The sequence below is a fragment of the Arenibacter sp. F26102 genome (assembly GCF_023015865.1).
In the GTDB taxonomy this organism is placed as follows: Bacteria; Bacteroidota; Bacteroidia; order Flavobacteriales; family Flavobacteriaceae; genus Arenibacter.
Genome location: NZ_JALKBC010000002.1, coordinates 115,344 through 173,014 on the forward strand (window position 1 = coordinate 115,344; position 57,671 = coordinate 173,014).

The following is a 57,671-nucleotide window of genomic DNA, read 5'->3' on the forward strand; positions in this document are numbered from 1 at the left end:
GCTGAAAACGGTTCTTTTAACCTTGAATGGACTGGTGCTTTCCGGTGCTGAAACAACGTTGGGAACATACCCTGCCTCTAATTGGGCAGTTAAGATGGGTGCTAAAAATTTGGTATCCGCACTGGAACTAAGAATGATCACCTTGGCGTTTTCTTTTTGTGCAGCCTGTCCTACGACCTTGGCGAAAGCTTTGGCGTTAAATGTTTTTAAACGGTCATTGGAGACATTCAAGACCTTGGCAACACCATAGTCACCTAGACTTTCAGACTCAGTGGCGTTAATGGAAATAGCCGTAGCCGTAGTTCCCATTTGCTTGGCGACCTCATAGGCGTAGGAGGCAACCTCATGGGCGTTCTTTTTAAATTTTCCGTTTTCGGATTCTGTATATACTAAAACTGACATATATTTTAATGTTTTATTTGAGTGCCAAATGGCAATGATGTGTTGATAAAAGGAATTTAGTTTTAAATCACCTTAGCTTCATTGTGCAATAAATTGATCAATTCGTCAATATTATCGGCATCCACTAATTTAACCTGACCCTTGGATGCTGGTTTTTCAAATTTAACGTCGTCCGTTGCTTTGCTGGCGGAAATAGGTTCAACCACATTTAATTTCTTTTGGCGTGCCATCATAATCCCTCTCATGTTCGGAATTCTTAGGTCACTTTCGGCAACCAAACCTTTTTGTCCACCTATTACCAAAGGCAATGTAGTGGATATTTTTTCTTTTCCACCGTCAATTTCCCGTACGGCAGTTGCATTATTGCCCTCGATTTCCAAACTTATACAGGTGTTCACAAAATTCATCCCCGATAAAGAAGCTAAAATTCCTGGGACCATACCGCCATTGTAATCAATAGATTCCCGCCCTGCAATAACTAGGTCATATTCTCCATTTTTTACAATTTCTGCCAACTGTTCGGCTACGAAATATCCATCGGTTGGAACTGCGTTTACCCGTATGGCTTCGTCGGCTCCAATGGCTAGGGCCTTTCTTATGGTAGGTTCGGTGCTGGCCTCGCCAACGGTCGCCACATGCACTGTAGCACCTTGTTTTTCCTTGAACCACATGGCCCGGGTAAGACCAAATTCATCGTTCGGATTAATCACAAATTGAACCCCATTGGTGTCAAATTTTGTGTCTCCGTCAGTGAAGTTTATTTTGGAAGTAGTGTCAGGGACATTACTTAGGCATACTAAAATTTTCATATGTTATTTTTTTGTTGACCTTTAAATAAGAAATGGGGGCTAATATACTCAATAATTTTTTAAATTACTATGCATGCATAGTATATTTTTGATGTATTTTTAATAATTAACCACTTAGTTTTGATATATTATTTCCTACTTTTGCTTGCGCTTTTAGCATTTTAACATAAAGATTCCATTTTACAGATGAAAACAATACAGTTTAGGGAGGCTATACAAGAAGCAATGTCCGAGGAGATGAGAAAGGACGATACCATATATTTAATGGGTGAGGAGGTTGCTGAATATAACGGAGCTTATAAAGCTTCTAAGGGAATGTTAGATGAATTTGGTCCGGAAAGGATCATTGATACCCCAATATCCGAACTTGGTTTCTCCGGTATTGGTGTTGGTTCTGCTATGATTGGCAATAGGCCGATTATAGAGTTTATGACCTTTAATTTTGCTTTGGTCGGTATAGATCAAATCATCAATAACGCAGCTAAGATCAGACAAATGTCTGGCGGTCAGTTCAATTGTCCAATAGTATTTAGGGGTCCTACAGGGTCAGCAGGACAATTGGGAGCAACCCATTCGCAGGCATTTGAAAATTGGTTTGCCAACTGTCCAGGGCTTAAAGTGGTGATTCCTTCCAATCCAAAAGATGCCAAAGGATTATTGAAATCGGCAATTCGCGACAATGATCCGGTAATATTTATGGAATCGGAACAAATGTATGGCGATAAGGGAGAAGTTCCAGAAGGCGAGTATAGTATCCCATTGGGAGTTGCTGATATTAGGAGGGAAGGTACAGATGTTACTATCGTATCATTTGGTAAAATTATAAAAGAAGCGGATAAGGCTGCTGAGGAATTGGCCAAAGAAAATATTAGTGTAGAAATTATTGATTTGCGTACGGTTAAGCCTTTGGACTATGAGGCGGTTTTGAAATCGGTTAAGAAAACCAATAGATTGGTTATTTTGGAGGAGGCCTGGCCTTTTGGCAATGTAGCCACCGAGATAACTTATCATGTGCAGTCCAATGCATTTGATTATTTGGATGCGCCTATTGTGAAAATCAACACTGCTGATACTCCAGCGCCATATTCTCCAGTACTATTGGCGGAATGGTTGCCTAATCATCAAGATGTTGTGAAGGCGGTTAAGAAAGTGTTGTACAAATTATAATTTATAGCATAAAAGGATTTTATTGGCTTCGTTGACTTAGGGTTGACGAAGCTTTTATATTATAAATTGATTTATATGGGTAAGAATCGCCCTTAGCTTACGTCTATAGGTTTGCTTCCCAACTTTAAAGGAATGGTGCAATATATTCATAAGTCTTTTTACCTAAGAAAATGACAAGAATCTTCTTAATCTTTTTTTTGTTTGTCGCTCAATGCGCTGTGTCCCAGACCAAGGTCGGTGGTATAGTTTTGGATGAGTCTGGTGAACCTGTGTCCTTTGCCAACGTTTTATTCAAAGATTCTTCGGAAGGAACCATTACCAATGACAATGGTAGGTTTTATATGGAATCAGAAAATACTTACGCTACCTTATTGGTGTCTTTTATTGGCTATGAGACCAAAGAAATTACGCTTACCTCCAAAGTCACTTATAATATGAATATAGTGTTGACGGAGTCTACTGAGCAGCTGGACGAGGTGGTGGTCTATGTGGGTAAAACCGATAAGAAAAATAATCCAGCCATAGATATCCTTAAAAAAATATGGGCCAAAAAGCGCAAAAACGGGGTTTATATGTTTAGGCAATATCAGTATGATAAATACGAAAAAATTGAGTTCGACCTAAATACCATAGATAGTGCCCTAATGAAAAGTAGGGTCTTTAGGGGGTTGGAATTTGTTTTTAATGATTTGGATACTTCAAGGATTACAGGGAAGACCTATTTGCCCATTTTCTTGAACGAGACCTTTGCGAAGGTATATGGGAACAATGAAACGGGCACTGTCAAAGAAGATGTGCTTGGAAGCAAGAATTCTGGCTTTAATAATAATCAGGCAATAATTGCATTTATTGCAGATTTGTATTCCGACTATGATATTTACAATAATTATTTAAAATTTTTCGACAAGAGTTTTACCAGTCCCCTGTCTAAGACGGGCGTGGACACTTATAATTATGTCCTTGCCGATAGTGCTTATATAGATAATAAATGGTGTTATAATATTATCTACTATCCGAGAAGAAAGAATGAATTGACATTTAAAGGAGATTTTTGGGTAAATGATACTACCTATGCGGTGAAGAATATAAATTTGGCCGTGACCAAAAGTGCCAATATTAACTGGGTAAAGGAAATTTATATTGAACAAGAGTTTGATGTGGTAAACGATTCGGTTTTTCTTTTGACTCGGGATTATATGTTATCCGATTTTAGCTTTAATAAAAAAGAAAATTCAAGAGGGGTCTATGGTAAGAGGACTACTGTCTACGGGGACTATAAATTTAATCAGCCCAAACCCAATGAATTTTACAGGGCCAAAACAGATCCTTTTGACCCTCTGGTCCTGAATAAGGAAGATGACTTCTGGGCAACCAATAGATTGGAGTCCTTAAATGCTGATGAAAAGGGAATCTATAAATTGTTGGATACCTTAAAAACAGTTCCCAAATTTAAAAGCTATTATAATATTGTGAGCATATTGGGTTCTGGTTATGTAGAAATCGATAAATGGAATTTAGATCTAGGGGATGTATATAGTGTTTTTGGTTACAATGAAGCTGAAGGAGTACGTCTCAGGGCAGGGGCAAGAACCTATTTTGGCCAAAATGATCCTTGGCGGCTTCAAGGGTACCTTGCCTACGGTTTTGGGGATGATAAATTTAAGTATGGAATTTCCGGGAAATGGTTGGTAGATAAGAAATCCAGGTTCATTATTTCGGGCGGAAAACGAAGGGATATAGAGCAACTTGGGATAAGTTTAACGGCTACCAATGATGTGTTGGGTAGAAGTATTGCCTCTTCATCCGTTTTAACTGTCGGTTCCAATGATAGACTTACCAACATAGATCTTAGTACATTTAACTTGGAACTGGAGCCTGTCACTAATTTTAGGATAGGAGTAGGAGGGTCTTATAGAACACTTAGTTCTGCCTTGCCAAATGCCTTTAATCTGGATTATATAGATCCGTCATCTCCCACAGGTATTTCCTCAGAAATAAATCAATTTGATCTTTCTACTGTGCTTATATACACTCCGGGAAAGAGAACTATAGGCAATGGTGTGGAAAGAAAGGATGTGAATGATAACTATAGTACCTTGTTTTTGTCCTATACCAACGGAATTAAAAACTTCATGGATAGTGATTTCGATTTTAAAAAGGTTCAATTTAGCTATACCCAACCGTGGCAGGTTGGAGGTTTGGGAAGGTTGCTCAGTACGGTAGAGATCGGCAAGACATATGGGGAGGTGCCATTGGGATTGCTCAATGCCATTCCTGGAAACCAAACCTTTTTCTCGGTGTACAATACCTTTTCCAATCTGGATTTTTATGAATTTGTAACAGATACCTATGTTTCGGCGCATTTGGAACACAATTTTAACGGCAGGTTCCTCTCTAGAATTCCCTTTATGAGAAACTGGAATTTAAGGGAGATAGTTGGACTAAGAGGTGTCTGGGGTGAACTTTCGGAAGAAAATAAGGCCCTGAGTGCACCGGCAAATATTCCTTTGTTGGCACCAAATGATAAGATATATTGGGAGTATTCCGTTGGGGTAGGCAACATATTGAAGATTTTAAGAATAGATTTTAACTTTAGGGGGAATTATTTGGATAACCCAGGGGCAAGGTCTTTTGGGGTGACAGGGTCTTTCGGATTTCATTTCTAATGTACATATTTGACTGTTACCTGACATTAATTTGTTATTTTAGAAAATTATAAGAATAAAAACAACCATATGAGCAGTGAAGAAATTACGTCGTTCGATGTATTGATCGAAATACCTAAAGGGAGTAGAAATAAGTATGAATACGATTTTGCCTTAAAGAAGATAAGATACGATAGGATGATTTTTTCGTCCATGATGTATCCGGCAGACTATGGCTTTGTTCCGGAAACTTTGGCTTTGGATGGAGATCCATTGGATGTACTTGTATTGGTGACGGAAGCAACATTTCCTGGATGTGTCATGGAAGTTAAGCCAATTGGTGTTTTTCATATGACCGATGAAAAAGGTCCGGATGAAAAGGTGATATGCGTGCCGGTATCAGATCCAGTCTGGAACAAAATCAATGATTTAAACGAATTAAATCCGCATTTAATAAAAGAAATAGAACATTTCTTTAAGGTTTATAAGGATTTGGAGAAGAAAAAAGTAGATGTTGGTGGATGGGGAGAGCAAAAAGAAGCAAGGGAAATTGTCGCTAAATGTATCCAAAGGTTTAAGGATAGCGATGTGCCAAAACAGGATGTAAGCATAAAGTATTAAGCCTTAATTTTTTAAAAAGTTAAAAAGCAATATTGCGGAAGTAATATTGCTTTTTTTATTCTCCTATATTTTACTACTTTAGCCCCTCAAAAAATATAACAAACAATCAAACAAATGGAATCAATAATTATTTACTTGCCAATAATTATGGCATTGGTAGGTCTTGCTTTTATGGCGGTAAAAAGGTCTTGGGTATTAAAACAAAATGCTGGGGATGGAAAAATGAAAGAAATTTCAGATTACATCTATGAAGGGGCCTTGGCTTTTCTTAAAGCAGAATATAAATTATTGACCATCTTCGTTATAGGGGCCAGTGTTGCATTGGCTGCAATTTCTTTTATAGTACCTACTACGCATATTCTTATTGTAGTAGCTTTTGTTTTTGGTGCATTCTTTTCTGCATTGGCAGGTAATATGGGAATGAAAATAGCTACAAAAACAAATGTTAGAACAACACAGGCTGCCCGTACCAGTTTGCCACAAGCATTAAAAGTGTCTTTCGGTGGTGGAACTGTCATGGGGCTGGGGGTTGCTGGTTTGGCTGTCTTGGGCTTGACAACCGCCTTTATATTACTGTTTCAATTTTTTATGAACGGTACTTGGACATCTACAGAGGACATGACTATTGTACTAGAAACATTGGCCGGTTTTTCCCTTGGTGCTGAATCCATAGCCTTGTTCGCAAGAGTTGGTGGAGGTATCTATACCAAGGCGGCAGATGTAGGTGCTGATTTGGTTGGTAAGGTTGAGGCAGGTATTCCGGAGGATGATCCACGTAACCCGGCTACCATTGCAGATAACGTTGGGGACAATGTTGGGGATGTTGCAGGTATGGGTGCGGATCTATTTGGGTCTTACGTAGCTACCGTTTTGGCGGCTATGGTTCTTGGAAATTATGTTATTAAGGATATGGGTGGTGCCATTCAAGATGCCTTTGGGGGAATTGGACCAATTTTATTGCCTATGGCCATTGCTGGTTTTGGAATTATTTTTTCCATTATTGGTACTATGTTGGTTAAAATAAAAAACAACGAAGCCAAGGAAAAAGAAGTGCAGGGTGCTTTGAATATTGGAAACTGGGTTTCTATAGGGTTAACATTAATAGCCTGCTTTGTATTAGTAAAATATATGTTGCCAGAAACCATGCAAATGGAGTTTTTTGGTGAAGGTTTAAAAGATATTTCTTCCATAAGGGTGTTTTATGCAACCGTTATTGGTTTGGTTGTAGGTGGGGTTATTTCCTCGGTTACCGAATATTATACAGGTTTGGGTACAAAGCCGGTTATGGCCATTGTGCAAAAATCAAGTACTGGTGCTGGGACTAATGTTATCGCCGGTTTGGCAACGGGGATGATTTCTACATTTCCAACAGTTCTAATATTTGCGGCAGCAATTTGGTCTTCCTATGCCTTGGCAGGTTTTTATGGGGTGGCATTGGCCGCTTCTGCCATGATGGCTACTACGGCAATGCAATTGGCGATTGATGCGTTTGGACCTATCTCTGATAATGCCGGTGGTATTGCAGAAATGAGTGAGCAAGATCCTATTGTAAGGGAGCGTACGGATATTTTGGATTCCGTAGGGAACACCACGGCGGCTACAGGAAAAGGATTTGCCATTGCCTCCGCTGCTTTGACTTCCTTGGCGTTATTTGCAGCTTATGTAACCTTTACAGGTATCGACGGAATCAACATTTTTAAAGCGCCAGTATTGGCCATGTTGTTCGTAGGTGGTATGATCCCAGTGGTTTTTTCCGCCTTGGCCATGAATTCGGTTGGTAAAGCGGCTATGGATATGGTATACGAAGTGCGTAGGCAATTCAAGGAAATTCCAGGAATTATGGAAGGCACAGGGAAACCAGATTATGCAAAATGTGTTGATATTTCAACCAAAGCGGCCCTACGTGAAATGATGTTGCCAGGTATCCTGACCATTGGCTTCCCTATTGCAATTGTCCTTTTGGGGAAATTGGTTTATGGTAGCGACAATCAATTGATTGCCGAAATGCTTGGGGGTTATATGGCAGGGGTTACGGTTTCAGGTGTTCTTTGGGCTATTTTTCAAAATAACGCCGGTGGCGCATGGGATAATGCTAAGAAATCTTTTGAGGCAGGCGTTGAAATTAATGGTGAAATGACCTATAAGGGGTCGGATGCCCATAAAGCGGCGGTTACCGGAGATACTGTTGGTGATCCATTTAAGGATACTTCTGGTCCTTCAATGAACATTCTTATTAAACTTACCTGTTTAATTGGATTGGTAATTGCCCCAATATTGGGAGGTCACGCCGAGACAGGTATGGCAGAGCAGGAAGTGCAGATTGAAATGACCGTGAAAGCTCCTGAATTGGCCCAAGCCGTTATTACCTATTCTACAACCGTTAATGGAGAGACAACAAAAGAAGAGAAAACTTTTAAGGGAACCGCTGAAGAAGTAAAGGTCCAATTGGAAGATTTTGAGAATACTACAGTAAAATCAGATAATGATAGAAAAGTAGTAATAGAAAAAATAGAGATTAATAAGTAAGTTGTATAACTTATTATTTGGTATTATCTTAAAAACCCCGTTTAACGGGGTTTTTACTTTTTAGGTTGTTAATTTATTAATGCATATGGATTACCACGGTTTAACTACATTGGGCATTGCTTTTGGGTTGGGATTGTTGGTAGGCCTGCAAGGTCAAAAAGCCCACAGCGAAATGGCGGAGGTATGAACATTTACCTTAATTTCAGTTTTGGGCGTATTGGCCGGATTCTTAAGTAGGGATTATCAGAATCCGTTTATTTTGCCTGTACTTGGAATAGCTGTAACCAGCCTTTTGGTTGCCGCCAATCTAATTAAAATAAAGGCATTTACCAATCCGGATATTGGACAAACCACAGAGGTTGCTGCCTTGATGAAGTTTGCTATTGGGGCTCTTTTGGTAATGGGCGACAGGGTATTGGGTGTAATAATAGGTACTTTCATGGCAGTACTTCTTTATGTTAAGGAAAGACTGCACGGATATTTTTAATTTGGTTATGGCCATAGAATTTATATTTTTGAGCTATGGGATTGTTTAGACGCCGAGACCCCTTACAGATTATTGTTTTTCAATCCTATGGCTCCAACACGCAATTATACGTCAAGGGGCGTGCCCTTGAGGATGAAAATATAGATCTTACAAAAAAGAACTTTATCCACCTTTTGATTAATTCTTGGAAACGTTTCGAGACAGATGTTATTGGGAATTGCCCTTTAATATTGAAGCTTCCCAATGGCGTTGTTCATGAGTTTAAAACAGATGGGGAAGGCTATTTTTTACTGTCCTTGGGTAAAACCGATCTGGAATTTATGTGTAATGAGGAAGGGTGGTTGGCATTTGAGGTTTCCTATGGCGAAAAATATATAAAAAGAAGTATCCAACTTGAAAATCGATTTCCAGGTGAAATGTTGATTCCTTCTCCGGATTCAGATTTTGGGGTTATTAGTGATATTGATGATACTATTCTGCAAACTGGGATGGTGTCCTTATTGAAATGGCGGGTTTTGTACAACACTTTCTTAAAAACTCCTGAAAGAAGGATTCCTTTGGCCGGGGCGCCGGAATTCTATCACTTGTTGCATAGGGGGGCTTCAGGACAAAAATCGAACCCTATTTTTTACGTAAGTAACAGTCCTTGGAACTTATATCTATATCTGGAATTTTTTTTAAGGAGTAATAATTTTCCAAAAGGTCCCATTTTACTGCGAAGCCTTAGTGCTTTTTTTAGAAGAAACAAGTTGCAAGGGCCGGACGATCGCCCGCATAAAATCAACGAAATTTTAAATATTCTAAAAACCTATCCAGCACTTTCCTTTGTGCTTATTGGAGATAGTGGTGAGAAAGATGCCGATATCTATTTGGAAATTGCCAAAATGTTTCCGGATAGGATCGAGGCTATTTATCTACGCAGTGTTAAGCATAAAAAGAAAATGTTAAGGGTAACGGGACTATTCAGGGAGTATAAGGCCATACCGGTACTTTTGGTGGAGGATAGTGATCAAGCCATACAACATGCTAGGGCAAATGGATTGATTATGTTGAAATAAGCTTTTTCTCTTGTTATAAAGTACCTTCTTCTACATTCAACAAATATTTATTCCTAATGTAGAGGAGCAGTGTTCAGGTTTAAAATAAGCCGTTGATCTCGGCATCTATTTTATTGATTACCAATCCTAAATCTTCAGGTTCGTCCACAAAATTAAGTTTGTCAACATCTATGACCAGGAGATTGCCCTTCCCGTAACTTTGAGCCCATGCCTCATACCGCTCGTTCAATCTACTTAAGTAGTCTATGGAAATGCTATTCTCGTATTCACGTCCGCGTTTGTGAATTTGATTTACCAAATTGGGAATGGAACTTCTTAAATAAATTAATAAGTCTGGTGGTTGTACCAAAGTTTCCATTAATTCAAAAAGACTGGTATAATTGTTAAAATCCCTATTCGTCATTAAACCCATGGCATGGAGGTTTGGCGCAAAAATATGTGCATCCTCGTAGATGGTACGATCTTGGATAGTGTCCTTACCACTTTTCCTGATCTGTAATATTTGTCTATATCTATTATTTAAAAAGTAAATCTGGAGATTAAAGCTCCATCTTTCCATTTGATTGTAAAAGTCGTCCAGATACGGATTGTCAACTACATCTTCAAATTGGGCCTCCCATTGGTAGTGTTTGGATAATAATCTTGTCAAGGTGGTTTTGCCAGCCCCAATATTTCCTGCAACGGCGATATGCATAGATTGTGTAATTATGGTTAGTGTTATGCGCACTTATAAATAAGTGGTACAATATACAAGATATCGGGTGCATGTTAAAATCTTTGTGAGAATATCCGATAAAAAACTTATGTAAAAGGATAATTGTATTTTTTATTGATTTCGGATTAAACCAAATCAAATTGTTGCAGTCTTAAGCTTGATATAAAACGTAAAATAATGAAAAGTTTCTATTTTTTCTCCTTGATGCTATTAGTTTCACACATTGGAATTTATGCTCAAGATTTTCAGGGCGAAGCCACCTACTTTAGCAAGACCACCGTAAATATGGATTTTGAAGGCAGGCAAATCCCGGAGGATAGAAAAAAGGAAATAATGCAAAGGATGAAGGAAGCTAATGAGAAGACCTATATTTTAACCTTTGATAAATCCACATCGATCTATAAGGAAGAGGAAAGATTGGAGCAACCAGGTAACGACAGGGGAGGTAGACGATTTGGAATGATGTCGGGAGCCGGTGGCGATTATTACAAAGATGTGAAAGAAGGTAGGTATTTAGTTAAAAATGAACTTTTTGGAAAGATTTTTTTGGTCGATGATCAATTGCCAAAATTGGACTGGAAACTTGGAGGAGAGTCAAAACAGATTGGAAATTATACAGCCTTTAAAGCTACGGCGACCAAGACTATAAAGAGACCTAATATGCGGGCAATTTTTCGTAGGGGAGGGGGCAATAATGAAAATAAGGAATCCGAATTTACAGAAAAGGAAATCGAGGTTACAGCTTGGTATGCTCCGGATGTTCCTGTGAATCAAGGTCCTGGTGAGTATTGGGGGCTTCCTGGCCTTATTCTGGAAGTAAAGGATGATATTACGGTTATACTTTGTACAAAATTAGTACTCAATCCTACGGAGAGGAAAGAGATAAAGGCTCCCAGTAAAGGGAAGACGGTTACCCAAGAAGAATATGATAAAATTTCCAAGGAAAAGATGGCGGAGATGAGTCAGAATTTCCGTCGCGGTGGTGGTAATAGAGGCGGAGGTGGAAGGCCTTAATAAACTGTTAGACTTTTTTTTACAATCAATCATTTTGGTGTTTTAATTTTTTATAGATGTACAATAAGAATTTTTATTTGGTACTAGTAGCTTTTTTTGCGCTATCGGCAGCTTTTGGCCAAGAAATTACCCTAACGGGAACAGTTAAGGATTCTATAGGAGTGGGAATCGATATGGCTAATGTTATTGCGATAAATACGGAAACCAAGGCGCTGGAATCTTATGGTATTACGAATCATAGTGGATTGTACAAATTAAATTTAAAATCGGGTGCAAAATTTGATGTTCGTGTTAGTTATTTGGGTTTTAAGACGGAGGAATTCTCTTTTACGGCACCTACGAACAATGTTAATAAAGATATTGTTCTACGTGAACAAACCAATCAACTGGATGAGGTAGAGGTAACGTATGAGATGCCTATATCGGTCAAGGGAGATACCATAGTATACGACACGGATTCCTTTGTAACCGGTACCGAAAAGAAGCTAAAGGATGTGCTGGCCAATCTGCCCGGGGTGGAAATAAATGATGATGGGCAAATAGAGGTAGAAGGTAAAAGGGTTACCAAGGTAATGGTAGAGGGCAAAGATTTTTTTGACGGGGATTCCAAATTGGCAGCCGAAAATATTCCGGCCAATGCATTGGATAAAATAGAAGTGCTGAGAAATTTTAATGAAGTAACCCAAATGAAGGGCCTTACCAATGATACGGACAATGTGGCCCTAAATATAAAACTCAAGGAAGGAAAAAAGAGGTTCTGGTTTGGCGAAATTACGGCAGGCTATGGTACCAATGATAGTTATTTGGCCCATCCAAAACTGTTTTATTACAGTCCTGATTATAGTATTAACATTATTACAGATTTAAATAATATAGGGGAAGCTCCCTTTAATAGAAGGGATTACCAGAGTTTTACCGGAGGATTTAGAAACTTGGGCAGCACAAGTGGAAGTTCAATAGATATTGGTGGCGATGGTTTGGGACTTTCCAGTCTACAAAATAATAGGGCCAAGAATATTAATACCAAGTTTGCTGCTGTCAACTTTAGTTACTCTCCCAAAGAAAATTGGGATTTAAGTGGGTTTGGTATTTATTCCTATACAGGGACCTTGATGGAAAACCAAACACGAAGAGTATACATTTCCTCCAACGAGACGGAAGATGCTACTACGGCAACAGATCAAACCGCTCATTTGGGATTGGCGAAATTTAGTTCCATGTACAAGCCTAATGATAGGTTCCAATTTGATTACGATGTACTTTTAAAGAAGTCGGATGACTATGAAGTGGAAAATGTGCTTTCCATTTCCAATATTACGGATGAAATTACGGAAACTAAGAAACAAAAGCCTATTTCGGTTAGTCAGAATGCCAATATTTATTATACCTCATTAAATGCAAAGAATATCATCGCTTTTGAGGCCCAACATATTTATCAGGATGAGGATCCCTTTTATAATGCCATAAGAGATAATTTTGCATTTACGGATTTATTTCCTGTAGATGAGGGTCAGAATATTTATAACCTAAACCAAGGTAAAAATACTATAACCAACAAGGTGGACGCCAAGGTGGACTACTATTTGGTTACGGGTATGAAAAGTAATTTGAACTTTACCTTGGGGACCACACAGAGTCGTCAAAATTTCGATTCGGATATTTTCCAAATATTGGATGGCGGAGAAAGTTTGAATTTTACCGATGACGAATTTAACAATGACGTTACCTATAATGTTTCGGATTTGTATTTGGGATTTCATTACAAGGTAATTGCTGGGATTTTCACCTTTAATCCTGGAGCTACATTGCATCAATACGGAACTAAAAACACCCAGTTGGGGACTACCGTGGAGGATAATCTAACGGCTTTGCTGCCCGATCTATATATTAACGCACAACTCAAAAAATCAGAAAACATTCGATTTAATTATAGGGTTTCAAGATCTTTTACGGATGTTAATAATTTCGCAGAAGCATATGTTCTCAATAACTATAATTCAGTTTATTCTGGAAATAGGGACCTGGAAAGCGCTTTAAACCATAATTTATCCTTGAATTTTTTTAGTTTCAATATGTTTAATTTCACCAACATCTTCGGTAATGTTACTTATACCAAGCGCATAGATGCTCTTAAAAGTTCCTCGGAAATAATTGGAATTAATAGGATAGGAACCACTATAAACTCAAATTTGGAAGATGAATCCCTAAGTGCCAATGGGAGGTATCAACGGACTTTTGGAAAAATAAAGGCGTCTGTAGGGGCAAATATTTCATGGTCTACCACTAATAATATTGTGGATCTGGAACCGAGAAAATCGGAATCCTTTACACAAAACTATACGTCTTCCTTGGCAACCAATTTTAGAAATGCCCCCAATTTGGAACTGGGGTATAGGTATTCTGTAAATAACTATGATAACGGGGGCCGGGCTACCACTTATTACACTAGCAGACCTTTCGCCAAGTTTGATGCCTCCTTTCTGAAGAGCTTCATATTTACCTTGGATTATGATTACTATAAGTACAGTGACAAGGAAAATACCATTGATAATACCTATAGCTTTTTGGAGGGTAATCTATCCTATCAGAAAAAAGATAGTCCATGGGAATTTGGAATTAAGGGCACAAACCTTTTGGATACATCAACGCTGAACAGGGATAGTACCAATGAGTTGTATTTTACCACTTCGTCTTATTTTATTCAACCACGGTATGTCTTGTTTACCGTAAAGTATGATTTATAAGTCGAATCTGCCTCAATTTTAAAATAGTTGTTAAACATTTTTAGATACGTCAAGAATTCTTGTACTTTTGTACGCTAAAATATCGAGGAAGGATTTGACTGATTGCAACCTCAAGTGCTGAAATAGGTTCGGCATAACAAAATGCTAAAGCAGTTTATGTTGTTTACGCTTTATATGAGCAGTAACATCCACTCTTCTTTAGTATGCTTCGTCAAATTCTTATTAATTTTTTATTTAGAAAGGATTTATGGCATATTTATTTACATCAGAATCGGTTAGTGAAGGACATCCAGATAAGATAGCGGATCAAATTAGTGATGCGTTATTGGATAATTTTTTGGCTTTTGACTCGGAAAGTAAGGTGGCTTGTGAAACTTTGGTGACCACAGGTCAAGTTGTTTTGGCCGGGGAAGTTAAGAGTCACACCTATCTTGATGTTCAGCAAATAGCACGCGATGTCATCAACAAGATAGGTTATACCAATGGTGATTATAAATTCAGTGGAGATTCTTGCGGCGTAATATCGTTGATCCATGAGCAGTCCAAAGAGATTAACCAAGGGGTGGATCGTGGTTCAAAGGAAGAACAAGGCGCGGGGGATCAAGGTATGATGTTCGGCTATGCAACCAAGGAAACGGACAATTATATGCCATTGGCCTTGGATATTTCACATAAAATATTACAAGTTTTGGCAGATTTGAGAAGGGTGGGCGATGTCATAACCTACCTGAGACCGGATGCCAAGGCACAGGTTACTATAGAGTATTCCGATGATAATGTACCGCAACGGATAGACACCATTGTAGTATCTACCCAACATGATGAGTTTGATAAGGACGATGAATTAATGTTGGCCAAAATTAAAAAGGATATTATCTCTATTCTAATTCCAAGGGTAAAGGAGCAATTGCCGGAGAATATCCAAAAGTTGTTTAATGATACTATAAAATATCATATAAACCCAACAGGGAAATTTGTAATTGGTGGTCCGCATGGCGATACAGGTTTAACCGGAAGGAAGATTATCGTGGATACCTATGGAGGCAAAGGAGCCCATGGTGGTGGTGCCTTCAGTGGAAAGGACCCCAGTAAAGTGGATCGTAGTGCAGCTTATGCGGCAAGACATGCCGCCAAAAACCTTGTGGCTGCAGGTGTTGCCGATGAAATGTTGGTTCAGGTAAGTTACGCCATTGGTGTTGTGGAACCAACTTCAATATTTGTGGATACCTATGGGACTTCAAAAGTTGGTATGAGTGACGGTGAGATTGCAAAAAAAGTTGCGCAATTGTTTGATATGCGTCCATTTGCCATTGAGGATCGTTTAAAACTTAGAAATCCAATTTATTTGGAAACTGCGGCCTACGGCCATATGGGCAAGGAGCCAATAACCAAGGTCAAAATTTTCCTATCGCCTTATAATGGACGTGTAGAAAAAGAAGTGGAATTATTTACTTGGGAGAAATTGGATGCCGTTGATTTGGTGAAACAAGCTTTCGATTTATAATTTTATTGAAAAGATTAGGAAAAAAGAATTTTCCATACCTATATTTGCAAACCTAAAGTTCAAACACTTATTGAATTGTTATCAAGAAAGGTGGAGGGAATAGACCCTTTGAAGCCTTAGCAACCCTTTGATCTTTTATTAAAGAAGGTGCTAAATTCTACCTAAATACTGCTCCAAGGAAAATTGGATTTTTTTTGCAGTATCCATGGCAGATAACGCTAACGGTTACTTCTGTAATTGATTTTCTTTTTAACTTTTTGATTTTATAATATTGCATTGTCCGCATTATTTGTTTTGGCTTTTTATTTTATCTATTTTAATAATATAAAAAAAACAAGAAATCATGAGTACTCAAAAATTTTCAACAAACGCTTTGCATGCAGGACATGACACAAAATCAACGGCAGGTACCAGGGCTGTGCCCATTTATCAGAATACCGCCTATGTCTTCAATAATTCTGACCATGCGGCCAATCTTTTTAATTTATCAGAACCTGGATTTATTTATACCAGACTTAACAACCCAACAAATGATATACTAGAGCAGCGTTTGGCAGCTTTGGAAGGTGGTCTTGCAAGTGTAGTTACCGCTTCTGGTACTGCGGCAATTTCAACAGCCTTATTGGTATTGTTGAAAACCGGTGACCATATTGTTGCTTCCAGTAGTCTTTATGGAGGTACTTATAATTTATTTGCGGTGACGTTACCTAGATTGGGAATTACAACCACTTTTGTTGAGCCTGGGGACGAAGATAATTTTACCAATGCCATTCAAGAAAATACAAGAGCCATTTTCGTGGAATCTTTAGGGAATCCAAAATTGGATGTACTGGACCTAAAAGCGATATCCGGAGTAGCGAAAAAGGCAAAAATTCCTTTTATAGTAGATAATACGGTGGCTACAAGTGCCTTGGTAAAACCTATTGAACACGGGGCAAATATTGTAATCCATTCCCTTACGAAATATATAAACGGAAATGGTACTTCTATGGGAGGTGTTATTGTTGATGCCGGTACCTTTGATTGGAGTAGCGGGAAATTTCCGGAATTTACAGAGCCATCCGCAGGATATCATGGATTGGTTTATCACGATGCCTTGGGAGCTGCAGCCTTTATTGCAAAAGTTAGAATAGAAGGTTTAAGAGATCTTGGTGCAGCCTTGAGCCCGTTTAATGCCTTTCAGATTATTCAAGGTTTGGAAACATTGGAACTGCGTATCAAAAAACATAGTGAAAATGCATTGGAATTGGCAAAATGGTTACAGGACAGAAAAGAGGTGGCATGGGTAAACTACCCTGGACTACAAACAAGTCCTTACTATTCCTTGGCAAAGAAATATCTTCCAAACGGTCAAAGTGGAATTGTGACCTTTGGTGTTAAAGGAGGATATGAGTCGGCGAAAAAAGTTGTTGATGAAACCAAGTTGTTTTCTTTATTGGCCAATATAGGGGACACCAAATCTTTAATTATCCACCCAGCAAGTACGACTCACCAACAATTGGATGACAATGCCCAACAAACAACTGGAGTTACAAAAGATTTGATACGTCTTTGTGTAGGTTTGGAGGATATTGAGGATATAAAGGCAGATTTGGTGCAGGCATTTTCAACCATCGATAAATCTGTATTAGCGTAAAAATTATTTTATTTCCATTTATAATTATTGATAAAGTAATGTGGGAGTGTCGTTATATTTTTGATATTAATTTCTGCACTCCCATATTATTATAAAATCAATGACCGTGTTCTTTCAAGAATAATTATTAGTACAATCAATTTATGTTACATCATCTTTCAATTAATAAATACGTTACCTATAGTGGCAAAACCTTGGATATTAATTTGTCCTACGAGGTCTTTGGACTTCCCCTGCATTCCGGACCAATTGTTCTGGTAAACCATGCCCTTACAGGTAATTCTGATGTGGCTGGTGAGAATGGCTGGTGGACGACTTTGATCGGGGATGGCAAATGTATTGATACTAAGAAATATACCATTCTTTCCTTTAATATTCCTGGAAATGGATATGATGGATTTGTTATAGAAAATTATAAGGATTTTGTGGCCAAGGACATTGCCAAAATTTTTCTTTTGGGATTGGAGGCCTTAAAAATAAGTAAGGTTTACGCCCTTATTGGCGGTTCCTTGGGAGGCGGTATTGCTTGGGAAATGGCGGCTTTGAATCCCCATTTAACCGAACATCTTATTCCAGTGGCATCCGATTGGAAATCTACAGACTGGCTTATTGCCAACTGTCAGATACAGGAACAGTTTTTGGTGAATTCCAAACAACCTGTACATGATGCGCGTATGCATGCCATGCTTTGTTATAGGACACCTGAATCATTTAAAGAGCGCTTCAAAAGAAGTACAAATGAAGAACTGAAAGTGTTCAATGTAGAGAGTTGGTTAACACACCACGGAAAGAAGTTACAGGAGCGTTTTCAATTGTCTGCCTATAAATTAATGAATCAATTGTTAAAGACCATTGATATCAACAGGGAAGGGGAAGAGGCATTTGTCAATCTTCAAAATAGCGATACCAATATCCATATCATTGGGGTAGATTCCGATCTGTTTTTTACGGCCCAGGAAAATAAGGATACCTTTAAGAAATTGGCCCAGGCCAATAGTAATGTAACCTATGGTGAAATTCATTCCCTTCATGGGCACGATGCCTTTTTGATCGAATTCAATCAAATGGAAGAGCTGTTAAAGGGGGTTTTTGATCGTAACGGTAGATCTAAAAAGGTGAAGGTCTTAAAGTTCGGCGGTAAGTCATTGGCCAATGGTGAAGGACTGGATACAGTGTTACGGATTGTTACTGATAAGGTGGAGAAGGGTGAAAATATTGCAGTAGTGGTCTCCGCAAGGAATAAAGCTACCGATGAATTGGAAGCCATGTTGGACAAGGCAGCCAAGGGGTTGGATTATGTAAAGGATTTTGAGGAATTCGAAAAATATCAACAGCATGCCTATGGCAATGTCAATCTCTCGGAAGAATTTAGGGGGTTGGTTAAATTGTTCGAAGGGGTAGCCTTGTTAGGGGATTATAGCCCTAAGATAAAGGACCAGGTGTTGGCATATGGAGAATTGCTCTCGGCAAAATTGGTAACCAAATTGCTTATAGGGAAAGGGGTAAATGCAAAATTTATAGACTCCAGACAACTTATTAAAACGGATTCCAATTTTGGAGATGCAAAAGTTTTAGAGACTTTGTCCAAGGAGAATGTGAAAAGTGAGTTCGGGAAATTGGATTTGGATGCCGTTGCGGTTACCACTGGCTTTATAGCCTCCAATGAGTTTAATGAAACCACAACCTTGGGAAGAAATGGAAGCAATTACTCGGCTGCCTTATTGGCCAATTACCTAAATGCCGAAGAATTGCAGAACTACACTCATGTGGACGGGATTTTTACGGCCAATCCGGATTTGGTGACCGAGGCAAAAAGAATCTCTGAACTTTCCTATAGTGAAGCCAATGAGCTGGCGAATTTCGGAACCAATATATTGCATGCAAAGACGATTATTCCATTAATTGAAAAGAATATTCCACTACGTATTTTAAATACCTTCAATAACGATAATGAAGGTACCTTAATAAGTGCCAAAACCAGTAAAGAGGGTATAAAATCCTTATCGGTCATAGAGAATATGGCGTTGATCAATTTGGAAGGTCGCGGTTTATTGGGCAAGGTTGGGGTAGATGCACGTATTTTTAGGACAATGGGTAATAATAACATAAGCGTAAGTATTATTTCCCAGGGATCTTCTGAAAGAGGAATCGGTTTAGTGGTCGATGCCAAAAATGCCAATTTGGCCAAAACTTCATTGGAAGAGGAATTTCAAACCGATTTTAAACTTCAGGATATAAATAATATTACTGTGGTGGATCAGGTGTCCGTTATATCCATTGTTGGCCAGGATCTGAGCACATTCCATAAGCCCTTCAATGCCCTTATAAAGAATCAGGTTGTTCCATTGTTGTTTAACAATACCATTTCGGGTAAGAATGTAAGTTTGGTCGTTAAAAAATCAGATCTCCACAAAGCGCTTAACGTAGTGCATGGACAGATTTTTGGTATAAGTAAAAAAGTAAATCTGGCCATTTTTGGACATGGAAATGTGGGAGGCACCCTTATTGATCAAATTCTTAAGTCCAACAAGACAATAGAAAAAAGAAAAGGAATTAACATCAATGTTTTTGCAGTTGCCAATTCTAAAAAGGTCTTATTGAACAAGAATGGTATCTCAAAAAATTGGAAAAGTGCCATGGAGACCAAGGCAGTTCCGTATAAACTAAGCGATATTTTCAAGTTTGCCAAGGATAATCATTTGGAGAACCTTATAGCGGTCGACAATACGGCCAACGAAGACTTTGTAGCATCGTATTTTGATTTTGTGGATAACGGTTTTGATTTGGTTTCATCCAATAAGATAGCCAATACCCTCCGTTTCGATTATTATCAGTTGCTCAGGGAAGAACTGGCAAGACATCAAAAGCAATATTTGTACGAGACCAATGTGGGCGCTGGATTGCCATTGATAGATACTATTAAGTTGTTGCATCTTTCTGGAGAGAATATTACTAGGATAAAAGGGGTTTTCTCAGGGTCTTTGAGTTATATTTTCAACACCTTTTCAGAAAAGGATGCCTTGTTCTCAGTGATTTTAAAGGAAGCGATGGAATTGGGATATACCGAACCGGATCCACGTGAGGATCTTTCCGGTAATGATGTGGGAAGAAAATTATTGATTTTGGCCAGGGAGCTTGATCTCAGCAATGAGTTTTCTGATATTCAAATTGAAAATTTAATTCCGGAGTCGCTTCAGGATGGTGAGGTAAAATGCTTTTTGGAACAATTGGATATTTTGGATGAAAAATTCAGCACGATAAAGAAGGCTCAAAAACCAGGTCACGTATTGCGCTATGTGGGCGACCTGTCAGGAGACCTACAAAAAGAAAAGGGTAAATTGGAGGTGAAATTGATCTCTGTTCCCAAAGAGAGTGCCCTTGGACAAATAAAAGGGTCCGATTCCATTATTGAAATATATACGGAATCTTATGGGCAACATCCACTGGTTATACAAGGAGCAGGTGCAGGCGCGGCAGTTACTGCCAGAGGTGTTTTTGGGGATATTTTACGGATAGCGGAAAAAGGTTAAATTTCTGTGGCTTCGACTCCGCTCAGCCACCGGGGATAGTCGGAGATTGAGCGTAGTCGAAATCGGTCATAGTTGAAAAGGAAAGAATTTGCATGTGACTTCGACTCCGCTCAGCCACCGGGGATGGTCGGAGATTGAGCGTAGTCGAAATCGAAATTATAGGTATTTCGGATATAACGGTTTTAATTTTATATAAGGTGAAAGGTTTCTTGTATATATTGGAATGCTCAGATGGAAGTTATTATTGTGGTAGTACGGTGGATTTGGACAAGAGGTTAAAGGAGCACAACGATGGTAAGGGGGCCAACCATACAAAAAAGAGGCTTCCTGTTATGTTGGTGTACGTAGAGGAGTATGATAGGATTGATAAGGCATTTTATCGTGAAAAGCAAATCCAAGGTTGGAGCCGTAATAAAAAGGAAGTGTTGATAAATGGGGATTTAGCTGAATTAAGTGGCCTTGCTGAATGTAAAAATAAATCCCACTATAAATATTATATTGAAGAGAAGTATAATAAGTAATTGGTTCGTGGCTTCGGCTCCGCTCAGCCACCGGGGAAATGTCGGAGATTGAGCGTAGTGCAAATCGGTCATAGTTGAAAAGGAAAGAATTTGCATGTGACTTCGACTCCGCTCAGCCACCGTTGATATTCGGAGATTGAGCGTAGTCGAAATCCGTAATATTTGAGAATGAAAGAATTTGTATGTGGCTTCGGCTCCGCTCAGCCACCGGGGATAGTCGGAGATTGATAGTACCCGATATATGAAATAAAAGCTTATCCTTTGCATTGGATACCATAAGAATTAGATAGATAAGAAATAATGAAGAAGAATTTTAAGTTTGAAACGGAAGCGATACGCACTCAGACAGAACGTACCCAATTTTTGGAACATTCAACGCCTCTATATTTAACCTCGAGTTTTATTTTTGAGGATGCAGAGGATATGCGCGCTTCTTTTGCAGAAGAAAAGGACCGTAATATTTACTCTAGGTATAGCAATCCCAATTCCTCCGAGTTTATTGAAAAGGTTTGTAAGATGGAAGGCGCCGAGGATGGTTTCGCCTTTGCATCGGGCATGGCGGCAGTGTTTTCAACTTTTGCTGCCTTATTGGAAAGTGGTGATCATATTATTTCGGCCAGAAGTATTTTTGGATCCACCCATAGTTTGTTTACTCAGTTTTTTCCTAAATGGAATGTTTCTACCAGCTATTTTAAAATAGATGAATTGGATAAGCTGGAAGAATTGGTGACTCCGAATACCAAAATTATCTACGCAGAAACTCCTACCAATCCGGGAGTGGATGTTTTGGACTTGGAAGAATTGGGCAAATTTGCCAAGAAGCATAATTTAATATTTATTATAGATAATTGCTTTGCTTCGCCTTATTTGCAACAGCCTATTAAGTTTGGGGCCGATTTGGTAATCCATTCTGGAACCAAATTAATGGACGGGCAAGGTAGGGTCTTGGCAGGGATTACAGTTGGGAGCAAAGCTCTAATAGATAAGGTGTATCGCTTTTCCAGGATTACTGGTCCTTCCCTATCACCATTTAATGCATGGGTACTATCCAAAAGTCTGGAAACCTTGGCCTTGCGAGTAGATAAACATTGTGACAATGCACTAAAACTGGCAGAGTACTTGGAAGGGCACCCTAAGGTTAACTGGGTGAAGTACCCTTTTTTAAAATCGCATCCTAAATACGAGGTAGCAAAGAAACAGATGAAGGCAGGTGGTTGTGTTGTGGCATTTGAAGTAAAAGGAGGGGTAGAGGCCGGACAAAAATTCTTTAATGCTATAAAAATGTTGTCTTTGTCGGCTAATTTAGGGGATTCCAGAAGTATAGTTACTCATCCAGCATCTACAACGCATAGTAAATTGTCTATCGAGGAAAGATTGTCATCGGGCATTACAGATGGGATGGTCAGAGTGTCGGTTGGCTTGGAGCATATAGATGATATTATTGCGGATATTGCCCAAGCATTGGACTAGCCTCCATTGTGAAGACTATCCAATGGGCTAAACTGTTTTTGTAAAATAAGGTCAGGTCCAATTGCGAATGTTAATTTTCCTTATCTTCGCTGCATGCTTTCCAAAAAGACCAAATACGGATTAAAGGCACTGACCTTCTTGGCGTCTCAAAAAGGGCGTACTCCTGTTCAAATTTCTGAAATAGCCAAGCATGAGAATATTTCCCAAAAATTTTTGGAGAGTATCCTTCTAACCTTGCGAAAAACCGGCCTACTGGGTTCCAAAAAAGGAAAGGGCGGGGGTTATTACCTTATAAAAGAACCAAAAGATATACCCATGACCACTGTCATGAGGGTTTTGGAAGGGCCTATTGCCATGGTGCCATGTGTAAGTTTAAATTTCTATGAAAAATGCGAGGACTGCCCGGATGAGGCCAGCTGTTCCGTTCATAAATTAATGTTACAGGTTAGGGATAGCACCTTGGAAGTTTTTAGGAACAACACGCTTGCAGACCTTGTGCCTTAAGGGTGAATCTACCTAATTAGGGATATGTATTGTTGAATTACGCAAGAAATTACGTTATAAGACATCGATAATCTTCAAAATTTCAGCATTATTTTTATTAATCTACTAAATTTATAGGGTAAGTTTAATTTTATATAACTTTTTCTATTGTGTTCTAAAATATATTTCTATTTTTGCTTACTCTATTAAATCGATAGGGTAATAAATTTAAGTTTTTTTGTCATATGATTGCTGAACAATTAATTGCAAATAATAATACAGGTACTGTCACTAAAAGCTATAAGGCTGATAAGCGTACCGAAAATCCTAAAAGGAGTATTGCTAAATCTATTAGTTGGAGAATTATTGGAACGTTGGATACCATATTAATTTCTTGGATCGTTACCGGGACCTTGAGTGTTGCATTTTCTATTGGGGTTGTAGAGTTGTTTACCAAGATGATATTGTATTTCTTTCACGAAAGGATATGGAACAAGATTAGTTGGGGAAGGTAGAGGAGATAGAATACAAAGAATTTAAAGAATCAGAGACAATGGCATTTACAGAGCAGGAAATACACAAACTAAATCAACAATTTAAGGGTATACCACCAGAGGAAATAATTTCCTGGGCTATTCAATATGCCGAGAATCCATTGGTGACAACAAATTTCAGGCCTTATGAGGTGGCTATTTTACATGCGGTAAGCGATGTTGCTCCTAAAATTCCTGTGGTTTGGTGTGATACGGGTTATAATACGCCGAATACATATAAACATGCAGAAGAACTTATTGCAAGGTTGCATTTAAATGTAAAATTATATGTTCCCAAACAAACTTCCTCTCATAGGGATGCTGTAATGGGAATTCCGGGTATAGATGACCCTAGGCATCAGCTTTTTACGGAACAGGTAAAATTGGAACCCTTTAGAAGGGCTATGGAGGAGCATAAACCAGATGTATGGTTTACCAATCTTAGGCAAGGACAGACAGCATTAAGGGATTCTTTGGATATCTTAAGTTTAAGTCGCGATGGTGTTTTGAAGGTGAGTCCATTCTATCACTATAATGATAGTCAATTGGATGCTTACCTAAAGGATAGAAATTTGCCTAACGAGCATAAATACTTTGATCCCACCAAGGTTTTGGAAAACCGGGAATGTGGACTGCATACCTAAGAAAGGAATATTAACAATTGGTGAATGCTTCTTTAGGCGGAAAATCAATTAAATACAGAATTATTGTGAGCATTGTAGAATCAGAATTGGAAACACTAGTAGACGTGAGCGGATCAAATGAATTGGAAGTATTGAACAATAATGCTTTGGAGAACGAAGCAATTTATATTTTAAGGGAAGTTGCGGCTCAATTTGAAAAGCCAGTGTTGCTTTTTTCGGGTGGTAAGGACTCCATTACTTTGGTTAGATTGGCACAAAAAGCCTTTTTTCCTGCTAAAATACCCTTCCCTTTAATGCATATTGATACTGGGCATAATTTTCCGGAAACCATCGCCTTTAGGGATAAGTTGGTTAAGGAATTAGGAGTGGAATTAATTGTTCGTAATGTACAGGATTCCATAGACCAAGGAAAAGTGGTAGAGGAAACAGGTAAATACTCCAGTAGGAACATGTTACAGACTACTACCTTGTTGGATGCTATTGAGGAATTTAAGTTCGATGCCTGTATTGGAGGAGCCAGAAGGGATGAAGAAAAGGCCCGTGCCAAAGAACGTATCTTTTCGGTTCGTGATGATTTTGGTCAGTGGGATGAGAAAAACCAGCGCCCAGAGTTGTTCGATATGTTGAACGGTCAGATAGAATTGGGTCAGAACGTAAGGGTTTTTCCAATAAGTAATTGGACAGAATTGGATGTTTGGAGCTATATCCAAAAAGAGGACATAGAAATACCTTCCATCTATTTTGCGCACAAGAGAAAGATTTTTCTAAGAGACGGATTTATATGGTCGGCAGAAGATGACGTTGTCTTCCGTGCAGAGGATGAAAAAGTGGAAGAGCGCATGGTTCGTTTTAGAACTGTTGGAGATATGAGTTGTACTTCGGCGGTACTGTCCCACGCAGATACCATTGAAAAGGTAGTAGGCGAAATTAGGGAGTCCAAGATTTCGGAAAGAGGAGCTAGAATAGATGATAAGCGCTCCGAAGCCGCAATGGAGAAAAGAAAACAACAGGGATACTTTTAAAGTAGGCATTTGAAGTGTGTTGGCACTTGTGAAAATTGTCAACGGAATCTCAATGTCAAATACAAAACACAAAAGAAATGGAAGTACTAAAAATAGCAACAGCAGGAAGTGTGGATGACGGTAAAAGTACCTTGATCGGAAGATTGCTTTATGATACCAAATCCCTGACGGACGATAAGTTGGAGGCCATAGAAAAGACTAGTAAGCAAAAAGGATATGATTATCTGGATTTCTCTTTGGCTACTGATGGTTTGGTAGCGGAAAGGGAACAAGGAATTACTATAGATGTAGCTCATATCTATTTCTCTACACCCAATAAGAGTTATATCATTGCGGATACCCCTGGTCACGTAGAATATACCCGTAACATGGTTACCGGAGCGTCTACTTCACAGGCGGCCATTATTTTGATCGACGCTAGAAAAGGAGTGATAGAGCAGACCAACAGGCACTTTTTTATCAATAACTTATTGAGGATAAAAGATGTTATTGTTGCCATAAATAAAATGGACTTGGTTGATTATTCTGAGGAAAGATACAATGAGATCAAAGCCGATTTTGAGGAACTGATGAGTAAGCGCGATTACCAGGACCAGAAAATTACCTTTATTCCCGTAAGTGCGCTTAAGGGTGACAATGTGGTAAACAGGTCAGAGAAAATGGCGTGGTACAAAGGGCAAACTCTTTTGGAACATTTTGAGGTTTTGGATAGAAAGGATATTTACAATGTAGGTACCCCAAGATTTCCGGTTCAATATGTAATACGTCCCAAAACAGAGGAATTCCATGATTTTAGAGGATTTGCTGGAAAAGTATATGGAGGTGAGCTGAGTGTAGGTGATGAAGTTGTGGTATTGCCATCAATGACCAAATCCAAAATCAAGGATATTTATTTCTACGACAAAAAATATAAAACTGCAACAAGACGTTCTTCCGTAACCATTACACTGGAAGATGAGATCAATGTAAGCAGGGGAGATATGTTGGTGAAAGTAGGTGACCTGCCAACTATTGATAAGCAATTTACGGCTACGGTTTCCTGGATGGATTCCCAAAATTTAACTGTGGGAAGCAAATACGTGGTGCAACACGGCGTGAATAAGGTTTTGGCCAAGGTGGAGAACATTCACCATAAGATTAATCCGGATTACTCAGGTATAGATACGACTATCACTGCTTTGGGAATGAACGATATAGCACAGGTTACCTTTAGATTGAATAAGCCAATTTTTTATGATTCTTTCAAGAATCACCGAACCAATGGCTCTTTTATCCTAATAGATAATCAATCCAATACAACAGCTGGGGTCGGGTTTATAAACTAAACCTCCTTCCGTGCCCTAGGGTATGGTGTTGTTGTCAGTTTAATCTATTATCCCCATGGGATAAAGGTTTTTAAAAAATTAATAATCATTTTGAATAAAAAATAAAAGTAGCATGCGGACTTTCAGAACAGAAGTGGAAAACCCGGTTGTAGAACAGGATATCATAGCATTGGAAGCTAAGATACGTGAATTTCAAGGCGGTAGTTTGGATGAGGAGAAATTCCGTAGTCTAAGATTGGCAAGGGGAATTTATGGTCAAAGACAACCTGGTGTCCAAATGATTCGTATAAAATTGCCCTATGGGAAAGTTAGCTCACAGCAGTTAAGAAGGATATGTGACGTTTCCGAGGAATACTCTACGGGTCGACTTCATATTACTACCCGTCAGGATATTCAGATTCATTATGTGGATATTAACCGTACGCCTGAATTATGGGCACAATTGGAACAGGATGATATTACTATCCGGGAAGCCTGTGGAAATACGGTGAGAAACGTTACCGCCAGTGAAACTGCGGGAATAGATGTCAACGAACCGTTCGATGTTTCCCCTTATGCACATGCCTTGTTTCAATATTTTTTAAGAAACCCAATAAGTCAGGAAATGGGGAGGAAGTTTAAAGTTTCCTTTTCTTCCTCGGATGAGGATACAGGTCTTTCGTACATGCACGATCTTGGGTTTATTGCCAAGATAGAGAATGGTGTAAGAGGATTTAAAGTGCTTTTGGGTGGTGGATTGGGCTCACAGCCTAGACATGCAGATGAAATTTATTCTTTTCTACCTACAGATAAGATTATTCCTTTAATGGAAGGAGTAGTTCGTGTTTTTGATCGATTTGGGGAAAGAAAAAGTAGGGCCAAAGCAAGAATGAAATTCTTGTTGAAGGATATTGGATTGGATGGATTTAAGCAATTGCTGGAGGAAGAGCAATTGGCAATACCTGTTCAGACTTACGAAATAGATGCGGAGGCCTATCCAAGTGTGAATATTGCAGAGAATAATGCTCCTGAGGTAACCATTAAAGACCAGAAGGCCTTTGATAAATGGAAGGCTACCAACTTGGTTCCTCAAAAACAACAGGGATATGTTGCTATTGGGGTAAAGGTGTTATTGGGCGATTTTTATATAGAAAAAGCCAGACAATTGGCGGATCTGGTAGAAAAATATGCTGCAGGTGAAATTAGATTGAGTTTGCGTCAAAACATATTGATTCCTTATGTGAAGGAATCACTGATACCTTTTTTCTATCAAGAGTTGGAAAAATTGGGCTTCGCAGATATTGGATACAATACCGCATTGGATATTACAGCTTGTCCAGGTACCGATACCTGTAATTTGGGTATTGCCAGTAGTACTGGAATAGCAGATGAATTGGAAAGGGTAATTAAGGCGGAATACCCCCATTATATCAACAATCCGGATGTGGTTATTAAGATTAGTGGATGTATGAATGCCTGTGGACAGCACAATATGGCCAATATTGGTTTTCAGGGAATGTCTGTTAGAACAAAGAATAAATTGGTGGCTCCGGCGCTTCAAGTGCTTTTGGGTGGTGGTAATTTAGGAGATGGAAACGGCCGTTTTGCCGATAAGGTAATTAAGATACCTAGCAAAAGGGGGCCTGAAGCATTGAGGTTTATCCTAAACGATTATGATGCCAACAGCAACGGAAAATCCTTTGTGGATTATTATGAGGAAAAAGGTCAAATGTATTTTTATGATTTTCTAAAGCCCTTGTCAGATGTGGATAACTTGGAAGCATCGGATTTTATTGATTGGGGTACTTCTGAAAAATATGAACAAGCCATTGGTGTTGGAGAATGTGCAGGGGTAGTAATAGATTTAATCGCCACTTTATTATTTGATAGTGAGGAAAAGATCGAAACCGCTAAATTAAATTTGGAGGAAGAAAAATGGGCTGCCAGTATCTATCATTCCTATTCATCAATGGTAAATACGGCCAAGGCTTTATTGACAGCTGAAAATACCAAGGTAAATACACATATCAGTATCATTAAGGATTTTGATAAGTTGTTTGTGGCCTCAGGGAAATTCAAATTGGAGCAAGGATTTGAGAAAATGGTACTTCAATTAAATCAGAATGCACCAACGGAAGCCTTTGCGAAAGCATATTTAAAAGATGCAGAAGAATTCTTGGGCAATGTGGAAGCATACAGAAAAGTAGAATTGACAAACGCATAGTAATGATCGGCAAGGAAGATAATATTCACGTTAATACCACGCTGGCAGACCATATTTCAAATGGGGCGGCCAATAAGTTTGGACAGCTGACCGTTGTGGGAGCTGGACCTGGCGATGTGGAATTAATAACGCTAAAGGCTATAAAAGCCTTGCAGGCGGCAGACGTAGTATTGTACGATGCCCTTGTGGATGGTTCCTTATTGAATTATGCTCCCAATGCCGAACATATATTTGTAGGCAAAAGGAAAGGATGCTATGCCTATCAGCAGGAACAGATTAATGATCTTATAGTAAGTAGGGCTAAAACCCAATGCCACGTTGTAAGATTAAAGGGTGGAGACCCCTTTGTTTTTGGTAGAGGGGCTGAAGAAATGGAATTTGCGGCCAGTAAAGGCATAAAAGTAGCCATGGTACCGGGAATATCCTCATCTGTAGCCGTACCGGCATCCCAAAACATTCCGGTCACCAAAAGGGGTGCTGCTGAAAGTTTTTGGGTAATTACGGGTACGACAAAGGATCATAGATTATCCACAGATGTAGCTTTGGCAGCAAAATCAAACGCTACTATAGTAATACTGATGGGGATGAGCAAACTTTCTGAGATTGTTGGGTTGTTTAAAAGCGAGGGAAAATCTGAAACACCCATCGCCATTATTCAAAATGGCACGCGTGAAGATGAGAAGGTAGGTGTTGGGACTATAGGTTCAATTGAGAAATTAGTAGCTAAAGAGCAATTGAGCAACCCTGCGATTATTATTATCGGAGAGGTGGTAAACCATCGGTCCGCAATATTGAATTATACCGAAATATTAAATAGCCACGAAGTGGCAAAGTAAGTAAAAGGAGAGACATTCAGCTTATTGGGTTTAAGCCTATATGGGTGTCATAATTAATTAGGAATTAATCAAAGTAGTATGATAAAGACAGATATACTTATAATTGGAGCAGGTCCAACAGGGTTGTTCACGGTTTTTGAAGCGGGATTATTGAAATTGAAGACGCATCTTATAGATGCACTGCCTCAACCTGGGGGTCAGTGTTCTGAAATTTATCCTAAGAAACCTATTTATGATATTCCAGCGTTCCCGGAAATTCTTGCCGGTGATTTGGTTAAAAATCTGATGCAACAAATTCAACCATTTGAACCTGGGTTTACTTTGGGTGAAAGAGCACAGACATTGGATAAGTTGGATGACGGTTCATTTGTGGTTACCACAAATAAAGGAACAAAACATCAGGCGCCCGTTGTGGTTATTGCAGGCGGATTGGGTTCTTTTGAACCAAGAAAACCTTTGATTCCCAATTTGGTAGATTTTGAGGATAAGGGGGTAGCATATATCATTAAAGACCCTGAAGTGTATAGGGATAAAAAAGTGGTAATCTCCGGAGGAGGGGATTCTGCATTGGATTGGGCAATATTCCTTTCGGATGTAGCTGCTGAAGTATCTTTGGTGCATAGAAGAAATGAATTTAGGGGTGCTTTGGATTCGGTAGAAAAAGCGGCTGACTTGGCCAAACTAGGAAAAATTAAATTATTTACCGAAGCCGAGGTGGTTAAGTTATACGGAGACGACAATTTGGAAGCCGTTGTGGTAAAACACAATGATGAGGCCAAAGGTGAAACCTATGTGGAAGCGGATAATTTTATTCCACTGTTCGGACTTTCTCCTAAATTAGGACCTATTGGTGATTGGGGATTTGAAATAGAAAAAAATGCGATCAAGGTGAACAACGCCTACGATTATCAAACCAATATTCCAGGAGTTTACGCCATTGGCGATGTAAACACCTATCCCGGAAAGCTTAAATTAATATTGTCCGGTTTCCACGAAGCGGCCGTTATGTGTCAGAGTGCTTACCAGTTGATCAATCCTGGAAAGCGTTATGTAATGAAATACACCACTGTAGGTGGGGTAGAAGGATTTGACGGTAGCAAGAAGGAAGCTAAAAAAGAAGTAGTTCAGAGTATTTTGGCGTAATCGCCATTGAAACCTGTCAGGTTGTTGAGCCTGACAGGTTTAATTAAAATAAATAGTTGATTCCTTGCTTTTAAAGGCACTGTTGCGTTACTTTGCAACCCGTTCATTAATACATTGAAACGTTATCAAGAAAGGCGGAGGGACTAGACCCGGTGAAGCCTTAGCAACCCTTTTTTCTTTTTCGATAACTATCGGGAAGAATAAAGAAGGTGCTACATTCTAATCCTGTTTTTATTCTATTTATATGGAATTTTATACAGGAATAGATAACATAAAGAAAGACGCTGGTCTAAAACTTTTCCTTACTTGATTTTATTTATTTTTTTTGATACCGATAACTAGGGGGTAAACCATTGTTTTCGGGTGTCATTTTTATAATTTTGTGTTTCCCAACTAATTTGGGACACCATATAATAGCATCTTGGTTTTGACCCATAAGGGAGCAAACATTTTTGAAAAGTAATATGAAGAAGATTCAAGACGTACTAAAGGAAAGAATTTTGGTGTTGGATGGAGCCATGGGCACCATGTTACAGCGACATAAATATACTGAAGAGGACTTTAGAGGAGAACGATTTAAGGATTGGGAACACCCCTTACAGGGAAATAACGATCTTTTGTCCCTCACTCAGCCCGAAGCTATTGCTGAGGTACACCGCCTGTATTTTGCTGCTGGTGCGGATATTGTTGAAACAAATACATTTTCCAGTACCACCATTGCAATGGCGGACTACCATATGGAAGAATTGGTTTACGAACTTAATTATGAATCCGCAAAAATAGCCAAGGCCGTAGCTGATGAGTTTACCGCTCGGGAACCTAATAAGCCACGATTTGTGGCTGGGAGTATTGGGCCCACCAATAAAACTGCCAGCATGTCGCCAGATGTGAATGACCCCGGTTTTAGAGGGGTGTCTTTTGATGAACTGCGCGTAGCCTACAAACAACAGGTGGAAGCACTTTTGGATGGAGGGGCGGATATCTTATTGGTAGAGACGGTTTTTGATACTTTAAACGCAAAGGCTGCCTTGTTTGCCATTGAAGAGGTAAAGGAAGAAAGAAATATAGACGTCCCAATTATGATTAGTGGTACTATAACGGATGCTTCAGGTAGAACCCTTTCTGGGCAAACGGCGGAAGCATTTCTAATATCAATTAGTCACATACCTATTTTGTCCGTAGGTTTCAACTGCGCCCTGGGAGCTAGTCAGTTGGTGCCTCATTTGGAGGTGCTATCGGCCAAGACCGAGCATGCCGTATCTGCGCATCCAAATGCCGGATTACCGAATGCCTTTGGCGAATATGATGAAACTCCGGAGGAGATGGCCATGCAGATTAAGGAGTATGCCGAAAAGAGGTTGGTTAATATTGTAGGTGGATGTTGTGGGACCACTCCCGAACATATAAAGGCGATGGCCGATATTGTTAAGAACTATTCCCCTAGAACCCTAAATACCTTAGAAGCGCATAACGTATGATACCTTCTAGGCAAATTGTTCTTGAAGCAGGAAAAAGAGTTGCCCCCTTTGTTCATAGAACACCGGTGCTCTCTTCCCGTTTGTTGAACGAATTATCAGGGGTGGAGGTTTTCTTTAAATGTGAGAATTTTCAAAAAATGGGTGCTTTTAAAATGCGGGGTGCCGTAAATGCCATCCAGCAATTGAGTGAGGCACAGAAAAAGGCGGGTGTGGTTACCCATTCTTCCGGAAATTTTGGTCAGGCCTTGGCCTTGGCAGCAAAGAACTTGGGGGTAAATGCATACATAGTAATGCCATCCAGCGCGCCAACCGTGAAGATTGAAGCTGTGAAGGGCTATGGAGGGGTGGTTACTATCTCGGAACCTACATTGGAAGCCAGAGAAAAATCTGCGGCAGCCATTGTTGAGGAAAAAGGAGCGGTTTTTTTACACCCGTCCAATGACCTCAATGTAATTCTTGGTCAAGGTACCGCGGCCTTGGAATTATTACAGGATCAACCCGATTTGGAGTTCATTATGACTCCTGTGGGTGGTGGCGGACTAATAGCGGGGACGGCATTGGCGGCCCACTATTTTGGGACCAATTGCGCCGTTGTCGGGGGTGAGCCTATGAAAGCGGATGACGCCTATAGAGCCTTGAAGAGTGGTAAAATAGAGTATAATAAATCGACAGATACTATTGCGGACGGACTAAAGACAAACTTGGGGGATAAAAATTTCCCAATTATCACCGCATTGGTTTCTGATATTATTAGGGTGGAGGAAAAGGAAATCATCGATGCCATGAAATTAATTTGGGAGCGGATGAAACTGGTAATAGAACCATCCAGTGCAGTGCCCTTTGCGGCCTTGTTGAAAGAAAAAGAAAAGTTTAGGAACAAAAAAATAGGAATCATCCTCTCTGGAGGTAATGTGGAACTATCAAATTTGCCATTTTAGGGACACTATATCGTGTTTTTAATATTGAGGTCAATACATAAATAATGAGCAATACAACGGATAAGGAACAACATAGTACAAAACGGTTTTTAAAACTTTCCGGATTGGAACCTTTGGTGATAACCCCAGAAAGTAATTTCGTAAATGTGGGAGAACGCACCAATGTAGCAGGTTCCAAAAAGTTCCTACGACTGATCAAGGAGGAGAAGTTTGAAGAAGCTTTGGATATTGCCCGCGAACAGGTGGAGGGAGGAGCCCAGATCATTGATGTTAACATGGATGATGGCCTTATCGATGGCAAAGAGGTTATGGTAAAGTTCTTGAACCTTATTGTGGCCGAACCGGATATTGCCCGGGTGCCGATCATGATCGATAGTTCTAAGTGGGATATCATAGAGGCAGGTCTGCAGGTAGTGCAAGGAAAATGTGTTGTAAATTCAATAAGTCTCAAAGAAGGGGAGGAAGAGTTTATTAAGCACGCCAAATTAATTAGGCGTTACGGCGCTGCGGTCGTAGTTATGGCCTTTGATGAGGTAGGGCAGGCCGATAATTACGAGAGGCGACTTGAAATCACCAAACGTTCCTATGATATTTTGGTGAATAAAGTAGGGTTTCCTCCAGAGGATATTATTTTCGATTTAAACATCTTTCCCGTAGCCACGGGAATGGACGAGCATAAATTAAATGCACTCGATTTTATAAAGGCCACTGCTTGGGTGAAGGAAAATTTACCTTTTTGTAGTGTTAGTGGAGGGGTAAGTAATGTGTCCTTTAGTTTCAGGGGTAATAACCCTGTACGGGAGGCCATGCATTCGGTATTTCTGTATCACGCCATAAAAGCGGGAATGAATATTGGAATTGTCAACCCTAGTATGTTGGAAGTCTATGATGATATTCCGAAAGACCTTTTGGAGCGGGTAGAGGATGTAATCCTTAACCGAAGGGAGGACGCCACCGAGCGCCTATTGGAATTTGCAGAAACCGTAATTGGAAAGGAGAAGGAAAATAAAATAGATCTTTCTTGGAGGGAGGAACCTTTGCAAAATAGGATTACCCGGGCCTTGGTAAAGGGAATCGATCAATATGTTGTAGAGGATGTGGAAGCAGCCCGATTAAGTGTCAAAGCCCCAATAGAGGTAATTGAAGGACATTTAATGACGGGAATGAACGTGGTTGGGGATCTTTTTCAAAGTGGTAAGATGTTCTTGCCCCAAGTGGTGAAATCTGCAAGGGTCATGAAAAAAGCAGTGGCTTATCTGTTACCCTTTATAGAAGAGGAAAAACTTAAAAACCCTCAACCGGAAGGAAGCAGCTCATCGGCCGGCAAAATTCTAATGGCGACCGTAAAAGGTGACGTGCACGATATAGGAAAAAATATTGTTAGTGTAGTTCTTGCCTGTAACAACTACGAGATCGTAGATTTAGGGGTAATGGTACCTCCCGAGAAAATTATTAATGCGGCCAAGGAGGAAAATGTGGATATTATAGGTCTTAGCGGACTTATTACCCCTTCCTTGGATGAGATGGTCTTTTTGGCCAAGGAAATGGAGCGACAAAATTTTACGGTTCCTTTGCTTATTGGAGGTGCTACAACCAGTAAGGCCCATACGGCCGTTAAGATTGATCCGCAGTACAATAGTGCCGTGGTACATGTTAATGACGCTTCCAGGGCAGTTACCGTGGTGGGAGACCTATTGCAAAAAGAGGCTTCCCAAAAGTACAAGGAGAACATTAAGTTGGACTATGCCGATTTTAGACAAAAATTCCTGAACAGGGGCAAACATAAAGAATATTTGACCCTTGAGGCGGCAAGAAAGAATAAATATCAATTGGATTGGTCAAAGGCGGAAATTGTACAGCCTAAGACCCTGGGTATTCAAATGATCGAAGATTTTGATTTTCGGGAATTGGAGCCGTATATAGATTGGTCCCCTTTCTTTAGAAGTTGGGAGCTGCATGGCAAGTACCCGGATATTTTGCAAGATGAGGTGGTAGGCAAACAGGCGACAGAGCTTTTTGATGATGCCAAGGCTATGCTGAAAAAGATTTTGGATGGCAAGCTTTTCCAAGCTAAGGCTATTTTTGGATTGTTTCCCGCCAATATGGTCAACGACGATGATATTTTGTTGACACACAATGGAAAGGAATTTACATTTAGGACTTTAAGGCAACAGGCTAAAAAATATGTGGGGAAACCTAATTTTGCTTTGTCCGATTTTATTGCCCCTAAAGAAAGCGGTTTACAGGATTATATAGGTTGTTTTTGCGTATCTACAGGCTTTGGAACAGATGAATTGGCGGATGAATACCGTAAAAATCTGGACGACTATAACAGTATTATGGTAAAGGCATTGGCAGATCGTTTTGCAGAGGCATTTGCAGAATATTTGCATAGGGAAGTACGGATCAACCATTGGGGATATGCTGTTGGTGAAGGGCTTAGTAATGAAGAGCTGATCAAAGAGTCCTATAAAGGAATAAGGCCAGCACCGGGATACCCGGCCTGTCCGGACCATTTGGAGAAATTGACCATTTGGGAATTATTGGAAGTAAAGGAGAAGATAGGGGTAGAATTGACAGATAGTTTGGCCATGTGGCCAGCAGCCAGTGTAAGTGGATATTATTTTGGCAATGAGGAAGCCAGGTATTTTGGGGTAGGAAAAATAAAGGAGGATCAGGTGGCCGATTTTGCAACTCGGAAAGGGATCCCGGTGGAGGAAGCCACTAGATGGTTGGCACCAAATATTGCCGATGATTAGGGATCGGGACCTGCAAGGTTTTTAACTTGACCTGCAAGGTTTTTTTTAACCTTGTAGGTCTAGGTCTAGGTTTCGGTCTCGAATTGAAATGTGGAATTGAAATTGGATTCCTATCCACAGGGGTAGCCCTTGCAGCAGGGATAGGAACGGTATCTTTTTTAAGTTTTGGACATAAAAACTTAAAAAAATTAAGTGGATAGCCCGGTCCCAAACCGACTGAAAGGAGTGATTGGGAGCTGCCATTAAAAAAAGAATTAAGATAAGGAATAGCACATTTGTGCACGGTATTAAATATAACAATTGAAAAAGGTCCTTTTCATTAGGGAAAGGTAAGGGGAGAAATCATGAAAGTAACAGAACACATAAAAAAAGCAGAGGGGAAGACCTTATTCTCCTTCGAAATTATACCGCCAGTCAAGGGCAGGAGTATTCAGGAATTGTATGACAATATAGATCCCTTAATGGAGTTTAACCCGCCATTTATTGATGTTACTACATCTAGGGAAGAATATGTGTACATAGACAGGGATGGATTGTTGGACAAAAAGTTGACCCGTATGAGACCCGGTACTGTTGGTATTTGCGCCTCCATACAGCACAAATACGGAGTTGATACCGTTCCTCATGTGCTTTGCGGCGGATTTACCAAGGAAGAAACCGAGTACGTTCTTGTTGATTGTCAATATTTGGGTATCGAAAATGTGATGGCACTTCGAGGAGATGCCCGGAAGGAGGAACAGTATTTTAGTCCTACCAAAGGAGGACACGCTTATGCCACGGATTTGGTGAAACAGATCTACGCCTTAAATCATGGAAATTATTTGCATGATAAGGTTGAAACGGTGCATAGTGCCGATTTTTGTATTGGGGTAGCGGGGTATCCTGAAAAGCATCTAGAGGCTCCTTCCTTGATAACCGACTTGAAGCGACTAAAGGAAAAGGTGGACGCGGGAGCCGATTATGTGGTAACTCAAATGTTTTTTGATAATCAGAAGTATTTCGAATTTGTAAAAGCAGCCAAGGAAATGGGTATAAATGTGCCTATTATTCCAGGGATTAAGCCTATTGCCGTAAAACGGCATTTACAATTATTGCCCCAGGTCTTTAAAATCGATCTACCGCAAGATTTAATTGATGCTGTAGACGATTGCTCCACTAATTTAGATGTGCGTCAGGTTGGAATTGAGTGGGCCATTCAACAATCCAAGGAACTGAAAGCAGCAGGAGTTCCTGTGCTTCATTATTACTCCATGGGTAAATCAGATAATATTGAGGCTATTGCCAAAGAGTTGTTTTAGGGATAGCCTCCGGATAAATTGGCAATGCAATTATTAGGACAAGGTTTAACCCTGAATTAATTTCAGGAGTTCATTTGTGGCCAAGAAGTATTGCCAAGTTTTAGAAACCCCTATTTTTAATTTTTCATTACATTTGCTCCCCATGAAACTAAGGCTATTTCTTATAGGCTGTCTGTCGACAGCTTTTTGCTTTTCACAAAACTCGCAAGAAACCAAGAGATATACCTTGGATATTAGCCAATACTATGGTTCCGTGCTCTTGCACAATCCTGATATATCCCATTTGATTACCAATCATCCCGGAGGATTTATCTTGGGATATAATAGGAAAACCTATGGGGACGAGGAATGGCAACAGTTATATAATTACCCCGATACCGGTTTTTCATTCGTTTATCAGAACATGAACACTAGTACTTTAGGGGAGAATTTTGGACTTTATGCCCACTACAATTTCTACTTTTTTAAAAGAAATCTTCAGTTTAGGCTAGGGCAGGGGGTGGCGTATAACACCAATCCATTTGATAAGAACGAGAATTTCAGGAACAATGCCTATGGTTCCCATTTTTTGAGTTCTACCTATTTAATGTTCAACTATCAAAAGGAGAATATTTTTGAAGGCTTGGGCCTAAAGGCCGGAATCTCGCTAATACATTATTCCAATGCCAATGTTACTGCACCAAATACCTCTACCAATACTATGGCTTTAAATGTAGGTTTAACCTACGATTTGGATGGTGGTATGGAAAGGCAATATATCCAGACCGAAAAATTAAAGGTTACAGAGCCAATTCGGTATAATCTGGCCTTTAGGTCCGGTATTAATGAAAGTGATGTGGTGGATTCCGGTCAGTATGCTTTTTATATTTTTTCGGCTTATGTAGATAAACGCTTTACCAGAAGAAGTGCTTTGCAGTTTGGTACAGATGTGTATTTTTCCAACTTTTTAAAGGAACTTATCCGCTATCAGTCGGTAGCATTCCCGGAGTATGGAGTGCAACCGGATGACGATTATAAGCGAGTAGGCTTATTTTTGGGCCATGAACTTTTTATCAATAAGATGTCAGTTATAGCCCAGTTGGGGTATTATGTGTATTATCCATTTGATTTTGAGGGCAAGGTCTACAATAGAATTGGCCTTAAGCGATATTTTTCGGACAAGGTCTACGGGGCTATAACCTTAAAATCCCATGGAGCAAAAGCCGAAGCTGTGGAATTTGGCGTAGGGGTACGGTTATAGGCGAAAAGAAGTTGACTGAAATGCGTAATAGTATGCTTTAATGATTTAATAAGATGAACTATTTTATTTTGATGATAAAATTTGGATGGAGGAACAGCTTGCAAATTGTTTCCAGATGGAGCATGCTTATATTTCTAGTGTTCTTACTTTGGAATTGTAACAGTGAAAATGCCTCTGACTGCTTTCAAAACGCTGGGGACATTACGAGAGAGTTGGTGGAAGTGCCCGATTTTTCCAAGATTACGGTCTACGAAAATGTACAACTGACCATTAAACAGGGAAGTGTTTTAAAAGTAGAAGTGGAAACTGGGGAATATTTACGCAACGAGGTTGTGGTGTCAGTAGAGGAAGGCCGTTTGTTGCTGCGCGATACGAATGATTGTAATTTTACCCGAAAATATGGACTTACAAAAGTATATATTACCGCTCCCAATATTACGGAAATCAGAAGTAGTACAGGACTGGATATCTTAAGTGACGGGGTATTGTCCTTCACTAGTTTAAATCTTATTTCCGAAAGTTTTAATGATCCTGACGCCGGCTATACCAGTGGGGAGTTTAATTTGGAATTGGATACCCAAAATTTAGCCATTGTTTCTAATGGGATTTCTTATTATAATTTACGAGGCAAAACGGTTAATTTTAATATTTTATTTGCGGCAGGCGATTCCCGCTTGGAAGCCAAGGATTTAATTACCGATAATATTATTTTCAACCATAGAGGTTCCAACGATATACGCATAAGCCCGCAACAATCACTAAAGGGGACCTTGCGTGGTACCGGGGATGTGGTTAGTTTTAATAGGCCGGCTGTAGTGGAGGTGGAGCAATTGTATAAGGGGGAGCTTATTTTTAGTAATTAAGGTCAATAGTCCATTGCCGAAGGTCCAATCCATATTTTTTCTAACATAAAAGTAGCTTAGTATTTGACCGATGAATCCTATATTAAAATATCTTAAAAATTTATTTGCATCCCAACGGGTAATCGGTGGGGATAAGCAATTAATGGCTAGGGTCCAGGCTGATCAAATCTTACAAAAACTTATTGATGACAAGCGGGTTCCTGGTCTGGCCATTACAGTTCGTAAAAACAATGAAGTGTACTTTGAGAAAGGCTATGGATTTGCAGATGTTGAACAACAAACACCCATAGACCCGCAAAACACAATTTTCAGGATAGCCAGTGTATCCAAACCCATTGCTGCAGCTGCCTTGGCCACTATGGTTGAGGACGGACAAATGGATTTGGATGCATCGATATATAAATACCTTCCCTATTTTCCAAAAAAGAAATTCGATATTACGGTGCGTCAATTGGCGGGTCATACAGCTGGTTTGAGAGGTTATCGGGGCGGTGAATATGGATTGAACAAGCCGATGACCAATAAGGAGGCTCTTGCTTTGTTTCAGGAGGACGACCTACTTTTTGAACCAGGAAAAGGTTTCCAGTACACCAGTTTTGACTGGGTATTGATTTCCTTGGCCATGCAGGAGGTTAGTGGTATCCCCTTTGCCGATTATGTCCGGGAAAAATTTTTGGAGCCTTATGGCTTAAAAAATACACTCCCAGAAGTTCCCGGAGAACTCCCTCCTCACTGTACAACGTTCTATTCAAGGGGCAAGTTGGGATTCAGGTTGGCCATTCCCGTAAATAATACTTACAAATTGGCCGGAGGGGGCTATTTATCCACTTCTGCAGATATTGGACGCTTTGGACAGGTTTATTTGGATTCCAAGTTTAGGGAGAATAAAATTCAATCCCAATTCCTCACTTCTGGGATTGTTAATGGTATACCAACTTACTATGGTCTAGGTTGGCAGGTTACACAGGATAGATGGGGTAGGACCTATTTTGGTCACGTTGGTAACGGGGTAGGCGGCTACGCGGTATTTTACATATATCCTGAACAGGATATGGTATTTTCTATTCTAATAAATTGTACAAATCCTGGGGTTTTGGATACCTTGGAAGAGGTAATTGGGCTTCTGGTCGGGGAGGATAAGGCCTAAATATTCCCTAATACTTGCTGTACGGTGTTATATTGTTTTCTTTTAGTTTGGGATGTGGAATTTTAAGACTGCAAGGGTTTTGGGAATGATAGCTAATCTTGTTATTGTTACTGATTTCTACACAACCTAAATAGAGCATAAATATCTATGGGTAAACAAATTAACCTACCTGGAGTAACTTTGGGGTATCCCTTAGGATATGGTCGATTTTAATACTCAAAACAGCTGATGAAACATTATTTATTTCTTTTTATAATGTTGGGTCTCTTGGTCTCCTGTGAAAAAAATGAGGGTAACCCTTCGGGTATCAAAAAGTTGGGGTATGGTACTTCATTTGAGATGTGTGTTGGCTATTGTACAAATGCCATGTTGCTTAAGTCGGGCTCGGTAATCTATACCCGCTCAGGATGGAACGATCAAGTGACACCTATTGAATGTAACGAGACCTTGACCCAGATTAGTTGGGATTCCTTTAAAAAAAACAGTAGATTTAAATGATTTTTTTTCACTGCCCGAAATCATTGGTTGCCCTGATTGTGCAGATGGCGGGGCAGAAGGGTTGGAAATTGAAGATTTTTCCGGTAAAAAATATACGGTCACATTTGAGCACGGAAACACGCCCTTGGAAATAAAGAATGCCATAGCTGCGTTAAGGGAACAATATGAAAAGGGTATTCACTGCGGGGAATTTTAGAGATATCCACTTTGGTGATGCATACAAAAAATATAAAATGAAACAATTCATCTTTTTTTGTTCAGTATTATTTTTATTTGGAAATAATTTAAATGCACAACAATTCCCAAAATTGGCAAATTCCGAAGATAAGAATAACGATGTTTTGGATAAGGATTGGAGTGATCATGAGGCCAATGCTTTTAAAAAGCGGAAAAGTATTTTAAAGGATACTATTGTTTTTGACTTCAATTATAAAGACGAACTAAGTAATTTGTTGATTAATGGTAGATCAAGACCAATTTGGTCCAAGGTAAAGGCTGTGGAAATGCCCAATATTAAGCCTAGCGGCAATTATCCCATGGTAATTGTGCCTATTGACACTACTTCAGCTTACGCTGCGAGAATTTATAGGTACTGATACAATATGTAGTACTTCGTAGATCTCGACCAAGGTTATTGAATATAGATTTATTTTAAGGTTAGAAACCATTCCTCCTATGGATAGCGAATATACCATACCCTCAAAGACAAGAATAGGGCATGTACATTTAAAGGTAGCGGACCTGGAACGGTCCTTGGATTTTTATTGTAATCTTTTGGGCTTTGAAGTGACCACTATGTATGGAAGTCAGGCCGAATTTATTTCCGCTGGCGGATACCACCATCATATTGGGCTAAATACCTGGCATAGTAGAGGGCTTCCTCCAGCCCCAACCAATAGCGTGGGCCTGTTTCATACGGCAATTTTATATCCAACAAGAAAAGATCTTGCCGAAATACTGGCTCGTTTGAGGAAGGCGGAATATCCTTTAACGGGGGCCAGTGACCATGGGGTTTCGGAAGCTCTTTATCTGGGTGACCCTGATGGGAATGGAGTGGAACTGTATTGGGATCGACCAAAGAACCTGTGGATCTATGAGCCGGACGGGTCCTTGGTAATGTTTACCAAACCGCTGAATATGGCCAGTTTACTACAGGAATTGGAATCAGATTAAATTAGGTTTTTATATCTTGAGTCTTTTGTAAAAAATTTTTATCTTCCAGTTTTTATAAATACTACAAATAAAATAATCGAATGAAATTATTGTTGACCTTCTTTACTGTGGCTTTGGTATTGTCTTCATGTAAAACTAAGACCAAAACCGATGCTGATGTTATAGTTGAAACTGCAGATGAAACCGAAAATTGGATATACCTTTTTGATGGAGTAACAACCAACGGATGGAGAGCATATAACGGAGACACTTTACCTCCTGGTTGGGTGGTAAAGGACAGTGTATTGACGTTTGATACGGAATTAGGGCTGGAGCAGGATTATACAGGAGGAAAGGATATAATTTATGGGTTGGAAGAGTTTGATAACTTTGAGTTTTATGTTGAATGGAAATTGCCAGAAGGGGGCAATAGTGGAATTTTCTACCATTTAAAGGAAGGTATACCCAATGCCGGGCCACCAAATATTTCCCCGGAATATCAGTTGATAGACGACGAGAACTATGCCAAAATCCATGATCTTACAGCATATAATCTTAGTCTTGGGCACACAGAAAATCCATCGGCACTTCAACCCTTACAACAGACCGCTTCTGACTATGCCATGCATGTTGCCGATCCCGAACAAAAAATTTTGAATCCTGTTGGAGAGTGGAACTCCTCAAAAATAGTTTTTACCCCTGAGAAAGTGGAGCACTGGCTCAATGGGAAAAAAGTGCTATTTTTTGTGCCCTGGTCCAAGGAATGGTATGAAAAAAAGAATACTGGAAAATGGAAGGATGAGGAATATTATGGTAAGTTCAAGTCTGGCTATATCGGCTTTCAGGATCACTCAAGTGCCATATGGTTTAGAAATATAAAAATCAGAAAATTATAGAACTTAATTCTATCGGTTTGGTTTGACCGTTAAAAAACAATAAAAAAACTTACTTATGAAAAAAAGAGACTTTTTGAAAAGTACCGCTGCCTTGGGTTTAACGGCACTGCTGCCATCCTCTGTTTGGGCGCTGTCCAAAAATGGACGCCTACGAACTGCCCATATTGGCGTAAGTAATATGGGAGGGGCCGATCTTGCTTCCATATCTTCGCATGAATTGGTAGATGTTGTAGCACTTTGCGATGTTGATTCCAAGGCATTGGCAGAAGCCAAAAAACTACACCCCAACGCTGTAGTCTACAAGGATTATAGGGTGATGCTAAAAGAAATGAAAAACGATATAGATGCGGTAATAGTCTCTACACCGGATCATACCCATGCGCCCGCCTCAATGATGGCCATGGAAATAGGAAAACCCGTATATTGCCAAAAGCCCCTTACCCACCATGTAGCAGAAGCTAGGGCGATGAGGAAGATGGCCAAGGAAAAAAACTTGGTGACCCAAATGGGAATTCAAGTACATTCTTTCTATGATTATAAACTGGCAACCTTATTGATCCAATCCGGTATTATAGGAAAGGTAAGTACCGTTAGGGCCTGGAGTCCCAAGAATTGGGGTTTTGATGGTCCGGAACCAAAAGGTTCCGATCCGGTTCCCGATAATTTGGATTGGAACCTTTGGTTGGGAACTTCTGCGGAAAGACCGTATAAGGAAGGGTATTACCACCCAGCCAATTGGAGAAAATTATTGGATTACGGTTGTGGTACATTGGGCGATATGGGAGTGCATATTTTTGACACCCCATACAATGCACTTAAATTGGATGTGCCAATGACCATAAAGAACCAATGTAGAAAACCTACTGGCTTTGGATTTCCTGAAAAAAACATCGTTAGTTATACCTTTCCTGGAACCGAATATACGGCCGATACCTTAAAGTGGATTTGGTACGATGGTGAAGGGGCTCCTGAGAAGCATAAAGATTTGAGGTTGCCGAACAAGGAAAAACTACCCGGGCAAGGGGCCATGTTTATAGGTGAAAAAGGAAGACTTTTATTGCCGCATTTTATGGAATTGCCTAGGCTTATTGTAGATGGAAAGTATCAGGAACTGGATTTGTCCATCATTAAGGATCAAGAGGCCATAGGCGAACCGGTTAGGGATTATGATTCTGAAGGAGATAAGCATTACCATCAATTCGTGGATGCCTGTTTGGGTAGAACCGAAACTACGGCTCCCTTTGAATATTCGGCTAGACTTACCGAAACTATATTGTTGGGGGTTATTGCGGGTCGTTTTCCTAATAAAATTTTACATTGGGATAATAACACCGCTAGATTTTCTGAACCGGAAGCCAATAAGTTCCTAGATGCACCGTATAGGGATTTTTAATAATTACAACATATAAGTTATTGCTAGGACCCAGCTGCTATTTTCTACAAGAATTGCAGCTGGGCTTTTTTTATTGATAAATTTATGTTTCTGATCATAAGTAATATTCGGTTTTGTAATTATGATAAAACCTTAAGATTCTTATCTTTAGGTTATGCAACACAAGCCGCCTTCTTTCTCTATTAAAAATTGGTCCGATGATGATAAGCCTCGGGAGAAATTAGTGCAAAAAGGCAAATCCTATCTCTCGGACGCAGAATTGATAGCCATACTCATTGGATCGGGAAGTCGAAACGAAAGTGCCGTTGAGTTGTCGAAACGTATTTTGGCATCGGTAAACAATAACCTGAACGAATTAGGGAAATTGTCTATTAAACAGCTCATGCAATTTAAGGGCATTGGGGAGGCCAAGGCTGTTTCTATCGCTGCTGCACTGGAAATAGGTCGGAGACGTAGGGGGGAAGAGGCCCAGAAAATAACAAAAATCAGCAGCAGTAAAAATGTATTTGAACTTTTGCAGCCTAAAATGGGAGAACTGCCACATGAGGAATTTTGGATAGTTTTTCTCAATAATTCCAACTCGGTGCTACAGGCAGGTCAGTTGAGTAAGGGAGGTATTACAGGGACATTGGTAGATGTTCGTTTGGTATTAAAACAAGCTTTGGAACTTGGTGCCGTTGGGTTGATACTTGCACATAACCATCCCTCCGGTACATTAAAACCCAGTGAGGCCGACAAGCAAATTACCAGAAAATTAAAAGTGGCCTCAGAAGCTTTGGATATAAAAGTTTTGGATCATATCATCATCACACAAAAAGAATACTTTAGTTTTGCAGATGAAAATATCCTTTAGACGGCGGTTGGTGATTTAGAGTTTGGGCGTTCTAATTTTGAATACTGAAACCCAATGTCAGGCACTTTTAAAAAAGGAAAAAGTAAATTATTATGCTGCTTATTTATACCCATAAAATTACCCCTCGTTTTAGTTATATCATGAGGCATATGTTTACGACTATTTTGGGGATAGAGGTAACTTACACTACCAAGGTAGAGGACTTTATAAAGCATACAGGCCCTAAGATTACTTATACCAAGCAGCCGTTACAAAACGAGTTTTTTGTTAGAAGCAATGATCTGTTGTTTGAGCACGGTATAAACGATATACAGATACATGTGGCTGACTGGGAAGGAACACCATGTTTTTTTTCTACCGGGGATAGGAGCAATCTGCCCTTCGATATTTTTTCTGCCAGTTTTTATTTGTTGAGTAGGTACGAAGAGTATTTGCCACATGTAAAGGACATTCATGGAAGATTTTCGCCAAAGGACAGTTTGGCCTTTCAATACGATTTTTTGGAAAAGCCCTTGGTAGATATTTGGGCCCAAAAACTTTTATATGCGCTGAAGGACAGATTCAAAGATTTAATACACAAGCCTAGGAATTATAAATACACATCCGTCATAGATGTTTCCAGTTCCCATTGTTTTGCCTATAGAGGATTTGTCCGGGGGATGTCCGGGTTTCTTTTCGATTTGGCCTCGCTTAAAATTAGACGGGTCTACGACCGAATTTTGGTTTGGGCAAAGCTTAAAAAAGATCCTTATGACAATTTTTTTGAACTTATAGAATTGCATAAAAAGTATAAGGTAAAGGGTATGTTCTTTTTTCAGTTTGCCGAGTACTCCACCTATGACAAAAATGTATCCCCCAACAATAACAATTTTAAGCACCTAATTAAATCTGTGGCCGATTACGATAAGGTTTCCTTATCCTGCTCGTACAGTTCCTTTAATGACATAGCCTTGCTTAAGGAGGAGAAAAAGAATCTCTCCAATGTAATTAATAGGCCCGTTACCAGTTCCCGAATGCGATATAACAGGGTGGATATTCCTGAAACCTATAGGAATTTGATCGAAGCGGGTTTTACCGATGACTATACCATGGGATATACCCATGAAATAGGGTTTAGGGCCGGTACCTGCACATCCTTTTACTTTTATGACATCCCCTTGGAAGTCCAACAGCCTATAAAGATACATCCGTTTGCAATACACGATTACGGTTTGTTGAAATATAGAAATAGGACGGAGGCTTTTACAGCAGTTAACAGGCTTTATCTAGCAACGAAAATGGTAAACGGAAATTTTATTACTGTTTTTTCAAATGAATTGATTGGGGCCGAAAGCAAATTGAATTGGAAGAAATTGTATAGCAGTATCCTAAAACAAGTACATGTTTAAATCCCTTGTAACAGATATTTTTTTTGATTTGGATCATACCCTATGGGACTTTGAAAAAAATTCGGCACTTACCTTTCAAAAAATTCTATCGGAGAACTCCGTCAGTGTTGAGCTCAAGGATTTTTTAAAAGTGTATATCCCAATAAATTTTGAATTTTGGAAGCTTTATAGGGAAGGGAAAATAACCAAAAGTGAATTGAGGTTCCAACGATTGAAAATTACTTTTGATACGCTCGGGCATTCTATTTCCAATGAATTAATTGATGTTTTGTCCGATCAATATATTGAAAACTTATCTTCCTTCAATCATCTTTTTCCAAATACCACGGAGGTTTTGGACTATTTGAAGCCCAATTATAAATTGCATATCATCACAAACGGATTTCAGGAAATACAGGATAAAAAATTACAAAGCTCCAAAATACACGATTATTTTGATCATATAATTAATTCCGAAATGGCAGGTGTTAAAAAGCCTAACCCAAAAATCTTTGAACTTGCACTTAGTAAAGCCAATGTTTTGCCGCAAAAATCCTTGATGATCGGGGATAGTTTGGAGGCAGATATTCTAGGGGCAAAGTCAGTAGGGCTTCATACCCTTCATTTCAACGCGAACAATGAGCCAATGCACGAATATTGCGACATAATTCACGATTTAAGTGAAATAAAATCTTATTTATAGAGTTATACTTTGTAGTAACACTATAACAACACCTTACCAGTAGTTGTTCCTGTTAGGTTTGGTATGAAAAATAGAATTTTGTTTCCTTCCATTATTTTGCTTGCGCTATATTCCTGTATAGAAAGGCAAAACTTCGACCAATATGATGATTTGGAAATTATTCCCACTGTAGAGGCCAGTATATTATATATAGAATCGCCTGAAAGACTGCTAAATGAAATTACTGGACAGAATTTCTATTCCCAAGAGTTTAATTTTGACGGTTTTAGTGTAGATGCCTTCTCGGACCGGGTTTTGGATGGCTTTATATTTTATGAAATTGAGAATACTACTAGTAAGGAAATGGAGGCTACTGTTGAATTTTTGGATGAAGGTGGGAATACCCTGGACTCCCAATATTTTCATATTGATCCGGCCCCAACGCCCCTTGTGCAATTACAGGTTGCCTATGGTATTGGTACTGGGCGCAGCATAGAAATCATAAAAAATACTTCAAGTATAAAGGTCAGTGTTCTTAATTTAGGGGATAATAGTAGTGTATCCAGCCTTCCGGACCCAAAAATTATTTTTAGGTCTAGCGGTCAATTCAGACTTCGTTTAAAATGAGGCAGGTTAAATTAGTATTATTTTATTGGTTGCTGGGCTGTATATTTGTTACTGCGCAGAACAAGCAATTACTGTACGATTTTACAGAGATTCCCCAAGCTTTAATGATCAATCCCGGAATGTCAACAGATTTTCAGTGGTATGCGGGAATACCGGCATTGTCAGGAATTTCATTTCAGGCCGGGAGTAGTGGACTAACGGTAAACGATTTGTTTGCGGACGATGGAGTGGACTTTAATGTGAAAGTCAGGGAAAGGGGCATATATGGTATGAACACCAGAGATGAACTTAGTGGTACTTATCAGGTAGAATTATTGAATGGTGGTTTTCGAGGCCGTAATCGGGATAATTTCTATTCTTTTGGGATCTACAATGAAGGGGACGCCATAGGTTATTGGTTTAAGGATTATGCCATCTTGGCTTTTGAGGGGAATGCGAATCAATTGGGAAGAAAATTTGACCTCGGACATTTGAAGACAAGAGGAGAGATGCTCAATGTGTTTCATTTCGGAATTAACAAAAGAGTGGACGGTGCCCTAACCCTTGGCGGGAGGGCAAAAATATATTCCAGTGCCTTCAATTTTTCGTCCACCAAAAACAAGGGATATTTTGTAACCAATGAGGGGCAAAATAACCTCTTGGCGAATACCATTGTTGCTGATCTGGAATTAAGGTCATCAGGTCTTAATGAAATAGAGAATGCTCTGGACAATGATAGTTCCCTTTTGCCCGGAATTATAGCAAGTAGACTTTTTTTTGGTGGAGATTTAGGATTTGGTATCGACCTTGGATTTACTTACAAACTTAACAAGCAAACCGTAATAACTGGAAGTTTGTTGGACCTAGGGTTTGTATATAGTTCCACCGACGTTAAGAATTATACCATAAAAGGGAATGCCACTGTAGAGGGAATAGAAGTTATTTTGCCGGATGCATTTTCTAATTCCAATAACGATTTTTGGCAAGATTTAGTGGATGAAGTGGATGCTCTGGTTCCCCACGGCACCAATGATAATAGCTATATTTCATTTAGGCCTACCAAGTTATACGGTTCCATTCGCTATAACTGGGGGGAGGCAATGAATCAAAATATGGATTGCGACTGTAACTATATGGTCTCCAAAAGGAGGGATTATACCAAATATGCCAACGGTATAGGTGGACAATTATACGTAATTAATAGGCCTAGAGGGCCACAGGCTGCACTTACCGCCTTTTATTTACGAAGATTTGGTAGGGCTTTAGCATTAAAAACAACCTACACAGTAGATAAGTTTTCTTGGAGTAATATTGGTTTGGGCCTCAATCTTCAGGCAGGTCCTGTAAATATCTATGTTATGGCCGACAATTTGTTGGCTTATAGGAACCTTGCGGATAGTCACTACTCCTCTTTTCAATTAGGATTAAATATCATATCTTGGGGAAAGAAATAATATATGATTTTTTAAAACCTGCATTATTGGGTTTTAGGCATCCATTTGTCTTAAATGGTGCTTAAAATTATGAGTGTAGGAATCCTGTGATTCTTGAGTTTTTTAGTATTGTAATTTATTCCTTATCAAATAATTATTTAGATTTTAACTTTAAATGAAGCATAGCAGGAAGTTAAGCACTTCTGGCATGTTTTATGATGAATTATTGCTACAGGCAACTAGCCTGATTAATAGAAACCATGAAATTTGAACTGATGAAAAATATTTTATTACCCCTGTTTTTAATATGTAGCTTTTACGGAATGTCCCAAGCTGAATTGAATAAATACAAATACATAATAGTTCCAACTAAATTTGAGGCTTTTAAAAGTGAAAATCAGTACCAGACCAGCACTTTGATCAAATATAATCTTGTTGAAAATGGGTTTACAGCGGTATATGATAATGATATGCCTGTGGATTTGGTAGCCAATAGATGTCTTGGGTTGCTATTGAGTCTTAAGGACGACTCATCCATGTTTACCACAAAGGTAACCTTGATCCTCAAGGATTGTCTCTCCAATGTGGTCTATACCACTGTGGAAGGGATTAGTAAGGAGAAGGATTACAAATCTGCCTATTCGGAGGCTATAAAGGAATGTTTTAAATCCTTGACAGGGGTAGGGTACAAATTTGTGCCTTCCGAAGATAATGTGCCCCCAACCGTAAGTTTTAAAAATGATGTAAAAAGGATAGAGGAGAAGGCCAGTGTACAATCAGGGCAAAATGTTCCAAATCCGGTAGTTCAGCAAAAAGCTACCTTGGAGGAGCAATCCTATAAAAATATGGAACCGGTACAGTCCAATATTACAAAGGCAGAAAAAAGTATGGAAATGGCCCCGGCTCAAGTGGCGTATAAATCGGACAGTGCCACCATATTATATGCCCAGCCTATAGCCAACGGCTATCAATTGGTGGACAGCACGCCTAAGATTGCCATGTGGATGTGGAAAACGTCAGTAGCCAATGTATTTATTGCCCAGGCTTACAATGCTGCTGAGGATGGCATTATCGTTAAAAAAGGAGATAAGTGGTATTTTGAATATTACGAAAATGAAAAATTAGTTGGTCAGGAGCTGAATATTAAGTTTTAGTGGAACTCCAATCAATGACCAAGTAGTTTAAGTTGAAGCTAGAGTTCATATTTATCTTTCCATCGCTTTTTTAGGAAATCTTTGATCGCATTTTCCCGCTGATTATTGCCAGGACGGTAAAAACTTGTTTTGGCTACCTCCTTGGGCATAAATTCCTCTGCTACAAAATTGTTCTCATAGTCATGGGCATATTTATATTCTTCCCCATACCCTAGGTCTTTCATTAATTTGGTAGGGGCATTCCGCAATGCCAAGGGAACGGAAAGGTCACCTGTTTGTTTTACGGTTTGTTGGGCCTTGTTTATAGCCATATAACTGGCATTGCTTTTTGGAGAAGTGGCCAAATAGATGACGCACTGACTTAGTATGATCCTCGCTTCGGGGTATCCTATGGTGGTTACGGCCTGAAAGGTGGTATTCGCCATCACTAGGGCAGTAGGATTGGCATTTCCAATATCTTCTGAAGCTAAAATAAGTAGGCGTCTAGCAATAAATTTTACATCCTCTCCTCCCTCTATCATTCGTGCCAACCAATATACGGCTGCATTGGGGTCACTTCCCCTAATCGATTTTATGAAAGCAGATATAATATCGTAATGCTGTTCCCCAGTTTTGTCGTAAAGTACCGTGTTCTTCTGTATTTTACTCAAAACCAAGTCGTCCGTGATGGTAACAGTGTCAGTCTCTTCGGAATTGATAATAAGCTCAAATATGTTGAGCAATTTTCTTCCATCGCCACCTGAAAGGCGGAGAAGTGCTTCCGTTTCTTTAAGTTTTATTTTTTTGGTTTTCAAATATTTGTCCTGTTCCATAGCTCGCTGGAGTAGGGCTTCTAGGTCTTCCTTTCCAAAAGGATTCAGAATATATACCTGACACCTGGATAAGAGGGCCGGAATTACCTCGAAGCTTGGGTTTTCAGTGGTGGCGCCGATCAGGGTGACCCAACCTTTTTCCACAGCCCCTAAAAGGGAGTCTTGCTGCGATTTGCTAAAGCGATGAATTTCATCAATAAAAAGTATTGGGTTTTTGGTCGTGAACAATCCACCACTTTGCTTCGCCTTTTCTATAACTTCCCGAATATCCTTTACACCACTGCTAATGGCACTAAGCGTATAAAAAGGTCGGCCGCTTGTATGGGCAATAATATTGGCCAAGGTGGTTTTGCCGGTACCGGGAGGTCCCCAAAGAATTAAGGAAGGCAAGATCCCTTTTTTTATTTGATGGGTCAATGACCCATTTTCCCCAACCAAATGATTTTGGCTGATATAATCCTCCAAGGTTTTAGGGCGTACCCTTTCTGCTAATGGCTCGTTCATAATGTAAAAATAAAACAAAGTTGGTATAGGGTAGCTCCTTTTGTGGGACTTTAAAATGCAATTTTAACAGGAAAGGAATAACAATGACATTTTTACCGATTTTGAAATTGTGGTAAGCATATTGCATAAATAGTTATATTTCCATTATGACAGAGAGCAACTATTTTAAATTTTCCAATGCGGTAATCGCAATTCCATTATTGGCGGTGCTCTCTATTTGGACGGTATATTGGTTTGAGATTCGGTTTCAGGTAAATTTCAACGATTATGGTATTTATCCAAGGACTTTGAAGGGGATTCGGGGTGTTGTTTTGAGCCCTTTTATACATGGTTCGGTAGAGCATTTATACAATAATACCATTCCACTGGCTATACTTACGGCATCTTTGGTTTACTTCTACAGAAACATAGCCTTTAAAGTGTTGTTATGGGGAATTCTAATTTCGGGCTTTATAACTTGGCTCATAGGAAGGCCATCTTATCACATTGGAGCCAGTGGATTAATATATGTCTTGGTCAGCTTTGTATTTTTTAAAGGAATTATTTCCAAACACTACAGGTTGGTAGCGTTATCCCTAATTGTGGTTTTTATATACGGCAGTACGCTATGGTATATTTTTCCTGTTAAGGACGGAATTTCATGGGAGGGCCATTTAGGCGGATTTATCACTGGCTTGTTTTTGGCATTTGTGTTGACGGCCCCTTTGCCCAAACCAAAAAAATATGATTGGGAGAAGGAGGATTATAATGAGGAGGAGGATGAATTCTTAAAACATTTTGACGAACACGGAAATTTCATTGAAAATAGACCACAAGACTCTACAGAAGAAGACATCAAAATTACCTATCATTACAAAAAAAATCCCGAGGATTCGGGATTGGAATGATAATTTAGACTTCGGTAATATATGGGAAATTAGAATACTGCCAAGTTCTGATAAAGTTAGGCAATCTAGCGCCTTAAGGGGTTTCCTGCCGTTGCCTTACCGCTTCGTAAAGGAAAACGCCACAGGCTACCGAAACATTTAGCGAACCTATTTCACCCAGTAGGGGAAGTTTGGCCATATGGTCTGCAGCTTTTAATATGGAAGGGGAGATGCCCACATCCTCAGATCCCATAATAATAGCACAGGGTTCCTTAAAGGATACGTCGTAAATAGTGCTGTCTGCTTTTTCGGTTGCTGCAATAACCTTTATTCCAGAGGCCTGTAAATAAAATACGGCATCTTTTATGTGGTCTATCTTGGCAATGGGCACACGAAATGCGGCACCCGCCGAGGTTTTTATGGTATCTGCTGTAACCGGAGCGGCGCCTTTTTTCTGTATAATGATCCCATCTACCCCAGTACATTCGGCTGTTCTAATAACTGCGCCAAAGTTGCGTACATCCGATAGTTGATCCAATAATAGGAATAGTGGTGTTTTTTTGGTTTCCAACACTTTTTCTACCATTTCTTCCATGGTCAGAAAAGTTATGGGAGATATATTGGCAACAACGCCTTGATGATTGTTTTTTGTAAGTCGGTTTAATTTTTCAATGGGTACATAGGAAGCGGTAATTCCATTTTTTCGAATTAGGGTTTCCATATCCCTGGACAAATCGCCCTTTAGACCTTTTTGGATGAAAACCTTATCTATGGGTTCGTTGGATTTTATGGCTTCGATTACGGCTCTAATGCCATAAATTTGTTGGGTATCTTTCATGGGAGTAAAGGTAGAAAATAAGTGAGAAATAAATACTACTTAAAAGTATAAGCCGGTAATAATTAATACTACCCGACCTAAATAGGTTTAAAGTTGGAATTATGGATAAAAAAAGAAACCGCTGAAAAGTAATTTTCAACGGTTTCTGAATTAATTGTAACCCGTTTTTATACCGGGTTTAAGATAGATTTACTGAGGGGTATATACAGCAGTGGCAGAATCACCAAAGCAATTTTCCCATTGTATAGAAAGAGTTCCATCTGGATTAACAGTACCTGTAAGGTTAATTTCGCAACTAAAGCTTTCTGTCCAAGTTCCCGTAAGGTCACCACAAACGTCGGTCATAGTACCAGCGGTTTCAAAACAGTAGCCATAAGGTTCACAGTACCAGTCTTGATAAACTCCGGCAACCCCATCGGAAATGGAATAGTTACCTCCGCCGTTGTCAGTTACAACAACATCATAAGCGAAATCTACCAATGGGTTGTTCACAGGTGCTCCGTCTGTTGATGTTCCACTACTCACAACACTGTAATTTCCTCCTAAATCCGAAGGACAGGACACTATGTAATCCAAGCTAATTTTAAATTCGGTGATCTGATTAAAATCGGCAGCATAATAATTTGGTTCTGCTTTACTATTTAATACTTCCAATACTGAACCATCCTTAAATGTATATGACGTATATAATTTAAGCATATCACCCACTTGAATATCATCAGCACTGGTAAGTTCCGAAAATGAACCTATAAGTTCAGTGCCAGTTAAGGTATATTCCTTAGGAAATTCAGTTACTCCGCTATCCAACGTTACTGGACCGTATAAATCCCCATCTACCGTAAGGTAGAAGGCTTTCAAATCGAAAGAGGCTGGTGTTCCAACGCCAACACCTACCGTGAAGTTTAAATTGAGGTCGTTCAGCCCCGTTAGGTCAATAAATGCAGGACTACCCGCTACTACCGCGAAATCGGGTAGGGCACCATTGGTGGTTGGGATTGCCGAAGTACCTCCATCATCATCGCATGATGTATTTAGCGCAAATAGGGCTAAAAAGAGACTTAATATATATGTTTTTTTCATGATATGAATTTTATGATTTTAGTTATCCCAAAATATTTTGTAGGTAGTTGCATCTTTCTGGGCAGGTGCATTTTCATTAACGTTCAATTCGGCTTGTGGCCAGAATAATGAAACCTGGTATGGTCTTGTCAATGTTGTTTCACTGTCAATCAAAGGCCAAGCATCGCCATTGTCCAGTTGATATTCTGGAGAAGGTCCATTGGGGTCGGCCAAAATAGGATACCCTGTTCTTCTATAATCATTGTACTGATCAAAAGGATCTCCAAAGGTGGACACCCATTTTTGGGTCATAATGATCTCCATTTTCTTGGCATCGGAAGCGGCGTCGTATTCAGCCAAAATACCATCGATAAAATCGGTAACAGCAGTGGTTCCATCAAGCTTGGGAACAGTTTGTGTAGTTTCGGAATTGGCAACAACATCATCGACTTTTTTGAAAGCTGCTATCATAGCTTCTTCCAACATAGCCCTTGCATCACCTGAAATTACGTTGGCTTGAATCATTTCAGCCATTACAAACAACGATTCATGAAAGGTTAACAGCCTATGTGGAGCGGCACCTGTACCGGCATCAACATCAGCATCGCCCCCTTCACCATCATCATATCTACCTCCGGCAGGATATATTCCAGGATAAGTGGAAGATTCTCTAGAGGCAAAATCCCTGTTTGGACCTACACTACCAAATCTAATGGTATGGAATCCTGTATTTCTATCCCAATAATCAGCTTTTGGGTCACCTGTTGTGGGATCACCAACATCCGGAGGTAATTGCCCAGGCGTTAATTGATTAAAGAAATAATATGGCAATCTAGGGTCTTCCACTCCATTGTGAATGTTGGGATTCCATCCTTTTAGGATTTCATAGAACCATGGGCTGGCATAGTGGGAGGTTTGTCCTGTTAAATAGCTTGCTCTAAAAAGAGGATTTCTTTCTTCTGCCGGCGATTGGGTGGTAGAATAAGGAAATTCAAAATCGTCAGCGCTGCTGCCCATAAAGTTATCGGCAGCTATTAAAGCATTTAATTTACCCGCATTAAACGTGGTGGACAACCTAATCTCATTGTACAATTTCAATTTCAGGGTATTTACAAATTTATTCCATTTAGTGATATCACCATCGTAAAATAAATCTTGGGTTCCAGGGTTGGCACCTTGTCCACTGTTAATATTGGCTAGACCTTCGTCAATTAATGCCAAGGCATTCTCGTAGATGGCGGTCTGACTGTCAAATACAGGGCTTACCACACCTGTGGCAAGTTTTGATGCTTCGGAATATGGAGCATCCCCCCAAATGTCGACGATAATGGTAGCGGTATATCCTTTGAGGACCTTGGCCATACCTACAATGATCATCTCTTCTTCAGCAGTGCCTTGCTCAATAATAATATCAGCTTCGGTTATTACCGAATAGGCAACGTCCCAAGAATTTTGAATATCGGTATTGTCCTGTCTGGTACCGTACTGATCTTGTTCCTCACGGAAAGTAAATTGGTGAACATAGGCCGAAAGCTCTTCTGCCATATAAACCCTAAATTCCGTGATCAAGTTAAAGTTTCTCTCAGTGTCCGTCAAAAGTTGGTCTAACGGAGCTACTGTAGGATTGTTTGGGTCCGTGTTGACATCCAAATAGTCACTACAATTGTAGAAAAGTAAAGACACCAATGCTACGGCGAACATTGTGCGGCTTTTCAGATTTAATTTAAATATATTTTTCATAGTTCTTCTTATTAAAATGTTACGTTAAGTTTAAACCCAAACCTCTTGGAACTAGGGGCAGATTGAGTTTCAATCCCTTGTAGATTACCTGATCCATAAGCAGTAACATCTGGATCAAAATTGGTATACTTAGGAACATTAGGGGCAAAATACCATAAGTTGTTCCCCACAACTGAGAAGGTCATACCACCAATAAAGGTCTTGTCCAAGAACTTTTTTGGCACTTCGTATGCCAATGCAATTTCTCTTAACCTAAACACGGTGCCATCGTAAATGGTACCCTCATCTACCGTGTTAATACCAAAAGTATTACTGTTTGTTGTAGGTGAAAAATATAGGTTGTTCATGGTAATTTGTGTGGTATTCGGTATTTTATTTCCAGAACCATCCAAAATAGCTTCTCCAGTAGTAGGATTACCATAAACACCAGGGATTATAAAAGTACGTTCTCGATCTTCAGTGTCCTTGGTTACACCTCTACCTAATAGGCCAGCTATACCTGAAGAAGAAAGGTCTCCACCTTCTTTCCAGTCCAATTGGGCCTGTAAACTCAATGTCTTATATTTAAAGGTATTGGTGAATCCAATTTTGAAATCTGGGTTGGGGTCACCTATTACTTGGTTGTCCAAAGCTTGTAGGATACCTCCGCCACCTTCTTCAATTAAATAATTTCCTTCGTCGTCCCTGGCAAATGCGGTTCCGTAGAACACTCCAAATGGTTCACCTTCGTCTACAAAGGCAATTTGGTTCACGTCTATGGGGAATCTGTCAAGACCTTCGATCAATTTGTTTACCACGTTCTTATTTTTGGTAAACGAGGTAAAAGTGGACCACTTAAAGTTCTCTGTTCTTATTGGAATCAAGGTCAATCCTACCTCGATACCTTTATTTTCCATTTCACCTATATTGGTTAACAAGGAAGTGTAACCAGATGATGTTGGAACATTAACTTCAGAAATAAGATCTGTAGTTGTTTTCTGGTACCAGGTAAAGTCAATTAACACTTTCTTGTTAAAGAGTTCCAAATCTATACCCGCTTCAAATTCTTCGGTATTCT

General features: G+C 39.5%; 48 protein-coding genes and 2 riboswitches (2 of these 50 cut by a window edge). Of the genes, 40 read left to right on the top strand and 8 right to left on the bottom strand.

Features of this window, described 5'->3' with window-relative positions; genetic code table 11:
* Both MWU78_RS02990 and MWU78_RS02995 read right to left on the bottom strand, forming a co-directional pair.
* Nucleotides 1–402, bottom strand: the 5' end (the start) of a protein-coding gene (locus MWU78_RS02990) for an electron transfer flavoprotein subunit alpha/FixB family protein (RefSeq protein WP_246994856.1). The gene continues 567 nt to the left of window position 1, outside the view; the window shows 402 of its 969 coding nt (coding positions 1–402); its start codon is at nucleotides 400–402; its stop codon lies beyond the left edge, outside the window.
* Between the two features lie 62 nt (nucleotides 403–464).
* Entirely contained in the window at nucleotides 465–1,211 is a 747-nt protein-coding gene (locus MWU78_RS02995) for an electron transfer flavoprotein subunit beta/FixA family protein (protein ID WP_246994858.1), read from the bottom strand.
* Between the two features lie 186 nt (nucleotides 1,212–1,397).
* On the opposite strand from MWU78_RS02995, the gene MWU78_RS03000 reads away from it, so the two are divergent.
* From MWU78_RS03000 to MWU78_RS03025, 6 genes are all read left to right on the top strand, one after another.
* Nucleotides 1,398–2,378, top strand: a complete 981-nt coding sequence (locus tag MWU78_RS03000) for a pyruvate dehydrogenase complex E1 component subunit beta (protein WP_246994859.1) — start codon at nucleotides 1,398–1,400, stop codon at nucleotides 2,376–2,378.
* Between the two features lie 170 nt (nucleotides 2,379–2,548).
* Nucleotides 2,549–5,044: a DUF5686 family protein gene (locus MWU78_RS03005; protein WP_246994861.1), complete on the top strand. Its 2,496-nt coding sequence runs from the start codon at nucleotides 2,549–2,551 to the stop codon at nucleotides 5,042–5,044.
* A 69-nt stretch (nucleotides 5,045–5,113) separates the two neighbouring features.
* Nucleotides 5,114–5,644, top strand: a complete 531-nt coding sequence (locus tag MWU78_RS03010) for an inorganic diphosphatase (protein WP_246994863.1) — start codon at nucleotides 5,114–5,116, stop codon at nucleotides 5,642–5,644.
* A gap of 114 nt (nucleotides 5,645–5,758) precedes the next feature.
* Nucleotides 5,759–8,170, top strand: a complete 2,412-nt coding sequence (locus tag MWU78_RS03015) for a sodium-translocating pyrophosphatase (RefSeq protein WP_246994865.1) — start codon at nucleotides 5,759–5,761, stop codon at nucleotides 8,168–8,170.
* A gap of 199 nt (nucleotides 8,171–8,369) precedes the next feature.
* Nucleotides 8,370–8,657 (top strand): MgtC/SapB family protein, encoded by a 288-nt coding sequence (locus MWU78_RS03020; protein ID WP_348647052.1) that lies wholly within the window; start codon nucleotides 8,370–8,372, stop codon nucleotides 8,655–8,657.
* A 35-nt stretch (nucleotides 8,658–8,692) separates the two neighbouring features.
* The gene (locus MWU78_RS03025; RefSeq protein ID WP_246994869.1) at nucleotides 8,693–9,715 is read left to right on the top strand and encodes a phosphatase domain-containing protein; all 1,023 of its coding nucleotides are present in this window, start codon (nucleotides 8,693–8,695) and stop codon (nucleotides 9,713–9,715) included.
* Nucleotides 9,716–9,794: 79 nt separating this feature from the next.
* Here the strand turns inward: MWU78_RS03025 and MWU78_RS03030 are convergent, their stop codons facing one another.
* Nucleotides 9,795–10,409 carry a deoxynucleoside kinase gene (locus MWU78_RS03030; protein ID WP_246994871.1) on the bottom strand — a complete coding sequence of 205 codons (615 nt, stop codon included), beginning with the start codon at nucleotides 10,407–10,409 and terminating at the stop codon, nucleotides 9,795–9,797.
* Nucleotides 10,410–10,607: 198 nt separating this feature from the next.
* Here MWU78_RS03030 and MWU78_RS03035 point away from each other — a divergent pair, with 198 nt between their 5' ends.
* The 33 genes from MWU78_RS03035 (at nucleotide 10,608) to MWU78_RS03195 (ending at nucleotide 50,795) form a co-directional block, all read left to right on the top strand.
* Entirely contained in the window at nucleotides 10,608–11,444 is an 837-nt protein-coding gene (locus MWU78_RS03035) for a GLPGLI family protein (protein ID WP_246994873.1), read from the top strand.
* Between the two features lie 56 nt (nucleotides 11,445–11,500).
* Nucleotides 11,501–14,188, top strand: coding sequence for a carboxypeptidase-like regulatory domain-containing protein (locus MWU78_RS03040; protein ID WP_246994875.1), 2,688 nt, complete (start codon nucleotides 11,501–11,503; stop codon nucleotides 14,186–14,188).
* A gap of 247 nt (nucleotides 14,189–14,435) precedes the next feature.
* The gene (metK, locus tag MWU78_RS03045) at nucleotides 14,436–15,692 is read left to right on the top strand and encodes a methionine adenosyltransferase (protein WP_246994877.1); all 1,257 of its coding nucleotides are present in this window, start codon (nucleotides 14,436–14,438) and stop codon (nucleotides 15,690–15,692) included.
* A gap of 75 nt (nucleotides 15,693–15,767) precedes the next feature.
* A riboswitch (SAM riboswitch) is annotated at nucleotides 15,768–15,878 on the top strand.
* Between the two features lie 157 nt (nucleotides 15,879–16,035).
* Nucleotides 16,036–17,328 (top strand): O-acetylhomoserine aminocarboxypropyltransferase/cysteine synthase family protein, encoded by a 1,293-nt coding sequence (locus MWU78_RS03050; RefSeq protein ID WP_246994880.1) that lies wholly within the window; start codon nucleotides 16,036–16,038, stop codon nucleotides 17,326–17,328.
* A 143-nt stretch (nucleotides 17,329–17,471) separates the two neighbouring features.
* On the top strand, nucleotides 17,472–20,858 hold the full coding sequence (thrA, locus tag MWU78_RS03055) for a bifunctional aspartate kinase/homoserine dehydrogenase I (protein ID WP_246994882.1): 3,387 nt from the start codon (nucleotides 17,472–17,474) through the stop codon (nucleotides 20,856–20,858).
* Between the two features lie 197 nt (nucleotides 20,859–21,055).
* On the top strand, nucleotides 21,056–21,379 hold the full coding sequence (locus tag MWU78_RS03060; protein WP_246994884.1) for a GIY-YIG nuclease family protein: 324 nt from the start codon (nucleotides 21,056–21,058) through the stop codon (nucleotides 21,377–21,379).
* Nucleotides 21,380–21,679: 300 nt separating this feature from the next.
* Nucleotides 21,680–22,849: an aminotransferase class I/II-fold pyridoxal phosphate-dependent enzyme gene (locus MWU78_RS03065; protein ID WP_246994887.1), complete on the top strand. Its 1,170-nt coding sequence runs from the start codon at nucleotides 21,680–21,682 to the stop codon at nucleotides 22,847–22,849.
* Between the two features lie 93 nt (nucleotides 22,850–22,942).
* Entirely contained in the window at nucleotides 22,943–23,353 is a 411-nt protein-coding gene (locus MWU78_RS03070; RefSeq protein ID WP_246994889.1) for an Rrf2 family transcriptional regulator, read from the top strand.
* Between the two features lie 224 nt (nucleotides 23,354–23,577).
* The gene (locus MWU78_RS03075) at nucleotides 23,578–23,847 is read left to right on the top strand and encodes a DUF2061 domain-containing protein (protein WP_246994891.1); all 270 of its coding nucleotides are present in this window, start codon (nucleotides 23,578–23,580) and stop codon (nucleotides 23,845–23,847) included.
* A gap of 38 nt (nucleotides 23,848–23,885) precedes the next feature.
* Entirely contained in the window at nucleotides 23,886–24,509 is a 624-nt protein-coding gene (locus MWU78_RS03080) for a phosphoadenosine phosphosulfate reductase family protein (RefSeq protein ID WP_246994893.1), read from the top strand.
* A gap of 131 nt (nucleotides 24,510–24,640) precedes the next feature.
* Complete coding sequence (gene cysD / locus MWU78_RS03085) at nucleotides 24,641–25,531, top strand: sulfate adenylyltransferase subunit CysD (protein ID WP_187582784.1); 891 nt, start codon at nucleotides 24,641–24,643, stop codon at nucleotides 25,529–25,531.
* Between the two features lie 77 nt (nucleotides 25,532–25,608).
* Complete coding sequence (locus MWU78_RS03090; protein WP_246994895.1) at nucleotides 25,609–26,856, top strand: GTP-binding protein; 1,248 nt, start codon at nucleotides 25,609–25,611, stop codon at nucleotides 26,854–26,856.
* A gap of 112 nt (nucleotides 26,857–26,968) precedes the next feature.
* Entirely contained in the window at nucleotides 26,969–29,059 is a 2,091-nt protein-coding gene (locus MWU78_RS03095; RefSeq protein WP_246994897.1) for a HEPN domain-containing protein, read from the top strand.
* A 2-nt stretch (nucleotides 29,060–29,061) separates the two neighbouring features.
* Nucleotides 29,062–29,895 (top strand): uroporphyrinogen-III C-methyltransferase, encoded by an 834-nt coding sequence (gene cobA, locus MWU78_RS03100; RefSeq protein WP_246994899.1) that lies wholly within the window; start codon nucleotides 29,062–29,064, stop codon nucleotides 29,893–29,895.
* 78 nt (nucleotides 29,896–29,973) lie between these two features.
* A complete protein-coding gene (locus MWU78_RS03105; RefSeq protein ID WP_246994901.1) occupies nucleotides 29,974–31,038 on the top strand; it encodes an NAD(P)/FAD-dependent oxidoreductase in 1,065 nt (354 codons plus the stop codon).
* Between the two features lie 119 nt (nucleotides 31,039–31,157).
* A riboswitch (SAM riboswitch) is annotated at nucleotides 31,158–31,311 on the top strand.
* Nucleotides 31,312–31,502: 191 nt separating this feature from the next.
* Nucleotides 31,503–32,516, top strand: a complete 1,014-nt coding sequence (locus MWU78_RS03110) for a homocysteine S-methyltransferase family protein (protein WP_246994903.1) — start codon at nucleotides 31,503–31,505, stop codon at nucleotides 32,514–32,516.
* The gene (locus MWU78_RS03115) at nucleotides 32,513–33,454 is read left to right on the top strand and encodes a pyridoxal-phosphate dependent enzyme (RefSeq protein WP_246994905.1); all 942 of its coding nucleotides are present in this window, start codon (nucleotides 32,513–32,515) and stop codon (nucleotides 33,452–33,454) included. Before MWU78_RS03110 ends, MWU78_RS03115 begins: the two co-directional genes overlap by 4 nt.
* 44 nt (nucleotides 33,455–33,498) lie before the next feature.
* Nucleotides 33,499–36,213, top strand: a complete 2,715-nt coding sequence (gene metH / locus MWU78_RS03120) for a methionine synthase (protein ID WP_246994907.1) — start codon at nucleotides 33,499–33,501, stop codon at nucleotides 36,211–36,213.
* Nucleotides 36,214–36,557: 344 nt separating this feature from the next.
* Nucleotides 36,558–37,511 (top strand): methylenetetrahydrofolate reductase [NAD(P)H], encoded by a 954-nt coding sequence (gene metF, locus MWU78_RS03125; protein WP_246994909.1) that lies wholly within the window; start codon nucleotides 36,558–36,560, stop codon nucleotides 37,509–37,511.
* Nucleotides 37,512–37,653: 142 nt separating this feature from the next.
* Nucleotides 37,654–38,751: an acyloxyacyl hydrolase gene (locus MWU78_RS03130; protein WP_246994911.1), complete on the top strand. Its 1,098-nt coding sequence runs from the start codon at nucleotides 37,654–37,656 to the stop codon at nucleotides 38,749–38,751.
* Between the two features lie 53 nt (nucleotides 38,752–38,804).
* Nucleotides 38,805–39,614 (top strand): head GIN domain-containing protein, encoded by an 810-nt coding sequence (locus tag MWU78_RS03135; RefSeq protein WP_246994913.1) that lies wholly within the window; start codon nucleotides 38,805–38,807, stop codon nucleotides 39,612–39,614.
* 70 nt (nucleotides 39,615–39,684) lie between these two features.
* Nucleotides 39,685–40,761 carry a serine hydrolase domain-containing protein gene (locus MWU78_RS03140; protein WP_246994915.1) on the top strand — a complete coding sequence of 359 codons (1,077 nt, stop codon included), beginning with the start codon at nucleotides 39,685–39,687 and terminating at the stop codon, nucleotides 40,759–40,761.
* Between the two features lie 228 nt (nucleotides 40,762–40,989).
* A complete protein-coding gene (locus tag MWU78_RS03145; protein WP_246994916.1) occupies nucleotides 40,990–41,259 on the top strand; it encodes a hypothetical protein in 270 nt (89 codons plus the stop codon).
* A gap of 233 nt (nucleotides 41,260–41,492) precedes the next feature.
* The gene (locus MWU78_RS03150) at nucleotides 41,493–41,855 is read left to right on the top strand and encodes a hypothetical protein (protein ID WP_246994919.1); all 363 of its coding nucleotides are present in this window, start codon (nucleotides 41,493–41,495) and stop codon (nucleotides 41,853–41,855) included.
* A 79-nt stretch (nucleotides 41,856–41,934) separates the two neighbouring features.
* Nucleotides 41,935–42,432 (top strand): VOC family protein, encoded by a 498-nt coding sequence (locus MWU78_RS03155; protein WP_246994920.1) that lies wholly within the window; start codon nucleotides 41,935–41,937, stop codon nucleotides 42,430–42,432.
* An 80-nt stretch (nucleotides 42,433–42,512) separates the two neighbouring features.
* On the top strand, nucleotides 42,513–43,307 hold the full coding sequence (locus MWU78_RS03160; protein WP_246994922.1) for a DUF1080 domain-containing protein: 795 nt from the start codon (nucleotides 42,513–42,515) through the stop codon (nucleotides 43,305–43,307).
* Between the two features lie 55 nt (nucleotides 43,308–43,362).
* On the top strand, nucleotides 43,363–44,700 hold the full coding sequence (locus MWU78_RS03165) for a Gfo/Idh/MocA family oxidoreductase (protein WP_246994924.1): 1,338 nt from the start codon (nucleotides 43,363–43,365) through the stop codon (nucleotides 44,698–44,700).
* 154 nt (nucleotides 44,701–44,854) lie between these two features.
* The gene (gene radC / locus MWU78_RS03170; RefSeq protein ID WP_246994926.1) at nucleotides 44,855–45,553 is read left to right on the top strand and encodes a DNA repair protein RadC; all 699 of its coding nucleotides are present in this window, start codon (nucleotides 44,855–44,857) and stop codon (nucleotides 45,551–45,553) included.
* Nucleotides 45,554–45,645: 92 nt separating this feature from the next.
* Nucleotides 45,646–46,941, top strand: a complete 1,296-nt coding sequence (locus tag MWU78_RS03175) for a polysaccharide deacetylase family protein (protein ID WP_246994928.1) — start codon at nucleotides 45,646–45,648, stop codon at nucleotides 46,939–46,941.
* Nucleotides 46,934–47,623, top strand: coding sequence for a YjjG family noncanonical pyrimidine nucleotidase (locus MWU78_RS03180; RefSeq protein ID WP_246994930.1), 690 nt, complete (start codon nucleotides 46,934–46,936; stop codon nucleotides 47,621–47,623). The genes MWU78_RS03175 and MWU78_RS03180 overlap by 8 nt, the downstream gene beginning before the upstream one ends.
* Before the next feature lie 63 nt (nucleotides 47,624–47,686).
* Entirely contained in the window at nucleotides 47,687–48,229 is a 543-nt protein-coding gene (locus MWU78_RS03185; RefSeq protein ID WP_246994932.1) for a hypothetical protein, read from the top strand.
* Entirely contained in the window at nucleotides 48,226–49,662 is a 1,437-nt protein-coding gene (locus MWU78_RS03190) for a DUF5723 family protein (RefSeq protein WP_246994934.1), read from the top strand. The genes MWU78_RS03185 and MWU78_RS03190 overlap by 4 nt, the downstream gene beginning before the upstream one ends.
* A gap of 254 nt (nucleotides 49,663–49,916) precedes the next feature.
* Nucleotides 49,917–50,795, top strand: coding sequence for a hypothetical protein (locus MWU78_RS03195; RefSeq protein ID WP_246994936.1), 879 nt, complete (start codon nucleotides 49,917–49,919; stop codon nucleotides 50,793–50,795).
* Between the two features lie 38 nt (nucleotides 50,796–50,833).
* Here the strand turns inward: MWU78_RS03195 and MWU78_RS03200 are convergent, their stop codons facing one another.
* Complete coding sequence (locus tag MWU78_RS03200; protein ID WP_246994938.1) at nucleotides 50,834–52,111, bottom strand: replication-associated recombination protein A; 1,278 nt, start codon at nucleotides 52,109–52,111, stop codon at nucleotides 50,834–50,836.
* 146 nt (nucleotides 52,112–52,257) lie between these two features.
* On the opposite strand from MWU78_RS03200, the gene MWU78_RS03205 reads away from it, so the two are divergent.
* A complete protein-coding gene (locus MWU78_RS03205; protein WP_246994940.1) occupies nucleotides 52,258–52,998 on the top strand; it encodes a rhomboid family intramembrane serine protease in 741 nt (246 codons plus the stop codon).
* Nucleotides 52,999–53,071: 73 nt separating this feature from the next.
* On the opposite strand, the gene rlmB is transcribed toward MWU78_RS03205, so the two are convergent.
* The 4 genes from rlmB to MWU78_RS03225 form a co-directional block, all read right to left on the bottom strand.
* Complete coding sequence (gene rlmB / locus MWU78_RS03210) at nucleotides 53,072–53,815, bottom strand: 23S rRNA (guanosine(2251)-2'-O)-methyltransferase RlmB (protein WP_246994942.1); 744 nt, start codon at nucleotides 53,813–53,815, stop codon at nucleotides 53,072–53,074.
* 189 nt (nucleotides 53,816–54,004) lie between these two features.
* Nucleotides 54,005–54,895: a hypothetical protein gene (locus MWU78_RS03215; protein ID WP_246994944.1), complete on the bottom strand. Its 891-nt coding sequence runs from the start codon at nucleotides 54,893–54,895 to the stop codon at nucleotides 54,005–54,007.
* 18 nt (nucleotides 54,896–54,913) lie between these two features.
* Nucleotides 54,914–56,614 carry a SusD/RagB family nutrient-binding outer membrane lipoprotein gene (locus MWU78_RS03220; RefSeq protein WP_246994947.1) on the bottom strand — a complete coding sequence of 567 codons (1,701 nt, stop codon included), beginning with the start codon at nucleotides 56,612–56,614 and terminating at the stop codon, nucleotides 54,914–54,916.
* An 11-nt stretch (nucleotides 56,615–56,625) separates the two neighbouring features.
* Nucleotides 56,626–57,671, bottom strand: the 3' end of a protein-coding gene (locus MWU78_RS03225; RefSeq protein ID WP_246994949.1) for a SusC/RagA family TonB-linked outer membrane protein. It continues 2,110 nt past the right edge of the window; the window shows 1,046 of its 3,156 coding nt (coding positions 2,111–3,156); its start codon lies beyond the right edge, outside the window; the stop codon is at nucleotides 56,626–56,628.

What these genes read in the sequence shown, in the direction of transcription:
- MWU78_RS03140 (WP_246994915.1), top strand. Translation starts at nt 39,685, where the DNA reads ATGAATCCTATATTAAAATATCTTAAAAATTTATTTGCATCCCAACGG.
- MWU78_RS03200 (WP_246994938.1), bottom strand. Translation starts at nt 52,111, where the DNA reads ATGAACGAGCCATTAGCAGAAAGGGTACGCCCTAAAACCTTGGAGGAT.
- MWU78_RS03165 (WP_246994924.1), top strand. Translation starts at nt 43,363, where the DNA reads ATGAAAAAAAGAGACTTTTTGAAAAGTACCGCTGCCTTGGGTTTAACG.
- MWU78_RS03160 (WP_246994922.1), top strand. Translation starts at nt 42,513, where the DNA reads ATGAAATTATTGTTGACCTTCTTTACTGTGGCTTTGGTATTGTCTTCA.
- MWU78_RS03150 (WP_246994919.1), top strand. Translation starts at nt 41,493, where the DNA reads ATGAAACAATTCATCTTTTTTTGTTCAGTATTATTTTTATTTGGAAAT.
- MWU78_RS03145 (WP_246994916.1), top strand. Translation starts at nt 40,990, where the DNA reads ATGAAACATTATTTATTTCTTTTTATAATGTTGGGTCTCTTGGTCTCC.
- MWU78_RS03090 (WP_246994895.1), top strand. Translation starts at nt 25,609, where the DNA reads ATGGAAGTACTAAAAATAGCAACAGCAGGAAGTGTGGATGACGGTAAA.
- MWU78_RS03000 (WP_246994859.1), top strand. Translation starts at nt 1,398, where the DNA reads ATGAAAACAATACAGTTTAGGGAGGCTATACAAGAAGCAATGTCCGAG.
- MWU78_RS03005 (WP_246994861.1), top strand. Translation starts at nt 2,549, where the DNA reads ATGACAAGAATCTTCTTAATCTTTTTTTTGTTTGTCGCTCAATGCGCT.
- MWU78_RS03130 (WP_246994911.1), top strand. Translation starts at nt 37,654, where the DNA reads ATGAAACTAAGGCTATTTCTTATAGGCTGTCTGTCGACAGCTTTTTGC.
- MWU78_RS03155 (WP_246994920.1), top strand. Translation starts at nt 41,935, where the DNA reads ATGGATAGCGAATATACCATACCCTCAAAGACAAGAATAGGGCATGTA.
- MWU78_RS03070 (WP_246994889.1), top strand. Translation starts at nt 22,943, where the DNA reads ATGCTTTCCAAAAAGACCAAATACGGATTAAAGGCACTGACCTTCTTG.
- MWU78_RS03185 (WP_246994932.1), top strand. Translation starts at nt 47,687, where the DNA reads ATGAAAAATAGAATTTTGTTTCCTTCCATTATTTTGCTTGCGCTATAT.
- MWU78_RS02995 (WP_246994858.1), bottom strand. Translation starts at nt 1,211, where the DNA reads ATGAAAATTTTAGTATGCCTAAGTAATGTCCCTGACACTACTTCCAAA.
- MWU78_RS03010 (WP_246994863.1), top strand. Translation starts at nt 5,114, where the DNA reads ATGAGCAGTGAAGAAATTACGTCGTTCGATGTATTGATCGAAATACCT.
- MWU78_RS03135 (WP_246994913.1), top strand. Translation starts at nt 38,805, where the DNA reads ATGAACTATTTTATTTTGATGATAAAATTTGGATGGAGGAACAGCTTG.
- MWU78_RS03195 (WP_246994936.1), top strand. Translation starts at nt 49,917, where the DNA reads ATGAAAAATATTTTATTACCCCTGTTTTTAATATGTAGCTTTTACGGA.
- MWU78_RS03050 (WP_246994880.1), top strand. Translation starts at nt 16,036, where the DNA reads ATGAGTACTCAAAAATTTTCAACAAACGCTTTGCATGCAGGACATGAC.
- MWU78_RS03220 (WP_246994947.1), bottom strand. Translation starts at nt 56,614, where the DNA reads ATGAAAAATATATTTAAATTAAATCTGAAAAGCCGCACAATGTTCGCC.
- MWU78_RS03015 (WP_246994865.1), top strand. Translation starts at nt 5,759, where the DNA reads ATGGAATCAATAATTATTTACTTGCCAATAATTATGGCATTGGTAGGT.
- metF (WP_246994909.1), top strand. Translation starts at nt 36,558, where the DNA reads ATGAAAGTAACAGAACACATAAAAAAAGCAGAGGGGAAGACCTTATTC.
- metK (WP_246994877.1), top strand. Translation starts at nt 14,436, where the DNA reads ATGGCATATTTATTTACATCAGAATCGGTTAGTGAAGGACATCCAGAT.
- thrA (WP_246994882.1), top strand. Translation starts at nt 17,472, where the DNA reads ATGTTACATCATCTTTCAATTAATAAATACGTTACCTATAGTGGCAAA.
- MWU78_RS03105 (WP_246994901.1), top strand. Translation starts at nt 29,974, where the DNA reads ATGATAAAGACAGATATACTTATAATTGGAGCAGGTCCAACAGGGTTG.
- MWU78_RS03065 (WP_246994887.1), top strand. Translation starts at nt 21,680, where the DNA reads ATGAAGAAGAATTTTAAGTTTGAAACGGAAGCGATACGCACTCAGACA.
- MWU78_RS03025 (WP_246994869.1), top strand. Translation starts at nt 8,693, where the DNA reads ATGGGATTGTTTAGACGCCGAGACCCCTTACAGATTATTGTTTTTCAA.
- MWU78_RS03095 (WP_246994897.1), top strand. Translation starts at nt 26,969, where the DNA reads ATGCGGACTTTCAGAACAGAAGTGGAAAACCCGGTTGTAGAACAGGAT.
- radC (WP_246994926.1), top strand. Translation starts at nt 44,855, where the DNA reads ATGCAACACAAGCCGCCTTCTTTCTCTATTAAAAATTGGTCCGATGAT.
- MWU78_RS03075 (WP_246994891.1), top strand. Translation starts at nt 23,578, where the DNA reads ATGATTGCTGAACAATTAATTGCAAATAATAATACAGGTACTGTCACT.
- MWU78_RS03215 (WP_246994944.1), bottom strand. Translation starts at nt 54,895, where the DNA reads ATGAAAAAAACATATATATTAAGTCTCTTTTTAGCCCTATTTGCGCTA.
- MWU78_RS03035 (WP_246994873.1), top strand. Translation starts at nt 10,608, where the DNA reads ATGAAAAGTTTCTATTTTTTCTCCTTGATGCTATTAGTTTCACACATT.
- MWU78_RS03190 (WP_246994934.1), top strand. Translation starts at nt 48,226, where the DNA reads ATGAGGCAGGTTAAATTAGTATTATTTTATTGGTTGCTGGGCTGTATA.
- MWU78_RS03040 (WP_246994875.1), top strand. Translation starts at nt 11,501, where the DNA reads ATGTACAATAAGAATTTTTATTTGGTACTAGTAGCTTTTTTTGCGCTA.
- MWU78_RS03175 (WP_246994928.1), top strand. Translation starts at nt 45,646, where the DNA reads ATGCTGCTTATTTATACCCATAAAATTACCCCTCGTTTTAGTTATATC.
- rlmB (WP_246994942.1), bottom strand. Translation starts at nt 53,815, where the DNA reads ATGAAAGATACCCAACAAATTTATGGCATTAGAGCCGTAATCGAAGCC.
- MWU78_RS03115 (WP_246994905.1), top strand. Translation starts at nt 32,513, where the DNA reads ATGATACCTTCTAGGCAAATTGTTCTTGAAGCAGGAAAAAGAGTTGCC.
- MWU78_RS03180 (WP_246994930.1), top strand. Translation starts at nt 46,934, where the DNA reads ATGTTTAAATCCCTTGTAACAGATATTTTTTTTGATTTGGATCATACC.
- MWU78_RS03030 (WP_246994871.1), bottom strand. Translation starts at nt 10,409, where the DNA reads ATGCATATCGCCGTTGCAGGAAATATTGGGGCTGGCAAAACCACCTTG.
- MWU78_RS03080 (WP_246994893.1), top strand. Translation starts at nt 23,886, where the DNA reads ATGGCATTTACAGAGCAGGAAATACACAAACTAAATCAACAATTTAAG.
- MWU78_RS03205 (WP_246994940.1), top strand. Translation starts at nt 52,258, where the DNA reads ATGACAGAGAGCAACTATTTTAAATTTTCCAATGCGGTAATCGCAATT.
- metH (WP_246994907.1), top strand. Translation starts at nt 33,499, where the DNA reads ATGAGCAATACAACGGATAAGGAACAACATAGTACAAAACGGTTTTTA.
- cobA (WP_246994899.1), top strand. Translation starts at nt 29,062, where the DNA reads ATGATCGGCAAGGAAGATAATATTCACGTTAATACCACGCTGGCAGAC.
- MWU78_RS03110 (WP_246994903.1), top strand. Translation starts at nt 31,503, where the DNA reads ATGAAGAAGATTCAAGACGTACTAAAGGAAAGAATTTTGGTGTTGGAT.